At 54.4% G+C, this 57,671-nt stretch carries 51 protein-coding genes (2 of these 51 only partly in view); 44 read left to right on the top strand and 7 right to left on the bottom strand.

The annotated features are described in order from the left end of the window. The 15 genes from J2Z70_RS10440 to J2Z70_RS10370 all read left to right on the top strand — a co-directional run. Positions 1-1,451, top strand: the 3' portion of a protein-coding gene (locus tag J2Z70_RS10440; RefSeq protein ID WP_209872397.1) for a YcaO-like family protein. The gene continues 388 nt to the left of window position 1, outside the view; 1,451 of the gene's 1,839 nt are visible here — the last part of the coding sequence; its start codon lies off the left edge, out of view; its stop codon occupies positions 1,449-1,451. Between the two features lie 36 nt (positions 1,452-1,487). After that, the gene (locus J2Z70_RS10435) at positions 1,488-2,348 is read left to right on the top strand and encodes an ABC transporter ATP-binding protein (RefSeq protein ID WP_209872394.1); all 861 of its coding nucleotides are present in this window, start codon (positions 1,488-1,490) and stop codon (positions 2,346-2,348) included. Further along, positions 2,345-3,070, top strand: coding sequence for an ABC transporter permease (locus tag J2Z70_RS10430; RefSeq protein WP_036732404.1), 726 nt, complete (start codon positions 2,345-2,347; stop codon positions 3,068-3,070). The genes J2Z70_RS10435 and J2Z70_RS10430 overlap by 4 nt, the downstream gene beginning before the upstream one ends. Then, positions 3,054-4,217, top strand: a complete 1,164-nt coding sequence (locus J2Z70_RS10425; RefSeq protein ID WP_209872391.1) for a M20 metallopeptidase family protein — start codon at positions 3,054-3,056, stop codon at positions 4,215-4,217. The genes J2Z70_RS10430 and J2Z70_RS10425 overlap by 17 nt, the downstream gene beginning before the upstream one ends. Positions 4,218-4,257: 40 nt before the next feature. Continuing rightward, positions 4,258-6,816 (top strand): lantibiotic dehydratase, encoded by a 2,559-nt coding sequence (locus J2Z70_RS10420; RefSeq protein ID WP_209872388.1) that lies wholly within the window; start codon positions 4,258-4,260, stop codon positions 6,814-6,816. Further along, positions 6,797-7,897 carry a hypothetical protein gene (locus tag J2Z70_RS10415; protein WP_209872386.1) on the top strand — a complete coding sequence of 367 codons (1,101 nt, stop codon included), beginning with the start codon at positions 6,797-6,799 and terminating at the stop codon, positions 7,895-7,897. The genes J2Z70_RS10420 and J2Z70_RS10415 overlap by 20 nt, the downstream gene beginning before the upstream one ends. Then, positions 7,878-9,245, top strand: coding sequence for a hypothetical protein (locus J2Z70_RS10410; protein WP_209872383.1), 1,368 nt, complete (start codon positions 7,878-7,880; stop codon positions 9,243-9,245). Before J2Z70_RS10415 ends, J2Z70_RS10410 begins: the two co-directional genes overlap by 20 nt. Continuing rightward, entirely contained in the window at positions 9,187-11,130 is a 1,944-nt protein-coding gene (locus J2Z70_RS10405; protein ID WP_209872380.1) for a YcaO-like family protein, read from the top strand. Before J2Z70_RS10410 ends, J2Z70_RS10405 begins: the two co-directional genes overlap by 59 nt. Before the next feature lie 12 nt (positions 11,131-11,142). Next, a complete protein-coding gene (locus J2Z70_RS10400; protein WP_209872377.1) occupies positions 11,143-12,057 on the top strand; it encodes a thiopeptide-type bacteriocin biosynthesis protein in 915 nt (304 codons plus the stop codon). Continuing rightward, on the top strand, positions 12,041-12,868 hold the full coding sequence (locus tag J2Z70_RS10395) for a SagB family peptide dehydrogenase (protein ID WP_209872374.1): 828 nt from the start codon (positions 12,041-12,043) through the stop codon (positions 12,866-12,868). The genes J2Z70_RS10400 and J2Z70_RS10395 overlap by 17 nt, the downstream gene beginning before the upstream one ends. A gap of 18 nt (positions 12,869-12,886) precedes the next feature. After that, positions 12,887-13,669, top strand: a complete 783-nt coding sequence (locus J2Z70_RS10390; protein ID WP_209872372.1) for a hypothetical protein — start codon at positions 12,887-12,889, stop codon at positions 13,667-13,669. 109 nt (positions 13,670-13,778) lie between these two features. Beyond that, entirely contained in the window at positions 13,779-14,696 is a 918-nt protein-coding gene (locus J2Z70_RS10385; protein ID WP_051478665.1) for a polyprenyl synthetase family protein, read from the top strand. A gap of 145 nt (positions 14,697-14,841) precedes the next feature. Further along, the gene (gene comX / locus J2Z70_RS10380) at positions 14,842-15,021 is read left to right on the top strand and encodes a competence pheromone ComX (protein ID WP_209872369.1); all 180 of its coding nucleotides are present in this window, start codon (positions 14,842-14,844) and stop codon (positions 15,019-15,021) included. Between the two features lie 33 nt (positions 15,022-15,054). After that, positions 15,055-17,436, top strand: coding sequence for an ATP-binding protein (locus J2Z70_RS10375; RefSeq protein ID WP_209872367.1), 2,382 nt, complete (start codon positions 15,055-15,057; stop codon positions 17,434-17,436). Then, positions 17,414-18,073 carry a response regulator gene (locus tag J2Z70_RS10370; RefSeq protein WP_209872364.1) on the top strand — a complete coding sequence of 220 codons (660 nt, stop codon included), beginning with the start codon at positions 17,414-17,416 and terminating at the stop codon, positions 18,071-18,073. The genes J2Z70_RS10375 and J2Z70_RS10370 overlap by 23 nt, the downstream gene beginning before the upstream one ends. A gap of 44 nt (positions 18,074-18,117) precedes the next feature. Here J2Z70_RS10370 and J2Z70_RS10365 read toward each other — a convergent pair whose 3' ends face one another. Next, on the bottom strand, positions 18,118-19,260 hold the full coding sequence (locus J2Z70_RS10365) for a glycoside hydrolase family 88 protein (protein WP_209872361.1): 1,143 nt from the start codon (positions 19,258-19,260) through the stop codon (positions 18,118-18,120). A 104-nt stretch (positions 19,261-19,364) separates the two neighbouring features. After that, positions 19,365-19,826 carry a hypothetical protein gene (locus tag J2Z70_RS10360; protein WP_209872358.1) on the bottom strand — a complete coding sequence of 154 codons (462 nt, stop codon included), beginning with the start codon at positions 19,824-19,826 and terminating at the stop codon, positions 19,365-19,367. A gap of 109 nt (positions 19,827-19,935) precedes the next feature. Here J2Z70_RS10360 and J2Z70_RS10355 point away from each other — a divergent pair, with 109 nt between their 5' ends. From J2Z70_RS10355 to J2Z70_RS10345, 3 genes are all read left to right on the top strand, one after another. Further along, complete coding sequence (locus tag J2Z70_RS10355; protein WP_209872355.1) at positions 19,936-20,871, top strand: LytTR family transcriptional regulator DNA-binding domain-containing protein; 936 nt, start codon at positions 19,936-19,938, stop codon at positions 20,869-20,871. Positions 20,872-20,976: 105 nt separating this feature from the next. Next, on the top strand, positions 20,977-21,822 hold the full coding sequence (locus J2Z70_RS10350; RefSeq protein ID WP_209872352.1) for an ABC transporter ATP-binding protein: 846 nt from the start codon (positions 20,977-20,979) through the stop codon (positions 21,820-21,822). Beyond that, positions 21,819-22,529, top strand: coding sequence for an ABC transporter permease (locus J2Z70_RS10345; protein WP_036732380.1), 711 nt, complete (start codon positions 21,819-21,821; stop codon positions 22,527-22,529). Before J2Z70_RS10350 ends, J2Z70_RS10345 begins: the two co-directional genes overlap by 4 nt. Before the next feature lie 433 nt (positions 22,530-22,962). On the opposite strand, the gene fabV is transcribed toward J2Z70_RS10345, so the two are convergent. Then, complete coding sequence (fabV, locus tag J2Z70_RS10340) at positions 22,963-24,153, bottom strand: enoyl-ACP reductase FabV (protein WP_036732378.1); 1,191 nt, start codon at positions 24,151-24,153, stop codon at positions 22,963-22,965. Between the two features lie 194 nt (positions 24,154-24,347). On the opposite strand from fabV, the gene J2Z70_RS10335 reads away from it, so the two are divergent. From J2Z70_RS10335 to yajC, 9 genes are all read left to right on the top strand, one after another. After that, positions 24,348-25,589: a serpin family protein gene (locus J2Z70_RS10335; protein ID WP_209872349.1), complete on the top strand. Its 1,242-nt coding sequence runs from the start codon at positions 24,348-24,350 to the stop codon at positions 25,587-25,589. 88 nt (positions 25,590-25,677) lie between these two features. Beyond that, on the top strand, positions 25,678-26,424 hold the full coding sequence (locus J2Z70_RS33860; RefSeq protein ID WP_209872346.1) for a BofC C-terminal domain-containing protein: 747 nt from the start codon (positions 25,678-25,680) through the stop codon (positions 26,422-26,424). Positions 26,425-27,083: 659 nt separating this feature from the next. Next, on the top strand, positions 27,084-27,587 hold the full coding sequence (gene ruvC, locus J2Z70_RS10325; RefSeq protein ID WP_036690559.1) for a crossover junction endodeoxyribonuclease RuvC: 504 nt from the start codon (positions 27,084-27,086) through the stop codon (positions 27,585-27,587). Next, the gene (gene ruvA / locus J2Z70_RS10320) at positions 27,584-28,207 is read left to right on the top strand and encodes a Holliday junction branch migration protein RuvA (protein ID WP_209872343.1); all 624 of its coding nucleotides are present in this window, start codon (positions 27,584-27,586) and stop codon (positions 28,205-28,207) included. Before ruvC ends, ruvA begins: the two co-directional genes overlap by 4 nt. 26 nt (positions 28,208-28,233) lie before the next feature. Further along, positions 28,234-29,241, top strand: coding sequence for a Holliday junction branch migration DNA helicase RuvB (gene ruvB / locus J2Z70_RS10315; protein ID WP_036732369.1), 1,008 nt, complete (start codon positions 28,234-28,236; stop codon positions 29,239-29,241). Between the two features lie 95 nt (positions 29,242-29,336). Continuing rightward, a complete protein-coding gene (locus J2Z70_RS10310) occupies positions 29,337-31,439 on the top strand; it encodes a SpoIID/LytB domain-containing protein (RefSeq protein ID WP_209872340.1) in 2,103 nt (700 codons plus the stop codon). A 17-nt stretch (positions 31,440-31,456) separates the two neighbouring features. Further along, positions 31,457-32,485: a tRNA preQ1(34) S-adenosylmethionine ribosyltransferase-isomerase QueA gene (gene queA, locus J2Z70_RS10305; RefSeq protein WP_209872337.1), complete on the top strand. Its 1,029-nt coding sequence runs from the start codon at positions 31,457-31,459 to the stop codon at positions 32,483-32,485. A 21-nt stretch (positions 32,486-32,506) separates the two neighbouring features. Next, positions 32,507-33,643 carry a tRNA guanosine(34) transglycosylase Tgt gene (gene tgt, locus J2Z70_RS10300; protein ID WP_209872334.1) on the top strand — a complete coding sequence of 379 codons (1,137 nt, stop codon included), beginning with the start codon at positions 32,507-32,509 and terminating at the stop codon, positions 33,641-33,643. A 45-nt stretch (positions 33,644-33,688) separates the two neighbouring features. Continuing rightward, positions 33,689-34,003 (top strand): preprotein translocase subunit YajC, encoded by a 315-nt coding sequence (yajC, locus tag J2Z70_RS10295; RefSeq protein WP_036732365.1) that lies wholly within the window; start codon positions 33,689-33,691, stop codon positions 34,001-34,003. Positions 34,004-34,091: 88 nt separating this feature from the next. Here yajC and J2Z70_RS10290 read toward each other — a convergent pair whose 3' ends face one another. Further along, positions 34,092-34,931 carry a phosphatase PAP2 family protein gene (locus J2Z70_RS10290; protein ID WP_245368126.1) on the bottom strand — a complete coding sequence of 280 codons (840 nt, stop codon included), beginning with the start codon at positions 34,929-34,931 and terminating at the stop codon, positions 34,092-34,094. Between the two features lie 99 nt (positions 34,932-35,030). Next, positions 35,031-35,423 (bottom strand): TIGR04086 family membrane protein, encoded by a 393-nt coding sequence (locus tag J2Z70_RS10285; RefSeq protein ID WP_209872331.1) that lies wholly within the window; start codon positions 35,421-35,423, stop codon positions 35,031-35,033. 200 nt (positions 35,424-35,623) lie between these two features. Here J2Z70_RS10285 and J2Z70_RS10280 point away from each other — a divergent pair, with 200 nt between their 5' ends. Beyond that, positions 35,624-36,433: a YetF domain-containing protein gene (locus tag J2Z70_RS10280; RefSeq protein WP_209872328.1), complete on the top strand. Its 810-nt coding sequence runs from the start codon at positions 35,624-35,626 to the stop codon at positions 36,431-36,433. Here the strand turns inward: J2Z70_RS10280 and spoVB are convergent. After that, the gene (gene spoVB / locus J2Z70_RS10275) at positions 36,430-38,031 is read right to left on the bottom strand and encodes a stage V sporulation protein B (protein ID WP_209872325.1); all 1,602 of its coding nucleotides are present in this window, start codon (positions 38,029-38,031) and stop codon (positions 36,430-36,432) included. The genes J2Z70_RS10280 and spoVB overlap by 4 nt on opposite strands. A gap of 214 nt (positions 38,032-38,245) precedes the next feature. Between spoVB and J2Z70_RS10270 the strand changes: the two genes are divergently transcribed. From J2Z70_RS10270 to J2Z70_RS10245, 6 genes are all read left to right on the top strand, one after another. Next, the gene (locus J2Z70_RS10270) at positions 38,246-38,497 is read left to right on the top strand and encodes a post-transcriptional regulator (RefSeq protein WP_036690543.1); all 252 of its coding nucleotides are present in this window, start codon (positions 38,246-38,248) and stop codon (positions 38,495-38,497) included. Positions 38,498-38,730: 233 nt separating this feature from the next. Then, on the top strand, positions 38,731-39,984 hold the full coding sequence (secD, locus tag J2Z70_RS10265) for a protein translocase subunit SecD (protein WP_209872320.1): 1,254 nt from the start codon (positions 38,731-38,733) through the stop codon (positions 39,982-39,984). After that, on the top strand, positions 39,974-40,873 hold the full coding sequence (gene secF / locus J2Z70_RS10260; protein ID WP_076081676.1) for a protein translocase subunit SecF: 900 nt from the start codon (positions 39,974-39,976) through the stop codon (positions 40,871-40,873). Before secD ends, secF begins: the two co-directional genes overlap by 11 nt. A gap of 121 nt (positions 40,874-40,994) precedes the next feature. Further along, positions 40,995-41,960, top strand: coding sequence for a cation diffusion facilitator family transporter (locus J2Z70_RS10255; protein ID WP_209872317.1), 966 nt, complete (start codon positions 40,995-40,997; stop codon positions 41,958-41,960). A 29-nt stretch (positions 41,961-41,989) separates the two neighbouring features. Then, positions 41,990-44,392: a single-stranded-DNA-specific exonuclease RecJ gene (gene recJ / locus J2Z70_RS10250; protein ID WP_209872314.1), complete on the top strand. Its 2,403-nt coding sequence runs from the start codon at positions 41,990-41,992 to the stop codon at positions 44,390-44,392. An 82-nt stretch (positions 44,393-44,474) separates the two neighbouring features. After that, entirely contained in the window at positions 44,475-44,993 is a 519-nt protein-coding gene (locus J2Z70_RS10245; RefSeq protein WP_209872311.1) for an adenine phosphoribosyltransferase, read from the top strand. 98 nt (positions 44,994-45,091) lie between these two features. On the opposite strand, the gene uraA is transcribed toward J2Z70_RS10245, so the two are convergent. After that, a complete protein-coding gene (gene uraA, locus J2Z70_RS10240; protein WP_209872306.1) occupies positions 45,092-46,402 on the bottom strand; it encodes a uracil permease in 1,311 nt (436 codons plus the stop codon). Between the two features lie 312 nt (positions 46,403-46,714). On the opposite strand from uraA, the gene J2Z70_RS10235 reads away from it, so the two are divergent. From J2Z70_RS10235 to J2Z70_RS10190, 10 genes are all read left to right on the top strand, one after another. Continuing rightward, entirely contained in the window at positions 46,715-48,898 is a 2,184-nt protein-coding gene (locus tag J2Z70_RS10235; RefSeq protein WP_036732347.1) for a RelA/SpoT family protein, read from the top strand. Positions 48,899-48,926: 28 nt separating this feature from the next. Beyond that, a complete protein-coding gene (gene dtd / locus J2Z70_RS10230) occupies positions 48,927-49,370 on the top strand; it encodes a D-aminoacyl-tRNA deacylase (RefSeq protein WP_209872303.1) in 444 nt (147 codons plus the stop codon). Between the two features lie 183 nt (positions 49,371-49,553). Next, positions 49,554-49,709, top strand: coding sequence for a hypothetical protein (locus tag J2Z70_RS10225; RefSeq protein ID WP_209872300.1), 156 nt, complete (start codon positions 49,554-49,556; stop codon positions 49,707-49,709). Positions 49,710-49,874: 165 nt separating this feature from the next. Next, entirely contained in the window at positions 49,875-50,381 is a 507-nt protein-coding gene (locus tag J2Z70_RS10220) for a type 1 glutamine amidotransferase domain-containing protein (RefSeq protein WP_209872297.1), read from the top strand. 59 nt (positions 50,382-50,440) lie between these two features. After that, complete coding sequence (locus J2Z70_RS10215) at positions 50,441-50,902, top strand: hypothetical protein (protein WP_209872294.1); 462 nt, start codon at positions 50,441-50,443, stop codon at positions 50,900-50,902. Between the two features lie 1,032 nt (positions 50,903-51,934). Next, positions 51,935-53,194: a histidine--tRNA ligase gene (hisS, locus tag J2Z70_RS10210; protein WP_209872291.1), complete on the top strand. Its 1,260-nt coding sequence runs from the start codon at positions 51,935-51,937 to the stop codon at positions 53,192-53,194. A gap of 50 nt (positions 53,195-53,244) precedes the next feature. Further along, a complete protein-coding gene (gene aspS / locus J2Z70_RS10205; RefSeq protein WP_036732340.1) occupies positions 53,245-55,023 on the top strand; it encodes an aspartate--tRNA ligase in 1,779 nt (592 codons plus the stop codon). A 76-nt stretch (positions 55,024-55,099) separates the two neighbouring features. Beyond that, positions 55,100-55,858, top strand: coding sequence for a tRNA threonylcarbamoyladenosine dehydratase (locus tag J2Z70_RS10200; RefSeq protein WP_036732338.1), 759 nt, complete (start codon positions 55,100-55,102; stop codon positions 55,856-55,858). Between the two features lie 193 nt (positions 55,859-56,051). Continuing rightward, positions 56,052-57,353, top strand: a complete 1,302-nt coding sequence (locus J2Z70_RS10195) for an NCS2 family permease (protein WP_209872288.1) — start codon at positions 56,052-56,054, stop codon at positions 57,351-57,353. Positions 57,354-57,556: 203 nt separating this feature from the next. Beyond that, positions 57,557-57,671: the 5' end (the start) of a HelD family protein gene (locus tag J2Z70_RS10190; RefSeq protein ID WP_209872285.1), read on the top strand. 2,096 nt of this gene lie beyond the right edge of the window; 115 of the gene's 2,211 nt are visible here — the first part of the coding sequence; it begins with the start codon at positions 57,557-57,559; its stop codon lies beyond the right edge, outside the window.

Below are 57,671 nucleotides of genomic sequence, written 5' to 3'. Positions count from 1 at the left end.
ATTACCGGCTGGAACCCGGCGGCAATGTCCGCAGGTACTCCTTCTGGCCTGCACACCGTTGTAAGCACTGTGACGCAGCTGAACCGGAGGACGACACCGCCCTAATCCGCCAGGCGTTTGAACGGCAACCGATGTTCCGGTATGGCGATTCATACCGGGCTCAGCCTACTGCGGAATGCGATGCCGTATTCGCGCCAGGCAATGCAGATTCCAATTTTATGATCTACAGGGATAGAAATACCCGTTCCTTCTTTTCGCTGACCAGCTTCTTCAGAATCTATAGGGAGGAGAAATATGAGCTTGGCATAGGCAGCTCAACGGATTATAGAGCCAGCGAGCTAAAGTCGAGGTGTGAGGCGCTGGAACGTTATGCGGGAATGCACCCGCGCGGCCGGGAAGGGCTGAGTGTCAGATCCGGCACCCGGAGCCTGCAGCAACGGGAGACAGTCATCGATCCGCTGCTGTTCACCGATGCGGTGAAGGGAAGCGGACAGATAGCAGCTTACCAGGAGGAGCTGCCCTTGAATTGGATACCTGCCTTTGACTGGAAGCGGCAAGGCACAGTGTATGTCCCGGAATGCCTGGCCTATTATAAGCCGGATGACGGGTATCCAGCCGGGCCGAGGATTTACAAAGGCAATTCCAACGGAAATGCCCTGGGCATAACCCTGCTGGACGGTATCTATTATGCCTGTCTGGAGCTGATTGAGCGGGATGCCTTCCTGAACCACTGGTACCTGCGGCGTTCACCGCCCGAGATCTTGCCGGATTCGGTAGAGAATGCACAGATCCGTTATATGACCGGACGGCTTACGGCGCTCGGGTATACCGTGCAGCTGTTCGACATCACGATGGAGACAGAGATTCCTGTCATTTGGGCCCTCTGTCTGGGACAGACTGAGAACCAGTTCGCTGCCTACAGTACGGCGGGTGCCCACCCCCATCCGGAGAAGGCCATCCTCTCGGCGCTGGAAGAAATGCTGCTGGCGCTGGAATACTACGGCACTCATGCCGCAGAGATCCGTGAGAAAGCCCGGCGCATCCGCCATGAAGGGGTACTTCGGGTCGAGGATCATCCCATTCTCTATTTCCTTCAGGAAGAACGGCATCACTTCAGCTTCCTGAATGGCGGCGGTCAATACAGCATCCGCGAGCGGTTTGCCCGGTTCTACGGGGAGCTTCAGCATACGGTGATTGATCTGGCGGAAGAAACCTCAGCGCTGCTGAACCGGATGACGGACCATTACGGCGAGGCGTTCATCGTCCGTCAGACACCAGAGGGCTACAAGGCGCTTGGACTGGAGGCGGTCAAAGTGCTTGTACCTCAGATGCAGCCGATGTGGTTCGGTGAACCAGGCCGGATGCTCTGCGGACGGCGCATCCGGCAGGCTGCACAGTACTGGGGGATGGATTCGGCGGAGGTCAACCAGGCGCCACATCCCTTTCCCTGAACACTATAAAACAGAAAGAAGGAGAATAACTTGCAAATGCTGCTGAAATTAGAAGCTGTAGAGAAGCGGTTCAAGGATAAGCAGGTGCTGGCCGGAGTGAGCTTTGATGTGGCGGAAGGCGAGAGTATCGCCTTAATCGGACCGAACGGGGCGGGCAAGACGACGATGATCCGCTCTATTCTAGGGCTTACCAGTATCGATGCCGGGGTCATAGAGCGGCATTTCGATAACCACAAGGATGTCGGAATGATGCTGCAAAAGGATCTTTTCCCCGATGGACTGCGGGTCAAGGAGCTGATTGAACTGCATAAGAGCTATAGCAAATCCAAGGTGGATACGAATGAGCTGCTTAAGGCCGGGGATCTGGTGCAAGAGACGCGCAGTATGGTCCAGAGCCTGTCCGGCGGGCAGAAGCGCAGACTGTCTTTCGCACTCTCTCTGGTAGCCAATCCGAAATTGCTGTTCCTGGACGAACCGACGGTCGGCATGGATGTTACCGCCTGCAGAATGTTCTGGAGCAAGATCAAGGAGCTGCAGGGGCAGGGCAAATCCATATTCGTAACCTCACATCATCTGGATGAGCTGAACGACTTTTGCCGTCGGTTTATTTTTCTCAAAGAAGGGAAGGTCGCTGCGGTTGTAAGCAAGGAGGATCTGAATGCCCAGAAAATCCTCGTTGTCCATCCCGCGCAAGCAGAGGAAGCAGAGGAGCTGCAGCGCCGGTTCGGCGGTCTGGTGGAGGATGGAAGACTGTATGTCTTTCATCCGGCGGAGCAATCCCGGCTTGTGGATGTCTTGAAGGAGCGGCAGATTCCTTATGAAGAACGGCTTAAGGAAGTGAAGGATTGCTACCGTGAAATTTATGACCACTATGAAGAAGGAGTGATGCAGGCATGATTACAATTATCCGCTATGAAATTCTCAAGGTGCTGCGTAACAAGAGGTTTGTATTTTTCACACTCGTGATGCCGCTTGGGTTCTTCCTTGCTCTGAATGCCTTCGTGAAGCCTGATCACGGCCAAGGGGAGTTTATTACTTATCTGGCGGTATTCTGTACCCTGTTCGGAACAGCGGGCAGCGGACTGAATACGCTGAGCACCCGGGTGGCCAAAGAGAAGTCTTATATCGGCAGCATCTACACCGTCACCCCTTACTCGCCGGGCAAGTTCATCTTCGTCACCGCTCTGGTTCAACTGATCCTGAATGTGGTGATTGCGGCGGTAATCATCACGTTTGGCGCCGCTGTCTTCCACCTGAGAATGGACACGGTGCTGCTGAAGATGGAGCTGCTGGCGCTGTACTCCAGTCTATATTATATTTTCCTCGGCCTGATTCTCGGCTTCCTGCTGGACATTGTGTCGCTGCAATCGATCTCCTTCCCGTTGTACCTGGGCTTCATGTCCATGAACATCACGAATGATCTGGGATTCTCGGTTCCGGGCTTCATGACCCATATCCAGCGCTTCTTCCCGGGCTATTATCTGAGCAAAGCGGTTAAGACCCTTTATACCGGAGGCGATGCCCTTCAAAGTATTCTGATGATGACGCTGAACATTGGGCTGCTGCTGATTGTAACTCTCGTAGTCTACCGCTACAAAAAGAATGCAATCGTCGCTTAAGCAAGGCGCCGGTGAGCTGGAGGAGCTGCGGAGGACCCGCAGGGAACTGCACCGCATCCCTGAGCTTGCCGGGCAGGAGAAGAAGACGAGGGCATACATTGAGGATTACATTGTTAGGTATACCACCCGGATCAGAATCGAGCATTCGTCGGAAAAAGGGATCATCGCTTCCTATCAGGGCGGCGCCGGATTACCGGTCATCGGCTTCCGGGCAGAGCTGGATGCCCTGCCGGTTGAGGATACCAAAGCGGATGCTCCTTATCGAAGCATGCATCCCGGCCTAAGCCATGCGTGCGGACATGATGCCCATATGTCCATTCTGCTGCAGCTCATCCGTTGGGTGGACCGGAGCGCACCGGCTGTGAACTGCCGCTTTATCTTTCAGGCGGCCGAGGAAGTGATGGCGGGAGCTCGGGAGCTCATTCCCCTGCTCCGGGCGCAGAAGCTGGAATACCTGTATTCGCTTCATGTCACACCGGATCTGTATGCCGGGTATTTCTCCCTGCGGCCCGGCCTTGCTCTGGCAGGCTGCCTGAACGCGGAGCTGCTGCTGGAGCTGGCCTCCGGCCATGCTTCTGACCAGCCGGATGTTCTCCGGGTGATCGCCGAGGTGCAGCATTTCCAGGAGGCCTATAAAACAGCCGGGCAGTTCTGCAAGATCACGCATGTGGAAACGAATGGCTACTATAATGTGATCCCGGACCGGCTGAAGCTGTATCTTACAATCCGCTCTGCGGAAGCGGACGCACTCCGGGACGGGTATCGGCAGCTAATGGATGCCCTAACCGCATCCTCTCAGGTGCGGGGGATTTTGGACAGCCGGATTATTTCCGAGTATCCCTGCTGCTTGAATGATCCGGCGCTGACCAGGCTTACGGCCCGGCTGCTGGGTACCAGGTTTGGCAGGGAGCAGGTGCTGGAGGCGCCGTTCCTGTTCTCCAGCGATGACTTCGCCTTCTATGCCAGGGACCTGCCCGGCGTCAAGACCTGCTATTATTTCATCGGCGCTTATGTGCGGGAGAATAACAACGTTCACACCGGAGCTTTTGACATTGACGAGAATGCATTGCTGTTTGGACTCAACAGTTATCAGGCCATTATTCAAATGTTCGGGCAGGCCGGCCGGTCCCGGAAGGTCCCCGAATAAATAGACAGGAGTGGGAAAGATGCGGGTAGCACCCCTTTATATGTACAGACAAACCAATTTCCCGCTTAGATATGTAGCCCAGTATATGGGGAATCTTAGCGGGCGGTATACAGCGGTGCGGCAAAGCGCGGGCGAACCAGCGCTGCGGCTGGCTGATATCACGGAAGAAATGCAGCGGCAGATCGGCAGCCTGGAGCGGGATGACGAGCGGATGGAGGCGATCCGGTTCAAGCGTGACTTCTTCAATGAGCGAGCCAGCGCCGAGAAGCGGTACAGCCAAGTGGAAGCCCTGTTCACCGAAGAGCTGCGCGGCGAGACCCGGCAGGTATTCGCCTTGCGGCAGCAGCAACGGGAACGGATGGAAGAGGTACGGAAGGAATTCGAGGCGCTTGCAGCAGCGGACCGCCGCTGGCTGCGGGGAATTTATCTGGAGGACCGGGAGCTGCGGGATGCCCTGACGTTTGTAAACAGTGCGATAACAGCCAAGCTGGCTAAATACTTGCGGACTCCGGCTGAGGAGCATGACCGGAATCTGCGCAAGCTCGATTATACCCTGGTTAAATTTCTGACCCGGGCCAGCATGAAGACCAGTCCCTTCGCTAATCTCACCTACTCCGGGATCGGAAACTTCAGCGGTGTGAGGAAGACAGGCGCCAAGCGGCTCTATCCCCGGCTGAATGATTCGCTGATCCTGCAAATCTACGACAAGCTGTTTCTTGAGCCGGAGTGGATTACGCGGCTCGAATACCGCCTGAATGCCACTTGCGTGGAGCTCGAGGGGAAATATTATATTACTGTGCTGCAGAACACCAAAGGTGAACGCCAATTGTATAAATCGAGACAGGGGCTTGTTACACTGCGCGCCAGTGAAGCACTGCATAAGCTGTTCGGGAGACTTAAGGAGGTGGAGGTGCTCGCCTATCCGGCCATGCGGGAGCTCCTCAACACTCTTGGTGTCTCCGGCGAACAGGCAGACAATACCCTGCGCCAGCTGATCAGCAATGGGGTGCTGGAGCGGACTGACTATCTGAACGAGCAAGCTGGCAATCTGCCTGAAGAGCTGCTGCGGAAGCTGGAACGCTACGGTGTAGATCACCCGTGTATTCCGCTGCTGCACGAATTGAACGCCCTGACCGGACAATTCAGTGACTCGCTGGATATGGAAGCTATGGATCGCCTGTATGAGTGTGCCGAAGCGCTGGCTGCATTGTTCGGCCTGGAGCCGATGCCCCGCCGCAGCCTGCTGTATATTGACGGCATTGATGAGACGGTGCAGACCCAGGACTATGCAGGCCGGCAAGGGCGGCTGGCCCAGTTATCCCGTTACCAATGGCTGATGATGTGCTTCGACACGGTCGTTAAGATGCAGTTCGCCGCAGGGGAGTTCTTCAAGAGCCATTACGGTACAAGTTACATTCCAGCGAACTCGCAGGAGGCTTCAAGGGTACTCCGGGATATGGCCCAGGTGTTCTTCTCGGACCCGGAGTTATTGAAGGAGACCTCCGGACTGTTCAACTGGGATAAAGCATTCAGCCATAAGAAGACTCAGCGTCTGCACAATATCGCCAGCCGCTTGACGGGATTCCTGAACGAAGCCGCCGCGCAGGATGAGATTGTCCTCTCTGATACACAGACAGCAGCCTGGCAGCGTGAGATTCAGGATGTGCTCGGGGACCGCCTGCTCTCACACTCGTTTTTTGTACAGGAGAGCGGGGAACGTATGGTACTGAACCATATGTATAAGGGGTTCTCGATTTATTTCGCCCGGTTTCTGAAGTATCTGGAGGACTCCGGCAGCGAATACGCCGCTTATCTGCGGGAATGCTTCGATGGGAATCAGGTGGCAGATATCCGCAATACCTTCGGCTTCAATGCCAATATCCGCAAGAGAACGGTGCAAAAAGAGATCGCCTTGCCCATTCAGTCTATGACCGAGAGCGGGCAGTCCCTCTCATGGCTGGATTTGGGGTTCCGGTACAATCCCTCCACGGAAAGCCCTGAGTTCTTTGATCCTACGACAGGTAACACCGTGCGTCCGCAATTTCTGGGTACACTGGTGCTGGTAGCCGCCCCGGCAATTCTGACGACCTTCGATATCCTGTCCTCGCATGGGACCAGTTATTTTGACCTTGGGGAGCTGGTTCTGCGTGAGAGGCTGAAGCCGGCAGGAGGAACGGATGAGACGGTTATCCATGTTCCCCGGATTTGGCTGGGCGAACATGAACTGATGGTTTCCCGGGAGAAGTGGCTGCTCAGCACTTCAGCCTTATCGGGAGCGCTCAGTGAGAAGGAACGCTTCACAGCCTGGAAGCGCACCATTGATTATTGTGATAGTAACGGTATTCCTACCCGGTTCTTCGCCAGGCCGTTCAACACAAGCACAGAACCGGCTTCAGAGGCGACAGAACGCAAGCCGCAATTCATTAATTTATCCTCGCCGCTGCTCTTCCAGGTATTCCTGCAGCTTGCGGCCAAGGGAGAACATCTCTTAATCGAAGAGGAGTATCCGGTGGCGGACACGGAGCTTGATCATGTGCTGGAGTATACCTACGAAATTACATGCGGAGGGGAAGAGGAATATGCAGCTGCGAACTATTAATTGTTATTTATACGACAGCAAAGCGACTGCCTTACTGGTCCGGTCCATCCTGTCGTTCGTCCAGACCTCGAAGCTGGAGAATCTCATTCTGCAGAAAAGCTGGGTCTATGGGTTCCATCTTAAAGTTACGCTGGACGCCTCTAATGCCAATCCGCAGCTTGAGGATCTGATCCGTCGTCATGCGGAGCGTTATTCCAGAGAACGGTCTGAGGATGAATACGTGAAATACGAGCGTATGGTGAATAAGCTTGCCCTAATGGAGGAGTATTCCGGGACGTTCCTGCCGCTTCGCCGTGATGGTGAGGTGACGGTAGAGGAGGGAAGCATGCTGACCCACGGCAATCCGCTGTGCAGCGCCAAGGTGAATTACAGCATTGAGCTGCTCAAGAGCCGGCTGATTGCGGATATTTATGAGTCCTGGGTGGACCTGCCTGAAGACAGGCAGAACGTGGAGGCGGCCAAGATGTTTTTTATTACCGGCAGCAACAGTCCAGGGGGGCTAAAGATAGGATATCTGTCGCTCCGCTCCAATTTTGAATATTTCAAAACCCAGCTGGCCGAATTCAGAAAAGATGAAAGGATGGAGTCCAGAATACACGAAGCTCTGCATGGCCGGACGGATACCGAAAAGGAATTTATAGCAAGCGGAGTGCAGAGCTTTACCGAGGGCCGGTTTGAGCGGGAGTTTATTTTTGGGCGGCTGCGGATCTTCATCAGTTCATTGTGGACGATGCTGGAGCAGGCGTATGAACGGGGAGAGCTGGTGCATGACAAGCTGTATTACGGCGATGATTTCTTCGAACGCCATGATCAGGTCAGTACGTTTCATCAGACCTTTTTCTCCAACCCCGATTTCCTGAAGCATTATCACGATAAAGGGTTCGTCGTCTACCGGTTCGTAGCCGCTGTCCTGTATTCCTTAATGCCGATGCTGGAAATCTCACCTCTGCGCAAGCAGCGCATCACCGGCGTGGCCTCCGAGAGTGTGGAATCAGGCTACGGGATGGATTGGAAGGATGCTTACAGTTATCTGGAGATGAAGATGGCGGGAGAGAGTGAACATGACACACTGGTTCATTAGACGGGAGGAGCGGCTGTATCTATATGGCAAGCAAGGGCTGCACCAGCTAAAAGCGAACCCGCAAACCGCCCGGAAGCTTAAGGAGGCCGTGTTCGGTGACCGCTCCGCAAACTGGATGCCGGTTGACGAGGCGCTGGCGGCGCGGCTGCTTCCCGGGGAGCAGCGCTCTGCGTCTTCTGGCGGGAATTCGGACGGTACTCTTACGCCTCGCGGGGAATGGCAGCTGCGGGTGATCACTCCCGACAAAGCGCTGCTGCTGCGCTATCTGACGCCAGGTGACGAACTGGAGATCACTGCTGCCGTGGAGGAAGGCAATCCGCAGTGGAAAAGTGCAATGGCTCAGCCCCTTCTGCTTAGCTATGCAGAAAGTATAGCTGCGGCCTGCGACGGCCTTCAGGACGAGGAAGCACAGGCAGCCAAACGCGTCATTCAGATTGACCTCGGGGGGGCCAAAACTGTGGTTGAGCCCAAGCGGCTGCTCACCGATGTTCTGCGGACAGCAGTCAGAGAAACGCGGAGTGATCCTGCGGAGCCGGCGGAGGCTGTGGACTGGACTTCATGCCTGGATGCCCTGGAGCGTCTGGAGAATCAGCTTGTGCACAGCTTTGTGTATCATGGAAATGATCTTTTGCAGATTCCCTATAAAATAGCCACCGCTTCTGACGGAAGCTACCATAGCGGCGAGGGGAATGCAGAGCAGATCGTCCGCGCCTCCTGCCGCAATCTGGAGCGGCTGCTGAATCAGGTTCACCCCGGCCCGCCCGGAGAATGGCTGGTTACGGCAGGGCGGCAGCACAGAGTGGAACGGCAGGCCGAGCAGCTCTTCACGGCATGGGAAGCTGTGGGAGGCCCGGCAGTGCTGGAAGGCCGGAAGCTTGCCTTCGCGGAGCTCGCGGGGAATACGCGGATCCAGGCTATGATCCGCCGTTTCGTCCCACAAGCGGAGCAGCTTGAGATCTATGTTGAGCGGATTCCCGGAGTCGGCGCATACCGTGCTGCTGCCGGGAAGGCCGGAAGCGCCTGGACAGACGGCTGCTGCGCTTCCTCTCAGCAGGAGGCCATTCAGGCAGTGTTAATCCGGTTCTACGCTCAGGTGCAGCAGAATGGTATCCGCGTTTCCAGCCCATATGCCGCAGATGAGCGGATGAGCGCTGCACCGGTGGAGCCGCCGGAGCAGGGGCTGACAGAAGCATTTCGGGACAAGTATAGCAGCATGGAGCTGTTGATTCCGGTTCTGGAGAATACGGGAATAACCATCTTGCATGTGCAGCGAAAGGAGGAGAGAGGCGATGAAGGAAGCCATGTTATACCGGACGGACAGTCTGTTTCTGCGGGAAGTTGTTCTTGAGCTGGAGAAGCAGAAGATCCCTTACCGCTTGACGGATGAGCGGGTTGTAGCAGACAGCTCCGTGCTGTTCGTCATCCTGGATCATTTGCTGGAGGAGGACCTTAGTCCCTTCTACCGGGAGGTTCCCGGTCCGGGCGGCGTCTTCTTCTTCCATCTTCTGCTGGACACGCTGCTTGTGGGTCCTCTGCATCATGAGGCAGACACCGGGGGCTGCATGGCCTGCCTGCAGCAGAAATATAAGGATACCGGAAGGGAAGGACTGTTGCCGCTGCTGTATGGCGAGAAGACAGAGTACGTGGCTCAACCGCAGGCAGCCGGATTCGCTGCCGATTGTATCCGCGGCGCCCTCCTTGCGGCGGACCGTCTTCACCGCTACATAGGCCATGTTGAGCATATCCACTGGGATGCCCTGCGCGCGGAAGGTTATCTGTTGCGGAAGTATAAAGGCTGTCCCGTATGCTCGGCGGCAGCTCCATCCGTGGCTGCCCCGCGTCATCGGCAGACGGCAGCAGATACGGTGAAGCAGGGCAGACGCACCTACCGGCTGCGCTCAGAGCTGGATACAGAGGCTATCCTGCGCAAGTGGTATGATCCCGATGGCGGAACGATCACCCACCGCTACCGTGAACTGCGCTCCTCCTATATTGAAGCCGGCGGAATGGAGCTGCGGATAGGACCAGCTTATGTTGAGACCGGATTCGGCCGGGCCTACCGGAGGCCGGAGGCCATGAAGCTTGCGGTGCTTGAAGCCCTGGAGCGGTATTGCGGAATGTGTGACCGGACCGCACCTGCGGCAGAGAGATTCTCCTATGAGCAGCTCTCAGGGCAGGCGGTGAACCCTGCTGTGTTCGGTCTTCACCATGCTGAGACCATGGCGCATCCGGCCTACAGACTGCAGCATTACAAGGAGAGTCTGCCTGTGTACTGGACACCGGTGTTCTCAATGAGGGAGCACAGGGAAGTACTGGTGCCGGAGCAGCTGGTGTACTTCGCGGACGGACATTTCAGAAGAGGAACCAACCGGTTCGTCTATGACAGCTCTAACGGCCTGGCACTGGGCAGCACTTGGGAGGAGGCGGCCTTGCATGGTCTATTCGAGGTCATTGAACGAGATAACTTCCTCTGCGCCTGGTATAACCGGCTTCCCCTGCGGGAGATCGATATTTCCGGCAGTCCGCTGGAGGCGCTGAAGCAGCTTATATATTTCCTGGAGCTGGAAGGTATTCAGATCCGCTTCTTCGATATTTCAATGGAGCTTAAGGTGCCCAGTGTATGGGCGCTGGCGTACGATACGCGCGAGGGGGCTGTCATGAAGGCCTATAATGCCGCCGCCGCCCATGTCATTCCCGGCAAGGCGGTGGAATCCGCAGCGATGGAGGTTATCACCTCGCTGCCTATCTATGCGGCGGAGCTGAAGGAAGGCGGCAGTGCATACACACGGGCGCAGCAGCTTGTGAACAATCCCGGGGCGGTTACTGAATTCGAAGACCATGTTCTGTATTATGCCAGCGAGAGCAACTGTGTCCAGGCGCTGGACTTTGTACTGCGGGGAGATGGGCGGCAGAAGGCATCCCTGGAGGAGCTGTACCCCGATGCCTATGATCCTGGAGGCCGGTTCACTCATGATGATCTGGCCGGTGATCTGGAGGAGCTGGCCGCTGCTGTCATTGACCGTTACGGGGAGCTGTATATAGCCGACGTGACTCCGGATGAAGTGGCGGACTTCGGTTACCGTGCGGCCAAGGTGCTGGTTCCCGGCATGATGCCCATGACGTTCGGAGAGCAGCATAGACGCGTGATTAAGGAAAGGCTAATCCGGGAAAGAGAGCGGCGGGGGCTGGACAAGGATTTTACGGTCAACCCCGACCCGCATCCTTTTCCATAAGGAGGGGTATTTATGCAAACGTGGAAAAGCTACAGGGTGTATTATCAGTTCCAGCCGGGCTATGACGGACTGATTCTGCTGCTGGCCGAACAGCTTGAGCGGCTCGCGGCCAGGGGAAGAATCTCGAAATGGTTCTTTCTGAGATATTGGGAAGACGGCCCGCATATCCGGGTACGGTATCTGATGGATGGAGAGCTTGGCGAAGAAGAGCTGTTTGACAAGGTGAGAGCATATATTCAGCGCTATCCCTCGATCCGCAAGCTGAGCAAGGAAGAATATTTCCAGGGCCATAAATTCGACGGGGAGCCGCTTGAGCTGCAGAATCTGGACTGGTATGAGGAAGGCGAGATCATCAGTAAGCTGTATGAACCGGAAGTTGAGCGATACGGCGGTGCTTCACTGATGCCGCTGACGGAATCTCTGTTCATGGAGTCCAGCAGGCTGGCCGCCGGTATCCTGGAGCTGACGGCAGGCAGCACCTTCACCCGGCGCCTGCTTACGGGAATGCGGGTGCTGGAAGAGCTTGCGGAGAGTATCTTTACCCGAATTCCCCGCCTGGGGGAGGTCCATTCCTTCTACCGCAAGAGTGCGGAGAGCTGGCAGCGGTTGTATCAGCTCGGCGACATGGAGCTTACATCCAAGCTTGCCCGCTGGTGTACGGCGCACCCCGACTGGCGGGATTCAGTGGATAGTCTGCTATGGAGCCAGGGTAATTATCGTTGCCTGCGGAATGCTCTGCTGGACGGCTATGCTGCCATTGCAGCAGCGGAGCAGAATGAACAGCGGATAAGATCCATCCTGTATTCGCACCTGCATATGCTGAACAACCGCTGCGGAATTAGTCCTGAATATGAATATGCGCTGTACCGGACGCTCTGGAGTCTCACAATCAATCAGGAGGTGGGTTCAAATGTTACCGTCCCATAATCAGATATCCGAGTTCTATGATTATGATCTGCTGTTCGAGGAAATAGCCGGGGAGGAGCCTCGTTCTGTGGCCTGGCGATTCAACCAGCGGCCGCTGGACAACTACGAGTTCCCCGGCAATGAAGTCCCGCTGGAGGAATACCTGGACAAGGTCAGTCTGGAGCGCGGCCCGTCTCTGCCGGAGAAATATGAGGTACGGCTCGATAAGCTGCTGCTGAAGCGCAGATCTACACTGCTGGGCCAGATGGGGGTGTCCTGGTCGCTGGACGAGCTGGCTGCCATGCTGAGCTGGTCCGCCGGACCGCGCGGTGAGGACCGGCATATGGGAAGTCATCATGCAGGCAAGCAGATCTCCATGCGGACCTACCCTTCGGGCGGTGCGATGTATTCTATCAAGCTGTACATGTATATCCGTGGAGTGGAAGGGCTTGAGGACGGTGTGTATTATTATGCGCCGCTGCAGCAAGAGCTGTACCGTTTCCGCAGCGCACTGCCGCCGGAAGAACTGGAGCATCTGTTCCCCATGACCCTGTACAAGACGGATGCGAGAAGTCTGGCGCTGGAGGGCGCGTCCATTCTGCTGTTCTTCATGGCGGATTTAACATACAGCTTCAAGAAATACGGCCGTCTGGCCTATAAGCTTGCCTTGCTCGAAGCCGGCCATATTGCCCAGAATGTACAGCTGATCAGCACCGCAATGGACAAGAATACGCTGCCGATCTGCGGGTATTTTGCGGACAAGGTAGAGGAGCTTCTGCTGCTAAGGGAGCATAAATACCAGCACTGTGTGTATGGCATAGTGCTAGGCTAAACGAAGGAGGAGAAGGACATGTTGAATGCTTTTTTTGAGCTGCAGGCAGCAGAAGATACGCTTCAGGTCATGAACTGCTACCGCCGGACCAGCCCGCTCTACACGATCTCCCACCGTGATCCGGTGCGGCTGAAGCGGGTACTTGAAGACCGTCAGCTCTCTGCCGATTCCAAGGGAGCGGGGCGGCTGTATGAGAATGGCATCCTGGTGGACCCTGTCCATCTGGCGGTGCTTGAGCGCTTCAAAGAGATGTTCGCGGGTGTGGATGCCGACGTTGACCCGTATGCATTATCACTCGTACTGACCCGCGGGTATCTGCGCTCCGAGATTCGGGTCATCCGTTATGCCGGAGCAGCTGTCCCCTTTGCTTATGCTGCGGCACCGTTAATCAAGGATGAGAATGCCCCGCAGCATCATCTCGTCATGTACAGTGATCCCTCGCAGCTGCGGAGATTGCGAGAGGAGGTTGACTTGACACGCAGGGATACTATATTTCTCTGCCGGGTGGCCGAAGGGGAGATTACGGAGATCGGGCCGGTGTATGCACTGCATCCATCCTTTTGCTTCGACTGCCTGATCGATAGGCTTGAGACCTATCATATCCGCTGGACAGGCCCCCTGGCAGGGGAACGGTCTGCTGTGCTGGAGGAGGAATTCCTGCGCGCGCTCGTCGATCATTACAGCTCATACATTACGCTCCTCTCTAATGTACATGAGCGTAAAATGATATTAGATGCCAGTGCAAAGCATTACACCAGCCTCATTTCCCCGCGTTCCGCTCACTGCCAATGTCAAAAATAGAGAATGAGAGGGTTTCTTTTACAGGAAAACAATGGAATTCTCGGACGGTATCTATTAAAATGAACCATGAGAAGCAGAAGATGATAGACGCAGATGCGGGGGACGGTTCATGGAGTATTTTATGGGAAATGTCATGTCCGAATTTCAGACTCAGATCGACCGGTATTTCCGGGTGAAGCTGCTGCACGAAGCTGCCCAGGCGGCCATCAATATGAAGTGTTCAGAATCATTGCTGTTTGGCAAAATGACCCTTCTGCACTACCGGATGTTCGGCGGGGAGGATTCCGGGATCTATAAAGCGGCTGCCGCGGTGGAAATGATGATTCTGGCGCTTGATATCATCGATGATATACAGGATGAGGATCATGCGGATATGCCGTGGTGCCAGATGCCAAAGGAGATCGCTCTTAATCTGGCCCTCGGCTTCCTCAGCCTCTCCCAGGAAGTGCTGATGGATAGCGACATGCCTGACGAACACGCCAGGAGCATTGCAGCATTATTCAATAATCAGCTCCTCGCAGCGATTAATGGACAGACTCTTGACCTGTTGAATGAAATGGAGACCGAAGAGGATTACCTCATCATGGTGCGGCAGAAGTCAGCGGCCCTCCTTGTGTGTGCCTGTATGACCGGTGTCATTCTGGCTACAGGAAGTGCGGATCAGCGCGTAGCCGAATATGCCGAAGAGATTGGAATTGCTGCCCAGATTAAGAATGACTACCGGGATCTGTTGAACTGGGAAGGCAAAAATGATTTCATCCGCCGCAAGCGGACGTTGCCTTTGCTGTTCCTGCTTGCGGAGATCGGGGAGAACGATAGGTGGATTGCAGAATACTTTGCCGGCGGCCTGGAGCCGGAGGATGTGCTGCACCGGTTCGCCGAATTCGGCGAGGCTGTGGAACGTACGGGCACCCAGCTGTATACCTCGGTGCGGATGCGTTCGCATTATTACCGGTTCCTGGATGTCATTAACCGTATGGAGCTGGACTCCAAATGGCGGGACCTCATTATTGAGGCCGCAATGTAGCTCACGGAACCCCGCAATACCGCATGCGGAATACCGTAACAGATTGGCGGTAATTACGGGCCACAATGTCGTTTTGCTCAGGGAGAGAACCTGATATATTGGTTGCAGGAAGAAGAAACGAGCCAATAATAAGGGGGAGCAGATTATGTTACAAGAAATCATTCGCAAGTTGGTACAAGAGCCGGGGTCCCTGATGCAGCTACAGAGCGGACAGCTCCAGCTTGCCGGAATGTCTGCGCTGGAAGAGCGGGCGCTGATGGATGTGATGAACAGCCGCGATAAAGATCATGGCCAGACTCTTCTTAGAGAGATGTACTGGTGTTAAGAGCTTACAATATATTCCTGGAGGCTTGTCTCATTGCCTAAACTATCTAGCCATCATCCCAAAATTATAGCGGGCCTGTCCCTGTTTATCCTTCTGGCCATGTATTTGGCCTATGTGATTCTATCCCGTCCTGTGATAGGCATCGATGTGAAGTTAACGCCGCAAGGCAGGGTTACGGTAACCAGCGTTGCAGCAGGCAGCTGGAGCGAGCAAAAAATTCACCCCGGAGATACGGTTCTTCAGGCTAATGGGGAGGATCCGCTGCTTCTGGAGACGATCCGCAAATATAACAGTATTGAGAATGTGGATTCACTCGTTATTGAGCATACGGGACCGGAGGGAAATTCGGTGACCACCAGCATGGAAGTGGAGCCGGGCTTGTCTGCGCATGAGCTGATCTTCCGCCTGCTGATCCCCGGCATTTCTTTGCTGCTGCTCTTCGGGTTCTCCGTATACGTATACCGCAAAAAGCGGAATGACCGGGCTGCGCTGCAGCTTATCCTGTTCTTTCTCAGTATCGGGTTAAGCTACTTCAGCTCAACGCCCTCGGGGATGGCGGATAAGGTAGGGAGAGTATGCCTGGGTACCAGCTTCGCTGTCGTTCCCGTTTTTTTCGTCCACTTTATGCAGGTCTATCTTATGCGGTTCAAGGAGCCGTTCCTGTCCAGAGCCGTTCTGAAAGTGATGTATGCCTGTGCAGCTCTGGTGAGTGTGCTGATGTTTCTGGATGTGGCGCTGACGCGGCGGATTCATCCGCTCGAAACCCAGACGCTGCTGATCTTTTTTGTAGCCGCCAATTTCCTGATTGTCTATAAGCTGATCTCTGGCTTCCGCAAGCACCGGACGGGTGAGTTGCATACCTTGTTCAAGTTTGCCTTGACGGCGCATACCGTAGCTTTTTCACCGTTCCTGCTGTTTAACGCTCTGCCGGGGCTGTTTGGCGTGACGTTTATTTCTGCAGAAATGACCGCGATCTTTGTATATGCGATTCCTGTCGTATACTTCTATCTTTTTGTTACCCATAGACTGTTTGATATTGATTTTCTGCTTAACCGGCTATTTTATTATACGGCGCTTTCGCTGGTTCCCGCGCTGCTGATCCTTGGGGTGATGGGGCTGCTGATTCACCAGAATCCGTACGGCTGGATTGTCTGGGTTCAAATTTTTCTGGCCATCTATCTGATGATTACGCTGTTCCTGTTCTTCAAGGAACTGATGGATTACCGGCTGCGCCCGTATTTCATGAAGGATTTGCAGGATTTCCAGGGGAGCATTGACCGTTTCGCCAAACGGATCTCGAAGGTGATGAAGCGCTTGGATCTGGAGCAGATTCTGGAGCGGGAGACCCTACTGGTGCTGCCGGTCCGCAATGTTTCTTTTTTGGAGATTACGCGCGGGGATGAGCAGAGTCAGGTTAGTGTTACCAGTGACGGGAGAGCCGATCCCCAGATTGAGCGGGACCTGGAGCAGGCGGTAAATGGTCTTGCTGTTGGTGAAATGACCCGGATGTACCGGGGGATCTGCCTGGTGATTGGAAATTATGGCCCCGCCCGGCATATTCTCTGGATCGATGACAAAACCAATTACACGAGCTTTAACTATGCTGAAAAAAACTGGCTGAAAACCATAGCGCATTACAGCAGTATAATCTATGAGAATCTGTATCTCGTAGCGGGACTGATTGAGAATCTGGAGGGTGAAATCAAGAACCGTAATGCGCTGGCGCCGCCATGGGTGCTGCGTCTGATCTTCACCTTGTCCGAGAACGAACGCCGCCGGCTGGCCTCCGACCTGCATGATGCAGCGCTTCAGGACCAATTGATCTGGTACCGCAAGCTGGAGTCGCTGATGCTGGATTATCCGATGGAGCCGGGCCTTCTCGTGCAGCTCGATCAGATTAAGGAGGGGCTGCTGGATGTCATACACCAGATCCGGCAGACCTGCAATGAGCTTAGGCCGCCGCTGTTAATGGAGATGGGCATTGTGGAAGCCTTGAAGCAGTTGATTCAGCAGGAGCAGATCCGTTCCGACTACACGGTGGAGCTTCAGACGGAACCTGATACCATAGAAATGGATGATGTCCAGATTCTGGCGGTGTACCGCATCGTTCAGGAGCTGCTCAGAAATGCTGACAAACATGCCAAGGCCTCACATATCATATTGTCGCTGGAATCCCATAGCGGGAGATTATACTTCTATTATAAGGATAACGGGAGAGGGCTGGATCTCAAGGAGCTTAAGGATTCATTCGGCCATATGGGGATATCCGGTATTCAGGAGCGTGTGCGGAGTCTGGACGGCGAGATCAAATTTGTATCGGCGCCGGATCAGGGATTTGAAGTACGGCTTGTGCTTCCGCTGGCAGCCGGCATTGAAGAGGGAGGTTATGATGATGATTCGTATATTACTGGTTGACGATCATCCATCGGTCTGCGAAGGGACCAAAACTATGATCGAGCAGGACCCCGAAATGGACGTAACCGTGTCGTACAGTTCACCGGAGGCGCTGGAAATGGCTGCATCGGGGGAATACGACCTGATGCTGTTTGATCTGAATATCCCTGTGCTGAGCGGACTTGAGCTGACCAAGAGACTGATCGGCATCAACCCGGAATTTCGGATTCTGATCTATACGGGCTACGAAATTAGCTCGAACTTCAACATTCTGGTGGAAGCCGGGGTCTCTGGCATCGTCAGTAAAACAGCGAGCAGAGAACAGCTGCTTACCGCCATCCGCTGTGCGCTCCGGGGAGAATCCGTCATTCCTGTCAGCCTGCTTAGGCAGCTTCGCCGCAGTGACATGCGGGTGTCTGCCTCCCGTGATGAGCAGCAGATGGAAGACATCTCTATTAACGAGCGGGAGCAGGAGATTCTGCAGGAGGTAGCGGAAGGCCGCAGCAATAAGGACATTGCCAGTAAGCTGCTGATGAGCCAGCGTACCGTAGAGTATAATCTGACCCGGGTGTTCGAGAAGCTCGGCGTCCATTCCCGTTCCGAGGCTACAGTGAAGGCCAAGCAACTGGGACTAATCGGAGACCGGAATTTTTTATAGATCCCGGGCTTCTGGCAATATGAATCAGCGGATGCTGCTTCGTTTCAACTGTCCCCCCGCTCATACCAATACCCCGGTACACCCCGCGCAAGACGCAGCAGCGCCTCCAGGAAGAAGTAATCGCCCCAGATCATGAAGTCATCCGGGGAGGCGTTGCCTCTGACGGAATAGGAGCCGTGCCGCAGAAATCCCTCTTCTAATGGGTGGCCTGCGGTGAAGTAGTGATTGATCAGCGAGTCCATGGATTTGTTCACGGCGTCCCTGAAATAGTCCCGGTCCGGATCATTCTCCGGCAGATGCTCCAGCAGCTCCAAGAGACCGCATACGGTGATGGCGGAAGCGGAGCTGTCGCGCGGGGTGCCTTCCTGCTGCGGGGCATCGAAATCCCAATAGGCGACATGATCGGCGGGGAGATGCTCCACGAAGTAGCGGGCCATTCTTTTGGAGGTTTCAAGATAATGCGGATCTTGGAAGCTGCGGTAAGCGAGAGCGAAGCCGTAGACGCCCCAAGCCTGGCCCCGTGTCCAGGTGGAGCCGTCCTGATACCCCTGCGCCGTCCCCCCGCGAAGGGCATCCCCCGTCTGCTGGTCGAAATAAAAGGTATGGTAAGAAGAGTCGTCGCCCCTCACCAGGAAGCGGCGGCTTGTCTCGGCGTGAATACGGGCAGCCCTGGCATAGACCGGGTCGCCGGTCTGTTCGCTGGCCCAGCAGAGGAGCGGAAGATTCATCAGGCAGTCGATGATGATCCGCCCGCCGTTGTCTTCATCGCCCTCGGGTCCCCAAGCCTGTAACAGCTGCGGACCGGGGCGCCAGCGCTTCATCAGCTGGTCCGCTGCCTGAAGAGCGAGCAGACGCGAGGCTTCATCCTTGTCTGCAATCCAGCGGGCCTTGGCCGAGAGCGAGTACAGGAAGCCGATATCGTGGTGATCCAGCGCCTGCCCGTCCAGCATGCGCCCGCTGAAGGAATCTGTCGCCTGGATGGCGGCGGCATGAATCTCCGGGTCCTGGCTGTATTCATAGCTTAGCCACAGAATGCCGGACCAGAAGCCCTCCGTCCAGTTGGTGTGGCCTGTCAGATGGTATTTGCCGTCCCCCATACTTACAATCGGATAACCCTCTCCAAATCGCTTCACATTAAGCCGCGTAGTCGTAAGCGTCTGCTCAATCGTCTGCTCCCAGTTCATCATACCCGCCATAACCTCCATCATATCGCTATAGTGTGCTTAACCATATTATAAGCCGATCAAGCTGTAGGTTTGTTGCACAGAACTATAGTTATATTGCGGATCTGCTATGAACGGACGTGCCCGTAGACGCTCCAGCTGTTGACTAAATGACCGGCGGCGAACAGACAGGCCGGAACAACGAATAACCAGGACTGGAGCCATACGCCAAGCAGCAGGAAGTAGAGGGCCGGGAAGACGGCCATCGGAACGGGGATACCCAGCCAGGGCTTGAACAGCACCGCAAAAGCTCTCCCGCTCCGGTAATAGCGCACCCAGCAGCCATAGTACACCAGCATGCAGAGTGCCATCAGTATGGCGGATACTCCCAGGGGCTCAGCAGCAATCATTCGGCCGAAAAGAATGGGCATCATGAAGCAGGTGATCTGGCCTGCCCGCTCCAGGAGCGTAAAGATCAGCGGGACGGAGTCCAGGGAGCCGGGAACACTCCGGGGCGGGAAGAATATGAATATTAGATTCGGCAGTAATACGAGTAAAGAGATGATAAAACCTTGAGCATGCAGTCCCATCGCAGAAATCCGCCTTCCTGAGCATTGATAGTGGCCGTACCTGACAAATACATAGCATAACTCTATAATTGCATTATATATCCTAGAGAGTCTGGAGCGGGAGGAAGATATGCAATTTCAACCTATATATGAAGACGGAGAATTAATTATGCCGAAGCTCGAGCTTGATCTGTCAGCGAGCCCTTCGGTTGGTATTATCACAGATTTGAGGCGCAAGCAGTTATTAATGGAGCAATTGTCCCGGGAATCCGGCAATTATTTGTCGTGGGCCGGGCAGAACGAATATATGCGGTTGACGGTAGAGGAGCTAATCTCGTTTCTGATCCGAATGTCGGGACGGGAGGAGCGGGCGGCTGTGTTGACTGATTATTTTGCGCTGAAGGAGGAACGTAAGGTCAGATTGATGCAGCTCAGCTCTTCGAAAAGGGTGTATGTGACCCTGCTGCGGGCCTTTTTCGCCCATCAGTCCACGCTCGTATTGGAGGAGCCGTATTTCTATCTGGAGGAGCAGGACCGCCGCCAGCTGAAGCGGATACTGGATGACCTGTCGCAGCAGAAAAGGATACTCATTCTGACCTCGAATCTGGAGGATGCGCTGATCTCCTGTGATGTCATCTACCGGCTGAGCGGGTCCGGGCTTCATCAGCTGGATATCCGCGATTCGGAAGAGGAGAAGCAGGAGGCAGTGAAGCAGGATGAGGCCAACATCACCTTGCAGAAGATCTCGACCAAACGGGAGGATAAGGTGATTTTATTTGATCCGCCCGAGATTGATTTTATTGAAAGTGTAGAAGGCTCTATCCTGGTACATGTCGGCGGCGAGCATTACGACTGTACCCTGACCTTGACCCAGCTTGAAGCGCGGCTGCTGAATTTCGGCTTCTTCCGGTGCCACCGGTCCTACATCGTCAATCTGCAAAAGGTACGTGAGATCATTACCTGGACGAAGAACAGCTACAGTCTGCGGCTGAACACCGGCAAGGAGGCCGTGGTTCCGTTATCCCGCTCCAAATTGCAGGAACTTAAGGCGCTGCTTAAGCTGTAAAAGGTACCGTTCAGGCCGGAATGGGTACAATTCACCCGGTTTTGGTGGCTGAAAGGCTGAATTCTGGATAACGTTAAGTCATCAACAACATAAGGATGTGGTGAGATGGCGGTTATTCAGGTAGAACAGGTCCGCAAGACCTTCGGGGCGAGAGATGCGCTGACAGAGGTGTCCTTCAGTATTCCAAAAGGGGAGATTTTCGGGTTCCTCGGTCCGAGTGGTGCAGGCAAAACCACCTTGATTAAGATTCTGACTGCACAGCTGAAGCCGACAGGCGGAGTGGCCAAAGTATTCGATCAGCCGGCGGAGGCGATGCAGCAGTCGGCCCAGAAGATGCGTTTTGGCATTCTGACCGATAACAGCGGCTTGTACGAGCGGTTGTCCATCGAGGAGAATCTGGAGCTGTACCGGAAGCTGTACGATCTTCCCCGCTCTGCGGTGGAGCAGGTGCTGCAGTTCGTTAATTTAAGCAGTGAGCGCAAGAAGAAAACAAATACGCTGTCCAAAGGGATGCGTCAGCGGGTGATGCTGGCCTGCGCCATTATCCATGAGCCGGAGCTGTTGTTCCTGGATGAGCCGACCTCGGCACTGGACCCTGTGAATTCAGCGCATATCTATAAAGGCTTACGTTATCTGAATGAGAAGGGCACCACCATCTTCATCACCACGCATGATATGGCGGAGGCGGAGCTGCTCTGTAACCGTGTAGCAATTCTCTATCAGGGACGCATCCAGACCATCGGCTCACCAAGGGAGCTGAAGCGGCAGCACCGCGAGAACCTGATCCGGGTGGAGCTGACCAGCGGAGAGGCTTATGAGCTTCCGGTGGATGGGGACACGGCGGACCGGATCGCGGATTGGATGAAGCGGGGACTCATTGAACGGGTAGAGACGAAGGAACCTAGCCTGGGTGATATTTTTATCAAAATGACGGGAAGTGAGCTGCTATGAACATCTCCTATAAGCGGGCCAGCGCGATCTTTGTGAAGGATTATAAGGAATTCTCGCGCAATTATGCGCTGTCCATTATGCTGCTGTTTCCGATTCTGTTTGCGGTGCTGTTCAAAAGCGCAGGTGCATCCTTGCCGGGAGCTGCCGGATTTCTGTTCAACAGCTCGTTTGTTCTACTGACCTGCTTCGCCCAAGCTTGCCTGATTGCGGAAGAGAAGGAGCGCAACACGCTGCGTACACTCATGCTGACACCGGCTACAACAATGGATGTGCTGATGGGTAAAAGCAGTCTGGTCTTTGTCATGTCGACGGTGGTTCTCGCCATTTCTACACTATTGTTTGGCTATGAGCCTGCAAATATAGGGGTATTCGTAGCCGCGATCGTTCTTTCCATTGTTCTCTACACGGCAGCCGGGACGATCTGCGGTCTCTATTCCAAAACCTTACTGGATGCGTCCTTATCGATCATTCCGGTAGCCTTCATCTTCATGGGCGCACCTTGGGGTGCCGTACTGGCGAAGGATTATCCGGTGTTCGGGGTGCTGGATTACATGCCAAGCAGCCAGCTGGTGCACTTGCTGAACCTGAGCCCAGCAGGTTATTCGGCGGGAGAGGTGTGGCCGCCTCTTCTAATTATTGCGGCGTGGACAGCCGTGCTGACCCTTGTGTCTGTGGTGCTGTACCAGAAGCGGCTCCGGGACGAATAGGCTGGCGGGGCTGTGACAATTCGTGGTGCGGGCTGTCCTTACAGCCGGGCAGAAGGCTAAATAGCCGCTCCGGGAGGAGCGGCTTTCTTGGTGTACAGGAATTGCGCAGGTGCATGGCCCGAATGTATGCGAAAAACAGCATACATTCATTGTGCTCGCATGCAGGTGCATGGCCCGAATGTATTTGAAAAACAGCATACATTGTGCTCGCATGCAGGTGCATGGCCCGATATATGCGGAAAACAGCATACATTGTGCTCAAATGAAGGCGCATGGCCCGAATGTATGCGGAAAACAGCATACATTGTGCTCAGATGCAGGCACATAGCCCGAATGTATGCGAAAAACAGCATACATTCTGCACGCACGCAGGTAATCTTATTCATCCGTTAGGATGATTTTGTTCCGCGTGCGTACAGCAAGCGCCAGGCTTTTACACCATATTAGGAATCTCTACGGCAGGGTCTGTCTCAGCTTCATAGTCTACGCCTTCGGTACGGAAGCCGAACAGATGGAAGAAGTCGTCCTGATAGCCTGCCAGATCCGCCAGCTCAGGCACATTATCTGTCTCCAGCTCATTCCAGCGTCTCATGACCTCGATCTGCACATCCTCGCGCATCTCCCAGTCGTCAATGCGGATCAGGTGGCTGCCGTCCGCAGCCGCTTCACCGCCGTTATACAGATGGTCTGCGAACAGACGGTACATCTGCTGGATGCAGTTCTCGTGCAGCTCCTTCTCCTTCATAACTCTGTACAGGGCGGAGATATACAGCGGCACCACCGGGATCGCAGAGCTGGACTGGGTAACCAGTGCCTTATTCACGGATACGAAGGCCCGGCCGCCGGTGGCGGATAGCTGCTCGTTCAAGGCAATGGCGGTCTGCTCCAGATGGTTCTTCGCCTGGCCGATAGTTCCGTCCTTGTAGATAGGATGCGTAATCTTAGGTCCGATATAAGAGTACGCTACGGTAGTTGCTCCCTCAGCAAGCACACCGGCCTCCTGCATCTGGCTGATCCACATGCCCCAGTCTTCCCCGCCCATCACGGCGATGGTCTGGCGGACTTCATCCTCTGTAGCCGGTTCAATGGTAACGGTGGAGACCTCTCCGGTGTGGAAGTTCATCGTCTTGTTCGAATAGGCTTGGCCTACTGGCTTAATCACCGAGGAGAACACTTCTCCGGTTACCGGATGGGTGCGGCGCGGGGAGGCTACGCTGTACACGACCAGATCAACGGTGCCGAATTCGGCCTTGATCAGCTCGATTGTTTTGGTCTTGATTTCATTCGAGAAGGCATCGCCGACGATGCTGAAGGATTTCAGCCCCTGCTTGGCCGCTTCACGTTCAAAGGCAGCAGAATTGTACCAGCCTGCGGAAGCGGTGCGGGTGCCTTCAGCAGCCTTGTCAAAGAAGACGCCGATGGTGTTCGCGCCTGCGCCAAAGGCAGCGGCAATCCGCGAAGCCAGTCCATAGCCTGTGGAAGCGCCGATGACCAGCACGTTCACCGGGCCGGTAAGCTTCTTTTGGGACCGTACATAATCGATTTGTTCCTGTATTTGTCCGGCACATCCCTCCGGGTGAGCTGTTGTACAGATAAAGCCGCGTGTTTTTGGCTGAATAATCATCAAGGATATCCCCTTTGTTTTAGTTTTTAACTTTTTTCGTTAATATAGAGTATAGCAAATGATGGCATAGAAAGATAAGCCTTCAATATAATGAATAGCAATTTTGTAAGCCTGCCGCTAAGAATTTGCAACTTTTCCCAATCTGCAGCGTCATTTGGTAGAGAGGCTACGGAGAAATTTAGGGAGGGCTTAGCATGGGCAAAAGATTATCGACACTTATACTGGCCGTACTGCTCTTGGGCGGCTGCAGTGAAGGAGGTTCGGGCATGAATTACACGGAGAGACAGGCTGCGGCAGCAGGGCTCGATTCGGGTCTGGCTGACAGCAGCAACGGGTTGGGCGTGAAGCTGTTCAGCCAGTTATGGAAGCAAGGGAGCGGGAACCTGACGATCTCCCCGTACAGTGCCGCTGCCGCTCTGGCCCTGGCCTATAACGGCAGTGCCGGAGAGACGGCTGAGGAGCTCGGAAAACTGCTGGGCTATGCGCCGGACGAACGGCAGCAGCTGAATACCGGCCAGCAGTCATTAATGAAGCTCTTGAATGATGGGGGACCGGGCGTGGAACTGAAGATCGCGAATTCAGTCTGGGGTATGAAGGGCCTGCCGCTGCGCAGGGACTATCTCAAGACCGGTAAGGATTTCTATGATGCGCAGATTAAGACTACGGACCTGGCGGCACAGAAGTCTGTGAAGGAGATTAACGGATGGGTGGCAGACCATACGGGGGACAAGATTCAGGAGATGCTCACGGAGCCGCCCGGACCTCAGGCTGTTGCTGTCCTTGTCAATGCGCTGTATTTCCAAGGTGCCTGGAGAGATGTGTTCGAGGAACAGGCTACGAAGCAGGCGGACTTTTATCCTCCGGACGGACCGTCAGTGCAGGTGATGATGATGAAGCGGAGCGGTATGTTCGAGTATGCCGTCCATGAGGATTGGCAGGCGGTAAAGCTTCCCTACGGAGAGGGACAGATGGAGATGGTAGTGGTCCTTCCGGGTGAGCAATCCTCCCTCGCGGAGCTTGTGGGTCAACTGGAGCAGGGGACTCTGCTGCTGGATAAGGGTTTCTCCAGTTCCCGGGGGACGCTGCTGCTGCCAAGGTTCACGGCCAGCTATGGCACAGAACTCTCCAAGGTCCTGCAGACGCTGGGTGTGATGCTTGCCTTTGATCCGAGCCAGGGTGATTTCTCTCTTATGTCGGATCTGGACAGCCCGATCTATTTTGAACAGGTCATCCACAAAACCTATTTCGATGTGAATGAACGGGGAACGGAGGCGGCGGCTTCCACTGTAATTGATATGCGTGCCGGATCAGCGCCCCCTGTAGACCTGCCCTTTGAAATGAACGTCAATCGGCCCTTCCTGTTCATGATCCGGGACACGCAGAGCGGAGTCGTGCTGTTCCTTGGGGCCATTGAGAATCCCCAGCGTACGGATTGAATCCATGCTGGGATGAATTTCAAGCATTTACGCATAAATGATCCCTTCACAGGTCACAATAGGAAAAAACCAGAATGAAGGGATTAACGTGAATGCTTTTCGCCTGAAAAAACAACTGTGGCGGCGGTGGAGACGCTGGAAAAAAGCTCCCTGGGTAGGTGCGGCATGCCTCGTGCTGACGTTACTCGCCTGGCGCGGCATGCAGGTTCCGGAAGAGATCAGCACGCTGCTTAAATCTTCGTCATTCCTGAGCAGCAGCGCAGGGCAGAATCTGGAGCCCGGAAGCAGCTTACCGGCTGTAGCCGCCGTATATAACCATACAGACGATGATGCTGAAGAGGATGCCGCCGTGATGAACAGTCAAGAGCTGCTGAAGGCTGTGGGCAAGGAAGCCATCAGCAGAACGGTGCATCTTAAGACCCTCTATGTAGCCGGTGAAGAGGTGCAGACCCTGCCCGGCAAGCAGACTCCGGCTCAGCTTAGCGAGCTGATTGTCCGGCATGCAGGCTGGAGCGGCTGGCTCAGCCGGGAAGGGGACCTGTGGCTGGAGCAGCGGGTCAATGATCTGTCGCCGCTGACCAAAAAAGAAGCCTACTTCGGGGTGGACGAGCAGGGCAATCTGACCTTGTTCCAAGGCCCGCCCGAGGCAGCGCGGGTCATGAAGACCTTTTTCCAGATGGACATGGGCTCGATCAAATCCTCTTTGCCCAAGGGCATCTGGGAGCAGCTCCATCAGGGCATCCGGGTGCAGGATCTGGAGGAGTACAACAGCGTGCTCTCCACCTTCAGCGACTATGCTCGTGATTCCTCTGAACAGGTGATGCATGCGGAGTGAGGGAGAGACTATAGAAGACTCGCGGCGTGCAAGTGGCCTGCGGGTCTTTTTGTGCGGGGAATGAAAGGGAAAAATCCCATTGGTGATGCGGGAAGTGGGGCGGATAAGTAAATGAAGGGGATAAATCCCGTAGGTTCGGCTGAAAGTGGGCAAACGTGAAATTTAAAGGTATAAATCCCATAGGGTGGCGCCAAGTGCGGCTAAATGAACGTAGTGAGGAGCATTAGTGCCCCTGAATTCAACGAAAGCGGGCCAACTGAGCAAATGAGGAGCATTAATGCCCCTGAATTCAACGAAAGCGGGCCAACTGAGCAAATGAGGAGCATTAGTGCCCCTGAATTCAACGAAAGCGGGCCAACTGAGCAAATGAGGAGCATTAATGCCCCTGAATTCAACGAAAGCGGGCCAACTGAGCAAATGAGGAGCATTAATGCCCCTGAATCTCCTGAGCCTGACTGGCAGACATACAATACCGTTTCATTTCCCCGGACAAACTTTTTGTCTCCCGGGGAATTTTTTTTGCTATAATGGGTGGAAGGAATACATATGTTCGCTTTAGGGCCGGACGGATGGATGCAGAGGGCTTGTACCCGCAGGGTTATTCTGCCCCGGTATCTATCCGAAAGTATCCGCCCGGGCATAGAGGAGAGAGAAGGACTTTGCGTATTTTGGGGATTGATCCGGGGCTGGCGATTGTCGGTTTTGGCTTTGTCGATAAGGTCGGCAACAAATTAACACCGGTCCAATACGGCTGCATCCAGACAGAGGCACATACCCCGGAAGAAGAGCGTCTGCTGCATGTCTATGAAGGCATGGTGCAGCTGATTGATAAATATAAGCCGGACGCAGTAGCGGTAGAGAAGCTGTTCTTCAGCCGCAATGTGACTACAGCCTTACCGGTGGCGCAGGCACGCGGGGTACTGATTCTGGCAGCCGTGCAGCGCGGACTTCCGGTGGCAGAATACACCCCGATGATGGTGAAGCAGGCTGTAGTCGGTTACGGCAAGGCGGAGAAGAAGCAGGTGCAGGAGATGGTTAAGCTGCTGCTGAAGCTGACGGCTGTGCCGAAGCCCGATGATGTGGCGGATGCGCTGGCGGTGGCGGTATGCCATGCCCATTCCGTGAGTCTTAATTCCAAATTAAATGAGGTATTGCGAAAATGATAGATTTTCTTAGAGGACCGGTTGCACATTTGGAGCCGGAATACGTTGTGCTGGATGTGCAGGGCGTGGGGTACCGGGTATTCTGCCCGAATCCGTACGCTTTTGCCAAGACTGAGGGTCCGGTGACTGTGTTCATTCATTATCAGACCCGCGAGGATGCTACGCTTCTGTTCGGATTCCCTTCACGCGAGGAGCAGCGCCTGTTCCGCAAGCTGATTGAGGTATCGGGCATCGGCCCGCGCGTTGCGCTGGGCATTCTGACCGGCGGAACGCCGGATCAGCTGATCGCGGCCATCTATCAGGAGAATATCACCTTCCTGACGAAGCTGCCGGGGATTGGCAAGAAGACGGCGCAGCGGATGATTCTGGATCTGAAGGACAAGCTGGACGGCTTCGGCGGGGCAGCCCTGCAGACGGGATTGTTCGCAGTAGCGGCTGAAGCGCAGAGCAAGGCGGAGGCGCTGCCGTGGGAAGAAGCCAGGGATGCGCTGAAGGCGCTCGGTTATACCGATGCCGAGCTGGACAGGGTGCATCTGAAGATGAAGCAGGAAGGCACGGATACCGGACCGGTGGATGTGCTGATGAAGAAGGCGCTGGGGCTGCTGTATACCGCCAAATAGGTCCCTGAAGAACGGAGTGAGGAAGAATGGATGACCGGATTATATCGGCTAATCTGATGATGGACGAGCAGGCGGTGGAATTAAGTCTGCGTCCCCGTTATCTGGGTGAATATATCGGCCAGAACCAGGTGAAAGAGAACCTGAAAATATATATAGAAGCGGCCAAGATGCGCAGTGAAGCACTGGATCATGTCCTGCTGTACGGGCCTCCGGGTCTCGGCAAGACGACGCTGGCCAATATTATTGCCAACGAGCTGGGTGTCAACCTGCGGACCACCTCCGGTCCGGCGATTGAACGGCCCGGCGATCTGGCAGCACTGCTGACGAACCTTCAGGAAGGCGATGTGCTGTTCATTGACGAGATTCACCGTCTGCACCGGACGGTGGAGGAGGTCATGTATCCGGCAATGGAGGATTTCGCGCTGGATATCATGATCGGCAAGGGGCCAAGCGCACGGTCAGTCCGGCTGGACCTGCCGCCCTTCACGCTTATTGGGGCGACGACACGTGCGGGACTGCTGTCTGCTCCGCTGCGTGACCGCTTCGGAGTGGTCAGCCGGCTGGAGTATTACACCATCGATGAACTGAGCTTCATCGTGGCGCGCAACGCTGAACTGCTGGGCATCGAGATTCTGGGCGATGCAGCGGAAGAGATTGCCCTGCGGGCCCGGGGGACACCGCGGATTGCCAACCGTCTTCTGAAGCGGGTACGCGATTATGCCCAGGTCCGGGGCGACGGAATCATCACCCCGGAGATTGCTGCTGAATCGCTGAAGATGCTCCAGGTGGACCCCCGGGGACTGGACAGCATCGACCATAAGATGCTGCAATCCATGATCAGCTCCTTCCGGGGCGGGCCTGTCGGACTGGATACCATCGCCGCTACGATAGGCGAAGAGAGCCAGACCATTGAGGATGTATACGAGCCCTATCTGCTGCAGATCGGTTTCCTGCAGCGCACGCCTCGCGGGCGTATTGTTACGCCTGCAGCGTATCATCATCTTGGCCTTCCGCTTCCCCCGCAGCAGAACTGATTACTGAGAATCCTGCCCATAGTACAACATCTTACGTATTGTTTGGGCTACAAACCGAAGTGGATGTATCATTAATACTTTTTAGGAGGCCTACAATGAAACTTGCGAAGTGGACAACAACAGGAATCGGGCTGCTGGGCCGGGGGGCGCTGGCTGCATTGCTTGCAGTAGGCAGTCTGCTCATTCCGGCAGATCACGCCCGCGCCGATTCCGGCGGGTCGATCCGGGTTGCACTGTATGCCGATATTGGCAGCAAATATAAATCTACCGTACCGCTCGTAACCCTGCAGTCCGAGCAGAGCTTCAGCCTGCTTCCGGCAGCCGGCGGCAGCCCGCTATTGTCGGTTCCAGCCCAGAACAAGGTCCGTGTCAGTCTCGACGGGTACCGGGTGAAGGTGCTGGAGACGCCAAGCTGGCAGACCGCTGCGGATGCGGCGAAGAAGCTCCAGTCTTCTTCCAATAAGCCGCAGATTTTTATGGCTGCGAGAGGCGGAGCCAAGGTATATCAGCTATACACTGGAGGCTATGCCAGTGAGAGTGCAGCCAATAACGGGCTGAACGCAGTCCTCAAGGCCGGTCTGGCAATTCCTGAGGGGCAGACCCCTGCGGTGGCCGGAACCAAGCATCTGTCTGCGGGCTCCTACGCTACACTCGAGGAAGCCCAGGCGGTAGTGGGCAGCCTGACCACTGCCGGCTTAGATGCCTGGCCGGTATTCATATCCGGTGAGGGCGGCAGTGCGCGTACCGAGGTATGGGTAGGCGAGGCGTCAAGTGACAGCGAGCTTGCGGCGGTCTCTGCTTCGGCAGCTGTGCTGCTTCCTCAGCTTGCTCTAACGCCTGTGGCTCCGGGTGCACCCGGAGTAATGATCCGTATGGACGCAGGGCTCGATTTCAACAGCGAAGTCCAGGCCTTTCACTATCTGTTATCCGGAAGTGACGCAAAGTTCATCCTATCCGGCAATGAGAAGGGAATCATGCTAACCGAGCGATCCAAACGGATCTATCGCGGCGATATGGAGCTTGGAAATCTGAATGGTTCATTGTCTGTCATTAACGTGGTTCCGCTGGAGCAATATCTGTATGCGGTAGTGGGGGGAGAAGTATCCTCCGGCTGGCCGGAGGAAGCGCTGAAGGCCCAGGCTGTAGCCGCGCGCAGCTACGCGCTGTCCCAAGGGAACCGCTTCGATGTTGCCAATGTGGTGGATACAACGCTCAGTCAGGTCTATAACGGAATAGGTGCAGAAGCACCCACAATCATCAAGGCGGTCGATGCCACTGCAGGTGAAGTGCTGCAGAGCGGCGGCAAGGTCGTAGAGGCGGTATTCTCGTCGAACAGCGGCGGCGTTACGGCAGACCCGTCGGAAGTATGGAACAGCGGCGGCAACTATGCCAGTGTGGCCAGCGCAGAGGATGTGGCTGCGGTGGGCTCTGCTAAGAAGTGGTACTATGTACTGCTGGACAGCGGCGTCTCCGGCTATGCCCGGGAAGATAACATCAAATTAACAGGCAGCAAGACAGCCGCAGGGCTCCCCATTGCCACAGCCACTGCCAAGGATGTGAATATCCGGCCGCTGCCTGTCGTTGACAGCAGTGCTGCTCCGGCAGGCAAGCTAAATCCCGGACAGAACGCCGTAGTGCTGAATCAGGTCTATGAATCCGGCAGCTACAGCTGGATCAAAGGTCCGTATTCTTCAGCCGAACTGCTGAAGAGCCTGGCCGGCAAGACCAGCGGCACTCTGCCCTCTTCTATAACCACTCTGGAGGTTACCCGGCGCGGGCCATCAGGAAGAGCAGTGGAGGTCAAGGCGAACGGCCAGATCCTGCAGGTGAAGTACCCGGATCTGTTCCGTTCCTCCTTCGGAGGATTGCCTAGCACCTTGTTTGATATTGTACCTGCCGGAAGTTATACTGTATTAGGCGCTGACGGCTCTACAGCTGCTATCGGCAGCACCAGCTCAGCCGGAGTGCTGTCTGCCTCGGGCCAAGTGACGTCCAGCGGCAGCGGTACGGTCGTGATGGGCGCGGATCAGACCGCAAGAGTCGTGACCGGCAGTCCGGGCTTCTATTTCATCGGCTGGGGTTACGGGCACGGACTCGGCATGTCTCAATGGGGCGTGAAGGGAATGGCCGACAAAGGGTATGATTATAAGCAAATATTGCAACACTATTTTAATAACGTTACTATAATTAAGAATTAAGGAATGAAAATCCTATTATGAATGTTGAACTTTATGATTTCAATCTGCCGGAGGAGCTGATTGCCCAGACTCCGCTTGCCGACCGCAGTTCATCCAGACTGCTGCTGGTAGACAAGGAGAACGGGCAACTGGACCACGGTCATTTCACGGATATACTGGGGCAGTTCCGCCCGGGCGATACGCTTGTACTTAATGATACACGGGTTATTCCCGCCAGACTGTTCGGAGTCAAGGAAGATACCGGAGCCAAGGCGGAGGTCCTGCTGCTTAAGAATCTAGAAGGGGACCGCTGGGAGGCGCTGGTGAAGCCCGGCAAGAAGCTGAAGACCGGCGCGGTCATTGTCTTCAGTGAAGAGCTTCGTGCCGTGATTGAAGATGAAGCAGATATGGGCGGGCGGACACTACGCTTCATCTATCAGGGGATTTTCCAGGAGATTCTGGACAGGCTCGGCTCCATGCCGCTTCCTCCTTATATCAAGGAAGCTCTGGATGACCGTGAGCGGTATCAGACCGTGTATGCCCGGCATGAAGGCTCGGCGGCAGCGCCGACAGCCGGACTGCATTTCACCACCGAGCTGCTGGAGCAGATTGCAGCCATCGGTGTGAATATCGTCTATGTCACACTTCATGTTGGTCTCGGGACCTTCCGTCCCATGTCTGTCGAGACTGTGGAAGAGCATGTCATGCATGCCGAGTATTTCGAGCTGTCCCAGGCAGCGGCGGATGTGCTTAATGAAGCCAGAGCAAGGGGCGGAAGAATAATAGCTGTAGGCACAACCTCATGCCGGACCCTGGAGACCGTAGGCAGACAATGCCAGGGCGGGCCGATTGAGGCTTGCAGCGGCTGGACGGATATTTTTATCTATCCGGGTTATGAATTTACTGTCGTTAATGCACTGATCACCAATTTCCATCTGCCCAAGTCAACCTTGGTCATGCTGGTAAGCGCTTTGGCTGGCCGGGAGCTAATTCTCGCCGCATATGAAGAAGCGATTAAGCAGCAGTACCGGTTCTTCAGCTTTGGCGATGCAATGTTCATTTATTAAGCAAGAGGAAGGGTTAAACCAATGGCAGCAATCACTTACGAACACATTAAGACCTGTAAGCAATCCGGGGCACGGCTCGGAAGAGTCCACACCCCGCACGGAATTATTGAGACACCGACCTTCATGCCGGTGGGCACCCAGGCTACTGTCAAGACGATGAGTCCTGAAGAGCTTAAGCAGATGGAAGCACAGATTATTCTGAGTAATACGTACCATCTGTTCCTTCGTCCAGGTCATGAGATTATCGGCGAAGCGGGCGGCCTGCATAAGTTCATGAACTGGGACCGCCCGATCTTGACCGACAGCGGCGGCTTCCAGGTATTCTCCCTGAGCGACATGCGTAAGATCACCGAAGAAGGGGTTCATTTCCGCTCCCATCTGAACGGGGACAAGAAGTTTCTGTCTCCCGAAGTCGCTATGGAGATCCAGAATGCGCTCGGTTCCGATATTATGATGGCCTTCGATGAATGCCCACCTTACCCGGCAGAATATGAGTATGTGAAAAAATCGCTCGAACGTACCACCCGCTGGGCCGAACGCTGCCTCAAAAGCCATGCCCGTCCGAATGAACAGGGACTGTTCGCTATCGTACAGGGAGGCATGCATGAGGATCTCCGCCGCCAGAGCGCGGCTGATTTGACTTCCATGGATTTCCCGGGGTATGCTATTGGGGGACTCAGCGTCGGAGAGTCCAAGCAGCTTATGTATGAGGTGCTGGATTATACGGTTCCGCTGCTGCCGCAAGGGAAACCGCGCTATTTAATGGGCGTAGGTTCACCGGATGCGCTGCTGGAAGGTTCAATCCGCGGAATAGACATGTTCGACTGCGTTCTGCCTACCCGTATTGCCCGTAATGGAACAACGATGACCAGTCAGGGAAGACTCGTAGTGCGCAATGCGCAGTATGCCCGTGATTTCGGGCCGCTGGACCCGGAGTGTACCTGTTACACCTGCCGGAACTATTCCCGTGCTTATCTGCGTCATCTGATTAAGGCCGATGAAACCTTCGGCTTGCGGCTGACAACGTACCATAACTTACACTTCCTGCTGGAATTGATGCGTAAAGTGCGTGAAGCCATCATGGAAGATCGGCTGCTTGATTTTCGCGATGAGTTTTTTGCACAATACGGATTATATGATAATCTAAAAGGCTTCTAGAGAGTACGGAGTGTTCATGTTTATTCTTGAAAGGGGGGAAATGATATGTCACAGTTTTATATGGCGGCAGGTACAGGCGGCGGAGGCAGCATACTGGGTCTGGTAGGTCCGTTTGTCCTGATGTTTGTTGTGTTCTACTTCCTGCTGATTCGTCCGCAGCAGAAGAAGACCAAGGCACGCAACGGAATGCTCAAAGCGCTGAAGAAGGGCGATAAGGTAGTTACCATCGGCGGTCTGCACGGAACGATCATGGAGATTTCGGATGACATCGTTATTCTGCGGGTTAATGATGTAACCCGATTGACGTTTGACCGGGGCTCGATCAGTCACGCAGTTGTGGAAGTAGAAGACAAGATGTAGTAGTTCTCTGCTAAATTACATAAAAATCGGCGTTTCTCTTACGAGAGAACGCCGATTTTTTTATACGTCATATACGGAATTGAGGGCCTTAACGTGTATTGGTGACCCGGCCCCGCACTCTCAAGCCCTGTTCCCCGCTGCGCAGGGTAAGCCTGGCAAGCGGTACGGCGATAGCCGTGGACAGTACAGCCAGCAGGGTGCCGCCAATCATGTCGGTCAGCCAGTGAATGCCGAGATAGAAGATTCCAAACACGATAATAACGGCTGAGATTGTACTGATCACCATCCAGCGGCGGTTGCCTGAGCGGTAAGCGAGCAGAGCCATGGATACGGAGATAGCGGTATGTAGGCTCGGGAAGCAGTTATTGAGGCCGGATAGCGGCCGGTATTCCTGTTCAAACTTCGGGAAAACATCCAGCATGATGAACCGAACCCCGGCAGGCGCATAGGACCACACCTCATTGACCGGAAAGTACAGATAGAACGGAATAGCGATAGCATAGGTTAAAATAATGGTGTAGCAGGTCGCATAGAGGATCACACGGTTTTTGTCCAGCAGATAGATCCCCAGTGAGGCTGCCAGCACGGCCTGCAGCATGAAGATATAGAAGAAGACAATCACCGGTGTCAGCCAGGGAGCGTAGAACAGCTCTTGAACCATCCGGACGAAATGCCCCTCCAGGCCGAAGATAAAACCTGTGTAATCTGCGGTCAGCCGCATCTTTTCTTCGATCTGCAGCTCATATTTATTCAGGGCAAGAATGCTGAACATGCCTATAATAATGAGTGTGAATTTATAGGATCTCAGCAGCTCTCTCCCGATTTCAACTAAGGCCATCAGCGGATTGCGCCGTGCGCCGATCCAAATTAAGATCACAACAATGGCAACGGTATATACAACTACAAGATTCATGGACTGATACAGCAAAGCATTCGAAGCCTCCTTGATAATCGCTCATATGAAGTCAGACATAGGTAGTGTACCATATTTTCAAGGGAAGGTTTCAATTTTTGAAAATTATATTAATTAGGATTTCTGTAAATTAACTCCAAACATTCCTCCAAGTGCGCTAATGCCTGCAGCCGCCAGAACCCACAGGAAGTCCATTCCTCCCGGTGAACTGTCAAGCGCCAAAAATCCGATCAGCAGTACAGCCAGTCCGTATAACATGCCTGTGAGTGCTCCTTGGTACCAGCCTCTGCGGACGGCCCTGCTGCCTGCGGTCAAGCCTCCGAATGCGGCAGCGACGCCGTGCACAATGTAGGTGTACATGGTGAGATCCTGTTCCTGCAGTCCGCTGCCCCAGAGCAGGAGGGAGAGGATGAACGCACCCAGCATCATCCACAGGAACGAGCGGATTAAACCCGATAATACCGGACTAGATATTTTCCATGAGAATAGACGCCTGATCAGAGACATGGTAAAACCCCCTAAAAGTTTGTTAACCGGATACTAATTATTGTATGGGGAGGCTTGCCCCAATAGTACAAGAATAGGCGGTATGACTTTTACCAGTAATTAATCAGCAGCTTTCCGAATGTTCCCTTTACGGTCAGGTCAGAATAGGGGTACATTAATCCGCCAGTATGGGGGAGTAGCGGAAGGGGAGCGAAGAGAATATGTTCCAGCATATTACGACCCATATCTTTCTGACCGTGCTGATGTATATCTTCATTTTCCTGAGCATGCGCATCATGGGCAAACGTGAAATCGGCAAGCTGTCTGTATTTGACCTGACCATTTCCATCATGATTGCCGAGATCGGTGTCTTTGTGATTGAGGATATCGAGCGGCCTATTTATGATGGTGTTGTTCCTATGGCGACCCTGGTGCTGATTCAGGTGCTGGTCGCACAGCTCAGCTTGAAGAGCCGGAAGCTGCGCTTAATGGTGGATGGCAGGCCCAGCATTCTGATCTCGGACGGGAAGATTCACCGGGGCGAAATGCGCAGGCAGCGGTATAATATTGATGATCTGCTGCTGCAGCTCCGCGGGCAGAATATTGTCAGTCCGGCAGATGTGGAGTTCGCTATCCTGGAGACAAGCGGGCAGTTAACGGTGATTGAGAAGAATACCAACGTCACCTCATCCAATCAATCGGGCAACAGTAGCTCCGGCGCAGAGCGGAAGGAGAAGAACGGCGATAACCAGAAGGACTCCGGCGATGCTGAATCACCCGGCGGCGACTCTGCTTCTGTGAAGCTGCCGAAGCATAAGATCCGTTATGAAGGACTGCCGATTCCGCTGATTATGGACGGGAAGGTGCAGGACGGAAATCTGGAGATGATCGGCAAGAACCGGTTCTGGCTTAGAACCCAGATCCGGCAGAAGGGTGTCTCTGATTTCCGGGATGTTTTCCTGTGCTCCGTGGATCATAAGGGAGAACTCTATATTGCCCCGATCAGCCCGGATAAGGGGAAGCCAACCTAATTGCGCCAGCGTCTGAAAAAGGGCACCCGTTCCAGGTCACGCCTGGAGATCAGCCCGGATAACAGGCAGATGCTCAGATAGATGGCCATGCCGCAGGCGGCAGCAGCTAAGAATTGTATCCACTGCGACTGTGAGATTGGAACAGAAGTATAGACATACGACATCCCGGCGGCCATGATGACCGTAGCGGCCAGGATTTTGAGCGGGTCCGACCAGCGCAAGGACATGGCGGTGAGCTTGACTACACTGTAGCCGTGCAGAAGCGTGACAAGCAGGCTGTTAACCATGATGGCGATGATGGCGCCCAGAATACCGTATTCTGGCCGGGAGGCCAGCAGGAGAATCAGCAGGATTTTGACAACGGCTCCTATCAGCGTATTGATCAGTGCTTTGCCCGGCCGGTCCATGGCCTGAAGGGCAGCCTGCAGCGGGGCCTGGACATAGAGAAACACAGCGAACGGGGCCATCATCCTAAGCATAGGGGCCGTATCCGCCGCATTGCCGTACATTAGCGTACAGAGCGGTACGGCAAGAATATACATAACAGCAGCAAACGGGGCACCGGTCACCATGGCCAGCCGCAGGGCCTGGTGCATTCTTTTGTGAATCGTAGGCAAATCGTTGCGGGCGGCGGCCTCGGATAAGGAAGGGACAAGGGAGACGGCCAGCGAGGAGCTGAGCACACCCGGCAGCAGCAGCAGCGGAATCACCATTCCCTGCAAGGAACCATATTGTGCGGTTGCAGCGGCGGCTGCGATTCCGGCGAGCGCGAGGCTGCGCACGGTAATAATCGATTCCAGAAGGTAAGAGAATGAGCCGATCAGTCGTCCGGCAGTTACCGGTATTGAAATGCCGATGAGACGCTTGAAGACAGGTGTAGTCGTCTGCGCGGGTTCGCGTCCGGCACTGCCCTGCGTATCCTGAACCATAGGTTCCACGTTAGGCGGGAGTTCAGACCTGTCTTTTTTGTCGTTAAAATAATATTGCCCCAGCAGGGCCAGCATTCCGGCGATCTCCCCCACAGTCACGCCAAGCATGGCACCCGCGGCCGCAAAGGCGATGCCCTTCGGCAGCAGCATCCAGGAGAACCACAGCATGAAGAAGATCCGGATGACCGATTCCAGCACGGAGGAGAAGGCCGAGGGAATCATGTTCTGCCTGCCTTGAAAGTATCCCCGGTAGATGGATGAAACGGCGACGATGGCGATCATGGGGGTCATGCTGACGAAGGTATAATAGACACGCTGGTCCGTCAGAAGAACGCTGGATACCCAGGAGGCGCTGAACAGGGCGACGAAGGTGAACACAATGCCCAGCGACAGGCTGAGAGCGAGGCCGGTTTGCAGGATTTTGCGCGACTGCTCCGGGCGGTTCTCTCCTTCGGCTTCGGCAACCAGCTTGGCAATCGCCAGCGGGATTCCCCCCGTAATTACCGTAATGAGCACAATGAAAAACGGGTATCCGAGCTGATACAGACCCACCCCCTCAGCGCCGATGATCCGGGGCAGGGCAATCCGGGGAATGAAGCCAAGCATCCGGTTAATGATACCGGCGAGCAGCAGGATGATCGTTCCTTGTATAAAGGTCTGTTTCCTCACAGGGCACTCCTTCTTCCTACATATGAGATGAAACTGCAGGTGAATTACCGCCATAACCAAGCCAGGCTTGTATAAGGATATGCCGGTACAGGTGCGCTGCATGACAAGCATTCTGTAGACAAGTTTTTTGGTCTTAAGCAGGAAAGTGTGAGCGCAGGGTCGAATACGTACCACTGAGCATACGTAATTGAGGAATCTTTGGAGGTGCCTGCACGTGGAATCGGAACAATGGAGATATGACGAGCTTAGTGAAGATATCGAAGCCATGTGCATCAGCAAAGCGGAGGAATTCCGGCTCCTCGGCTATGAATATGTGACCGGTAAGGATATTTGGGATTGCATCAGCCGCAATTATGCCAAAGAGGGAAGACCTCCCCTGCACAGGCTGGTCAATGACATTTATTCACTCAAGTCAGGCAGTTATATGACTTATCTGACCTTGGCGGCCTACCGGGGATTGAATTAACGGGGGGATTTGCCAAAAGGAACGATTTTCTTTTGCAAACGGGTACAGGAAGCAGTAAAGTAAGTAAAGAGTGTTCAGACTTGTCCTATCAAACGGAGGTATCCACGCTTTGCAGCAGAACCTGCCGTTTCTTTGTGTGAATCAAGACACCGTCATTCCTTCTGAATTGACGGTCATTTCGCACGTAGCTATAATAGGAATATTGAAGTAATGAAAGGGGAACTAGCTAGAGCATGAAGAGAATGTTGAGCTTTATCATTACCGTGGTCGTTCTAACGGGCGTCATGGTATTTACTACTCCCGGGCTGCTGGACAGAGTCCGTCTGGGTCTTGACCTCAAGGGCGGATTCGAAATTCTGTACCACGCCGAGCCAATGGATACGGGAGGAACTCTGACCCGCGCTTCGCTGCAGAAGACTGCAGAGAGCCTCGAGAAGCGGGCGAATGCACTCGGAACCAGCGAGCCTGAGGTGACCACCGAAGGTACGGACCGCATCCGTCTGAAGATCGCAGGTGTAACCGACGAAGCAGAGGTCCGCAAGAAAATGAAAGAACCCGCAGTTCTGACCTTCCGCAGTGCCAATGAAGGGGATGCTCCCGGGGTGTACAGCAAGATTGAGCTTGTAGGCAGTGACTTTGTTGAAGGTGCGGCAGAGGTTCAACGCGATCAACTGAACCGGCCCGAAATCAGCATCTCCATCAAAGACAAGAAGAAATTCGCAGAGATTACCGAGCGCCTGCTGGGTAAGGAACTCGCTATCTATCTGGATGAGAACCTGTTATCTGCCCCCCCAACGGTACGAGCTGTCCTGACCGATGGTAAAGCTTCGATTTCCGGGGGATATACACTGGATGAAGCCCGTGAGATTGCCGATACAATCAACCTCGGTGCTTTGCCGCTGAAGCTGACAGAGAAATATTCCCAGAGCGTAGGGGCTACACTGGGTAAGCAATCCTTGGATGAGACCGTCAGAGCCGGGATTGTCGGTTCTGTGATTATTTTGATCTTCATGCTGCTTATGTACCGTCTTCCGGGCGTACTGGCCAGCTTTGCGCTGATCCTGCACACCTGGCTGCTGATTCTGGTATTTGTCCTGGCAGACTTTACACTGACCCTTCCCGGAATCGCCGCGTTCATCCTCGGTATAGGGATGGCCGTCGATGCCAATATCATTACCAATGAACGGATCAGGGAAGAAATGCGCAGCGGGAAGGGCATTATGTCTTCCGTCAAAGCAGGGAACAAGACCTCCTTCCGTACAGTTATGGATGCGAATGTAACTACTATTATCGTAGCGGCTGTCATGTTCGCCTTCGGTACGGGTGCGGTTAAAGGCTTCGCACTGATTCTGATCGTGGAAATTGTACTTAGTATTGTAACAAACCTTTATTTTGCCCACTGGCTGCTGACTGTGCTGGTTAAAGCCGGCGCACTCAACAAGCCGAAGCAATTTGGGGTAAAGGAGAGTGACATCAGTGCGCTTTAAGAAAGAGCTTGATTTCGTACATTTAAGTAAATTCTTCTATATCTTCTCGATTGCCCTTACTGTGGCGGGGCTCGTCTTTCTGGCAACCTTCGGCCTGAACTACAGCGTTGACTTCAAGGCCGGGTCCAATGTGGACGTAGCGCTCTCTAAGAGTGTCACGCTGGCTGAGCTGCAGCCGGCTCTGAAGGATGCGGGCATCGAGCATGAACCAACCGTTACCATCGGCGACAAGCGGGTCAACATCCGCTATGATCAAGAGCTGAGTGATGCACAAAGTGAGACCCTCAAGAAGTCAATCAACAAGATTGATGACAAGGCGTCTTTTGAAATCAATACCGTAGATACTGAGATGGCTAAGGAACTGGCCCGCAATGCGATCTATTCCGTGCTGTTATCCAGTATCGGGATTATCATCTATGTAAGTATCCGTTTTGAATGGCGTTTTGCGCTGGCTTCCATTGTGGCGCTGCTTCATGACGCATTCATGGTAGTGGCGGTCTTCTCGATCTTCCGTCTGGAGGTAGACATCACCTTCATTGTCGCGGTGCTGACTATTATCGGTTACTCGATTAACGATACCATCGTTATCTTTGACCGGATACGCGAGAATCTGCGCTTCGGCAAGCAGAAGTCTTATGAGGATCTGAAGCACCTGGTTAACAAAAGTGTAATGCAGACACTCATGCGTTCTCTTTATACAGCCTTCACCGTATTTATTGCCGCATTCTTCCTGCTGATTATGGGCGGGGAGTCGATCCGTATGTTCTCGCTTGCTATGGTTATCGGTCTGCTCTTCGGAGCGTATTCATCGATCTTCATCGCAAGTCCGCTCTGGCTGCTCCTGAAAAAGAACCAGAAGCCTGCGGCGAAGACCCCGGCCAAAGCCTAACACCCGGTTATTCTGTAAGCCGCGTCTGTAGCGACGCGGCTTTTCGGAATCTTCGGGTCAGGGCGTCTTGCTTGATTTCATCATCATGAGTTTACCTGCTAGTGGTAAGGAGGGCCTCGTTATGAATGACAAACCATTACCCCGGAAACAAACTGTTGCCTGGACCGGAATCCTTAGTGATGTTCTACTCGCTCTAGCCAAGGGTAGTATCGGTTATCTGTCAGGCAGCAAGGCATTGTTGGGGGATGCAATCTATTCCGGAGCCGATGCCGCTGCCAGACTGGCGGGGGTGATTCCGTGGAACCTGAAGCAGAGCCACAAGGCAGAAGGCTCAGCGGAACGCGGCCGGGCTGCGCAAGGAAGCAAGGAGCCGATGGCGGCTATTCTGTTCTCTGTGCTGATTATTATGGGCGGGCTGCAGGTTGCTTTCTCGGCTATCCGTGATTTGACAAGGGGACATCTGTCGGCACCGGAGGAGTCAGCGCTTGTTGCTGTCCTGCTGTGCATTGTGTTCAAAGAGGCTGTATTTCAATACCAGTACCGTTATTTCAAAAAAAAGGGTGACGGCAGTCATGCTGCTTATGCCGATAGCCACCGGTTCAGCCTGTACACCTCTATAACTGTATTTATCGGAATTGCCCTGGCCATAACTGGAGGATACTTGAACTGGCATCCTCTGCTCTACATGGACCCCATTGCAGCTCTGCTGACCGGATGTCTGATTCTCCGCAAAGGCTATTCGTTAATTGCTTCCTCTGTATACAGCAAGAAGATTCAGGAGCTTCCTTCCGAGGAAGCTGCCAGCTTCATTGAGACGGTTCAGCGGGTGCATGGAGTCATCCGGGTGGAGCAGCTCCGGGCGCTGGAGGAAGGCAGTTATGTGAATCTGCATGTGAAGATTAGTGTGAATCCTCGGATCAGCGTGATGGAGGCCCAGGATATTTCAGAATGTGCCCGCAAGCTGCTGCAGCACCGGTTCGTTCATGTAGGCGAGGTTCATATGGATGTTGTGCCGTATGATCCGGGTTATCCTTATAAAAGCAATCACGAGCTTGTGGACAACGATATTCCCACGCTGCTTCAGTAGTCTGCAAGGTGAGAGAAAGGTGAACTGTATTGCTTCATTCTAAAACAAGCTGGCAATCTCCGGCAGCCAATTCCGAGCGTATTTCGGAACTGGCCCGGAGCCTTTCTATTTCTCCGCTCCTTTCTTCACTGCTGGTGCAAAGAGGGATGGATACCGCCGACAAGGCAAGGGTATTCATGGATTCAGGAGCGGAAGATAGACATGATCCATTCCTGCTCAAAGGAATGGCTGAAGCGGTGCCGCGGATACAGAAGGCACTGCAAGAGGAAGAACATATTCTGGTGTATGGTGATTATGATGCGGACGGGGTTTCCAGCACTGCGCTGATGATCTACCTTCTGCGTCATCTTGGGGCCTCTTTTGATATTTATATTCCCCATCGCTCCAATGAAGGCTATGGACTGCATAATCATGCGTTGGACTGGGCGGTCCAGCAGGGTGTATCTCTCGTCATTACGGTTGATACTGGTATCAGTGCCTATCATCAGATTGCCTATGCCTCGGAGCTGGGCATTGATGTTATTGTCACGGATCATCATGAGCCGCCGGAGCTGTTGCCCGAGGCGTATGCCCTGATTAACCCGAAGCTGCCGGACTGCCCGTATCCCTTCAAGGGTCTGGCTGGAGTGGGGGTGGCTTACAAGCTGGCTGAGGCGCTCCTTGGCAGTGAAGTGCCTGAGGAATGGTGTGAGATTGCCGCTATAGGTACCGTTGCTGATCTGATGCCGCTGCTGGGCGAGAACCGCAGTCTGGTGCGCAGAGGCCTCAGCAGCATGCGGAATTCGTCGTTCCCGGGCATCCGTGCGCTGCTCTCGGTGGGCGGTATTGCGATGAACACCGTCAGTGCGGTGAATATCGCCTTCGGGATGGCGCCGCGTATTAATGCCAGCGGAAGACTGGATCATGCTGGCCGGGCGGTTACACTGCTGACCACGGAAGATGCGGCAGAAGCTGAGCAATTTGCCGGAGAGCTGGATCTGCTGAACAAGGAACGCCAACTGGTTGTCGAGCGAATTGTCACCGAAGCCACAGCCAAGCTGGAGGAGAGAATCAGCCGGAGCGGACTGCCGGATATTATAGTGCTGGCGGACCAGGGCTGGAATGTCGGCGTAGTCGGCATTGTGGCCTCCAAGCTGCTTGAGCGGTATTACCGTCCGGTTATTATTCTGGACATTCATCCGGAGACCGGGATGTGCAAGGGCTCTGCCCGTTCCATCCCGGGTCTGGATATCTATGCAGCCTTATCCTCATGCGCCGAATTGATGGACCACTTCGGAGGACATCCGGCCGCTGCCGGGATGAGTCTGCCGCAGGGCAAGCTGGAAGCCTTCGATGCGGCGCTGAATAGCTATGCTGCGTCTGTTCTGACACCGGAGGACTTCGTAGCTGTTACGGCTGCGGACGGGGAGGTATCCATTGCCGATCTGACCCTCCAGGCTGCGCTTGAGCTGGAGCGGCTTGCGCCGTTCGGCATGGCCAATCCGCTGCCGAGATTCATTCTGCGCGGAGCAGTTGTGAAGGAGACACGGAAGATGGGTCAGGAGGGCAAGCACCTGAAGCTTGTGCTCCAGCAGGACAAGCTGACGATTGAAGCTGTAGCCTTCGGCAAGGGGCCGCTGGCTGATCTGCTTCCGGATGGTACAGTCGTGGATGTTCTGGCAGAGCTGTCCGTCAATGAATGGAACGGCTCGCGCAAGCCTCAGCTAATGCTGCAGGATCTTGCGGTGCCGAAGGCGCAGCTGTTCGATCTGCGCGGCGCGGCCGATGCCGTCAAGCAGGCGGCGCATATTCAGGAGCTGCTCCGCACCTATAGCGGCGGCAGTTCCGGCCGGAGTGCAGCGGTCTTCCAGAACAGCCGGACAACGCCGCTGCGTGATCTGAAGGACATGTCCCTCTGGGTATACGATGAGGCAGCCGGGATCTCGGCTGTACATCAGCCGGAGGGCACGCGTGACGAAGAGGGACTGTCACTGCTCTGTGTGCTGGATATGCCGGAGTCCCCGGAGCAAATGGAAGCACTGTTTACTGCTTTTCCCGAGGCGGAGAACATTGCCCTGCTGCATTCAATCCGTGACGGGCGTGACCGGCTGCAGGTTCCCACCCGTGATCATTTCAAATCGTTATATCAATGGATCGCCGCAATCGCTGCATCTCCAACTCCTGAGCAAGAAGTGCTGCTGCGGCTCAGCCGCCAGTCGGCGCTTGGTGTGCGTATGGTGAGCAGAATGCTGGATGTGTTCGATGAGCTTGACTTCATTGAGCGCAGCGGCGGCAAGATCACCTTTGTCCCGCAGCCTGCCGCCAAGAGTCTGAGCACATCAGAGCATTTCGTCAGACTGGGCAAGACGGCGGAGATGGAGCAGTATTTCATGGAAGGCAGCCGCAGTGAATTGCAGGAATTCATGCTGTCACGGCGTTTAGGGGCCTCATAACAGCTACACATGCTGTCACGGTCATTTGGTTTGAGTAACTTCAGCGGGGGTGATCCCCGCTTACTTTTAGGAGATGATGATGTTGGATTTCAAAAACAATATTCGCGTAATTCCGGATTTCCCCCAGGCTGGAATCAGCTTCAAAGATATTACTACACTGCTGAAGGACGGCGCTGCGTACCGTGCAGCCATCGATGAGCTTAAAGCTCTCGTGGCCCACCTGGAGATCGATGTCATTGCCGGACCGGAGGCGCGTGGCTTTGTAGTGGGCGCACCGCTGGCTTACGCGCTGGGTGTAGGCTTCGTGCCTATCCGCAAAAGCGGCAAGCTTCCTTACGAGACGATCGAAGTGGGCTATGATCTGGAATACGGCAAGGATACGCTCGCTATGCATACCGATGCGATCAAGCCCGGCCAGAAGGTACTGATTGCGGATGATCTGCTGGCAACCGGCGGCACAATTGCTACGTCAGTTAACCTGGTGGAGCAGCTTGGCGGACAAGTGGTCGGCGCTGCATTCCTGATCGAATTGACAGCCCTATCCGGACGGGACAAGCTCACGGATATAGAAGTTGTCACCTTGTTGACCTACGAGGATTAATTCCCGTGCCCGGCAACTTTTCCCGGGAAATATAAAGCGGACTGCTGTCGAATGAAGACAGCAGTCCGCTTTTTGATATTTTAAAATATAAGAGTCACTTAATGTGCCGATTTGTCAGCTTCCTGTTCATTGGACAGGCCCAGAACCTCGATCAGCTTGAAGAGCAGGGCGAGCACCATACCGACGATAGTCGCCAGTGCCATGCCTTTCAGCTCTACACCGCCAAGCTTCAGCGAAATGCCGCTGATGCCGACCACCAGGACGAGCGTAGCCAGAATCATGTTGGTGGCTTTGGAGAAATCGACTTTCTGTTCCACAAAGATACGCAGACCCGACGCCGCAATAACACCGAACAGCAGCAGGGATACACCGCCCATAACCGGCAGCGGAATGTTGGCAATGACCGAGGAGAACGTTCCGGAGAACGACAGCACGATGGCGATTACAGCAGCGCCCGCGATAACATATACCGAGTACACCTTGGTCAGAGCCATAACGCCGATATTCTCACCATAGGTTGTATTAGGCGTAGACCCCAGGAACCCGGAGAGTACTGTTGAAATCCCGTTACCCATCAGTGAGCGGTCCAGTCCCGGGTCCTTGGTCAGATCCTTGCCCACGATATTGCTGGTGACCAGCAAATGGCCGATATGCTCCACAATGACCACAAGCGATACAGGAATAATAGTCAGAATGACCTGCCAGTTGAAGGATGGGGTAATGATCGTGGGATGCGAGAGGAAGCTTGCTTGAGAGATGGCACCAGTATTCACCTCACCCAAGATATAAGCGAGTACATAACCGGTAACAATACCGATGAGGATATGAATGATTTTGGGGAAGCCGCGGAACAGCACGGAGCCGAGCACGGTAACACCAAGCGTAACGAGCGACAGGGTAATGGCTTTGCCGTCAGGGGTCCAGTCAGCGGTGGCTACACCCTCAGGAGCAATCAGACCGGCCATCCGTGCGGCAACAGGCACAAGCTCCAGTCCAATCGTGGCAACTATCGCTCCCATAACTGCCGGAGGGAATACAATATCAATCCAGCCGGTACCGGCATAACGTACAATTAAGGCGACAAGAATGAAGATAACACCAGTCACGATAAAAGCGCCCAGTGCAAGCGAATATCCGCGCTCATGATCGCCGGCATGCTCTTTCAGCACAAGCAGCACCGGAGAGATGAAGGCAAAGCTTGAACCCAAATAGGCGGGGATTTTGCCGCGGCAGATCAGAATGTAGAGCAAGGTGCCGATACCATTCATCAGCAGGATCATGCCGGGATCTACCCCGAACAGGTTGGGAACAAGCACGGTGCTGCCGAACATGGCGAACAGATGCTGAAGACTCAGGAGGAAGCCCGGGCCCCAAGGGAGTCTTTCGTTAACTTGAATTTCGCGTTGCAATGGAGTTCACTTCTCTTTCTGATCTAATTTGATTTGACAATTCTTATCTTTTAAAAAACCGCCTTTACTAGATTAAATAGAACAGCGGGTTTTTACAACAACATTTTTATCCGTGCCACAAAATTGTCTTTTCTTGACCCTTTCCCTGACAGGAATACCACGCTATGGCAAGTGTTGACGGAATCCTTCGTAAGCGTCATAATTATAGACAACTTTAACCTGAGCGCAATGCAGCCGGGAACGTATGGAACCTGCAAATTCTGCATGCTTGCAGGTTCATTTTATTATAGAAGGGAAACGGATACGACGAGAATGGGCATAGAGCAACTAACCGAAAAGGCTGGCGCCTATATAAAAGAAAAAGATCTTCTCCGCATCCGTGAAGCTTATGAATTCGCCGATCAGGCTCATCACGGGCAGGTACGGAAGTCGGGGGAGCCATACATTCTGCATCCGCTGGCGGTCGCAGATATTGTCGTCAATATGCAAATGGATGTCATATCCATCATTGCTGCGCTGCTGCATGATGTTGTGGAAGATACGACGGTGTCCCTGGAGCAGATCCGCACGAAATTTGGCGATACCTGCGCCATGCTGGTAGACGGCCTGACCAAGCTGGAACGCATCCGCTTCCGCTCCAAGGAAGAGCAGCAGAACGAGAATTACCGCAAGATGTTCATCGCTATGGCCCAGGATATCCGGGTGATCGTGATTAAGCTGGCGGACCGTCTGCATAATATGCGCACGCTCAAATACCAGTCTGAAGAGAGTCAGCGCCGGATTTCTTATGAGACGCTGGAGATCTTTTGTCCCATTGCGGACCGGCTGGGGATCTCTGCGATCAAGTGGGAGATGGAGGATATTGCACTCCGTTACCTGAACCCGCAGCAGTACTACCGGATTGCGAATCTTGTACACAAGAAGCGGGCAGAACGCGAGCAGTTCATTGACAGTGTCATCGGCCGCATCCGCGCCAAGCTCGATGAAATGGGCATCGAAGGCGATCTCTCGGGACGCCCGAAGCATATCTACAGTGTCTATAACAAGATGAACACGAAGAACAAGCAGTTCAACGAGATCTATGATCTGCTGGCTATCCGCATTATCGTCGACAATATTAAGGATTGTTATGCCACTTTGGGCATTATTCATACGCTTTGGAAGCCGATGCCTGGCCGTTTCAAGGACTATATTGCTATGCCCAAGGCGAACATGTATCAGTCTTTGCATACAACCGTAGTAGGTCCGGGAGGAGAGCCGACGGAGGTTCAGATCCGCACCTGGGAGATGCACCGCACGGCCGAATTCGGGATCGCCGCCCACTGGGCGTATAAGGAAGGCAGCAGCAACAACAACGTCAATCCCGAGAACCGGATGCCGTTCTTCCGCGAGATTCTGGAGCTGCAGCACGAAGCCAAGGATGCCGAAGAATTTGTAGAATCGCTGAAGATGGACTTTTTCTCTGATCTGGTCTTCGTATTCACGCCTAAGGGTGAGGTAGTGGAGCTGCCTGCCGGCTCGGTGCCGCTGGATTTCGCGTTCCGCATTCATACCGAGGTCGGGAACCGGACAATCGGCTCCAAGGTGAACGGGCGTATTGTTCCGCTTGACCATAAGCTGAAGACAGGGGATATCGTGGAGATTCTGACCTCGAAAAATTCTTACGGTCCGAGCCGCGATTGGCTGAAGATTGCCCAGTCCTCACATGCGCGGAGCAAGATCAAGCAGTGGTTCAAGAAGGAGAAGCGCGAGGAGAACGTGGAGAAGGGCCGGGAGGCCATCGAACGCGAGCTGAAGCGCCTGAACGTGGAGGTCTCTGACTGGTTGACGGAGGACAAATTGTCCGAGGCTGCGAAGAAGTTCGCCTTCAATGATGTGGAGGATATGCTGTCAGCGGTTGGCTTCGGCGGGATTACCGCAGCGCAGATCGCCTCCAAGCTGACTGAGAAGCTGCGTAAGGACCAGGAGGAGGCCGCAGGCCATCTGGAGCTTACCTCCGAGATGAAGGCGATCAAATCCAGCGGAGAGAAGCGCAACCAGCCGACCAACGGGGTCCGTGTCAAGGGGATCGACAATCTGCTGGTACGCTTCGCACGATGTTGTAATCCTGTGCCGGGCGACGATATCATTGGATATGTGACCCGTGGACGGGGCGTATCGGTACACCGTGAGGATTGTCCGAACATTCCGAACGAGATGGACGGGGAGGAAGCAGCGCGCGTGATTGAAGTGGAGTGGGAAGGCAGTATGGAGGCTAATTACAGCGTCGATATTGAGATTACCGGCCATGACCGCAACGGGCTGCTGAATGAAGTGCTGCAGGCGGTATCGGAGAGCAAGACCAATATTTCAGCGGTCACCGGGCGCTCCGACAAGAACAAGATGGCGATGATCCATATGACGATTCTGATCCGCAATACCGATCACCTGCAGTCAGTGGTCGACAAAGTGAAGCGGGTCAAGGATGTGTATACCGTTAACCGTATTATGCAATAGGTGCTAAGGCAAGGAGCTGAAGGATGAGATGAGAGTCGTTGTGCAGCGCTGCAGGAACTCCAGTGTAACGGTGGACGGTGCAGTGACCGGAGCCATTGGAGAGGGCCTGCTGCTGCTGGTCGGCGTAACCCATGAGGATACAGAGAAGGACGCCAAGTATTTGGCTGACAAGGTTGCCGGACTGCGGATTTTTGAGGATGCGGCCGGTAAAATGAACCATAGTGTGACGGAGGCCGGCGGGGCCATTCTGTCCGTCTCACAGTTCACGCTGTACGGGGACTGCCGCAAGGGCAGACGCCCCAACTTCATGGCGGCAGCGGCTCCGGCTGAAGCAGAGCGTCTCTATGACTACTTCAACCAGGAGCTGCGTGCCGGAGGCCTGCAGGTAGAGACCGGCGTGTTCGGAGCGATGATGGATGTCGCCCTGACCAACTGGGGACCGGTTACGCTGCTGCTGGACAGCAAGGGTTAGGATTAGAGCCGGGCAGACGCCGCTATAAAGGACGGCAAAGCCGTTTCCACTTGATAAGATACATCACGGGACTCCACAAGGTGGGGTCTTTTTTGCTTCTAGTTAACCAAGCGGGATAGCAGCAGCCCTGGCTGGATAGACTATGAATGATGCACCATTATTCAAGTGCGGGGAGCAAGCAGAATGAGACAAGCACCAAAAGCATGGATGTGGAACATGATTCAGGCCCACGTGGCCGGGTCGATGACCGAAGCCTCAGCGACAGCCAAGGAAGCCGGGGACCCGAAGGAACCGCAGGGACTCCAGCGTAGAGGCCGCGGTCTTTTGCCGCGTACCTAACTGGAGCGAAGGTATGCGGGGAGTGGATTTTTTTGAGAATATAAGAATGTATAGGTTTCACGAAACAGAATTTACTGGAACTGCTTAGGCTTCGTTATAAAGCGGGGGAATGAGGGTAATAGATTGACGAGACGACAGCAGCCTTAGAGAGGAGATATGGATCTCATGAGTAAAGTAGCTTTTCTGCTCGCCAATGACTTTGAAGATTCTGAAATGAAGGTTCCTTACGAAGGAGTATTACAGGCAGGACATCAGGCAGAAATCATCGGTCTGAAGAAAAATGAGACCCTGCTCGGCAAAAAAGGAAGCGTATCCTATACATCGGATAAAGCGATCAGCGAGGTCACAGCCGCAGAGTATGATGCGATAGTCATTCCGGGCGGATCTTCGCCGGAGAATCTTCGTCTTGACCCGGATATTCTGCAATTCGTGAAGGATGCTGACCGTGCAGGCAAGCCGATTGCCGCAATCTGCCACGGCCCGCAGATTCTGATCAGCGCTGAATTGCTGCAAGGCCGCACGCTTACCTCCTATCCGCCGCTGAAGGATGATCTGATCAATGCCGGTGCGGAGTTCAAGGATGAAGAGGTCGTCGTAGACGGCAATTACATTACTTCACGCACACCCAAGGATGAGCCCGCTTTTGTGCGTGAGCTGCTTAAGGTGTTGTAATACAAGAAATACATGCATAACCCGTTTGGCATAATACAACTTTATGGGAGGGATTTACAATGACTAGAAGAATCCAAGCCTATTTCAGTACAGAAGATGCAGCGGAAGGTGCTAAGACTTCTTTGATTCCTTACGGTGTAGAGGGGATTGAGGTATCGGCTTTAACGGATCCTTTGGATAATGGAGTAAATAACCGGCGCAACATTCTAATACCGCTGGGCTCCACCAATACCGCTTCAACAGGTGCCGGAGGCGTTTACGCTGCCGGAGGTGCAACAGGTATGGGGTCCGGGGCGGCCATTGTCCCGGCAGTTGCGGCAGAGGATGATCTGAAACGTACGGATGAAGTACGCGCCGATGAATTACGCACGGAGGGCGAAGTGCATAGAGGGCAAGAGCTGACAAGCAGTGACCTGGAGCACTTGCATTATGTTATGGATCTCAAGGTAGCCGAGAATCATTACAACGAGGTTGTAGAGGTTCTGCGCGGCAAGCAGGCCTATGTGGAGATTTTTGATTAAAAGGGACCGCGGTATCCCGCCGGGATACATTTCAGCTCCAGCCCTCCGTTATGGAGAGGTTGGAGCTGTTTTATATGCAGAATAAAGGCGAGGACAGCGTCATAGATCTAGACAGGAACTGGGGGATGGTGTAACCTATGGATTAGCATGACAGCGGGGATGTGGACGGCTTGGTGAAACGCTTTCTTTTCTGTAATGCAACTGTAACACTACATTCATGATTCCTTAATATAGCGTGTTTATAATAGAAGCATGACCCCCTTTTTTATAATATATGATGATGGACCTGCAGCAATCGGCTGCAGGTCACTTTTTTGTTTTTAGGGGATTATAAGCAACATGGAGTGTCATTAGAGTGAGTGCCAGCAGAGTGAGGCGGACTGAGAAGCGCCTATTTGTCCAAGAACCGTCATTTTGAGGCAGACGCGGACTGACATTCCGTTATTAGGTTGATTTGCGCGATTAACGAGGCAGATGTAGGCACATAACGGAATCTGAGTCCGCTTAAGCTGAGAATGTTGAGTTTTTGCCGCAATAGCGGAATCTCTGTCCACTTGGCGGAAGGAACGCTGGTGGCAGCTTATTTTATTCAATCCTTGACTTTAGCGCAGTGGTTCAGTAGAATCTAACAGTATACGGTAAGTTTATATTGTTTTGATGACGGGACCAAGTAATCCGTAACCCACAACCCCAGAGAGGAATCCCGCAGATCATGGCTGTCGTCCAGGTAAGGAGGACCGCACGCTGATCCGCAAGGCTGTAAGGATTCTGTTGATGAACGGACGAATGACCTCCCCGAGAACGCACGGCGAACGCAGGCAGCAGGATTGCCTACAGTCAGTAGCCGATTGCGCGTAGGCGGGCGTTAACCGCTTAGAGCGGAGCTTACGCAGAGCAAGTTGCTAAGCCCGGAATGTGGGTGGTACCACGGGTGAATTATTGGTTATGATAATCCCTCGTCCCTGTTTGTAATTGAACAGGGATGAGGGGTTTTTTGCTGTTTTAAGGGGTTATTTTCAGGAGGGATAGACTGTGGCTAAAGAAAGATTCGAGAAACCAACAGGTACACAGGATGTGCTGCCGGGTGCAGTAGAGAAATGGCAGGTTGTGGAGGCTAAGGCCAGAGAGCTGTGCCGCCGCTTCAATTACCGGGAAATTCGCACCCCGCTGTTCGAGCACACCGGGCTGTTCGAGCGCGGAGTCGGCGAAACAACGGATATTGTAGAAGGTGAGATGTATACCTTCAAGGATAAGGGCGACCGCGATCTGGCGCTTCGTCCCGAAGGGACAGCAGGCGTGGTACGCGCGTATGTCCAGAACAAGCTGTACGGGGAGCCGGATGTCAGCAAGCTGTATTACATCGGACCGATGTTCCGTTATGAGCGTCCGCAGGCCGGCAGATACCGCCAGTTCCATCAGTTCGGCATCGAAGCCTTCGGCGCGGTGGACCCGGCGATTGATGCTGAAGTCATCTCGCTTGGATACCAGTTCTACATTGATCTGGGGCTGAAGGATGTGCGGGTAGAGCTGAACTCGGTCGGCAATGCGCCAAGCCGTGCGGCTTACCGCGAGAAGCTGCTGGATTTCCTGAGACCGATGAGAGAGAGCCTGTGCAGCGACTGCCAGCGGCGGATGGAACGCAATCCGCTGCGCGTGCTGGACTGCAAGGTTGATCAGGACAAGTTCGGCGGAGCGCCTTCTATTCTGGACAGTCTGGATGAAGAGTGTACAGAGCATTTTGCCAAGGTGAAGGGGCACCTGGATGTGATGGGTGTGGAGTACAGCATCAACCCCCGCCTGGTGCGCGGCCTTGATTATTACACGCATACAGCGTTTGAGTATAAAGCGGCAGGCATTGGCTCCATCGACACGGTGGGCGGCGGCGGCCGGTACAATGGTCTGGTCGAGGAGATCGGCGGACCGGATCAGCCGGGCATCGGGTTCGGGATTGGACTGGAGCGGATTCTGCTGATTCTGGAGAATCAGGGTGTGGAGCTGGAAGCGGCGAAGCCGCTGGATGTGTACTTCGTCGCATTAGGTGAAGCAGCAGATCTGGAGATCACGAAGCAGCTGTTCCGTCTGCGCAGTCTTGGATTCTCTGCGGAGCGCGATTACCTGGGACGCAAGATGAAGGCGCAGATGAAGTCGGCGGACCGTATGTCATCCCGGTATACGGCGATTCTGGGTGAAGACGAGCTGAATAGCGGCGTCATCGCACTGAAGTCGATGGAGACCGGCGAGCAGCGGACTGTGAAGCTGGACGAACTGGCAGAGGCGCTGATTCAGAATTAGGCGAAAAGGCAAGTATATGTAATTTTAATCATGAAGGGGTAGGATAAAAGATGACCAGAAGCCATAACTGTGGACAATTAACGACAGCGAGCATCGGTGAGACAGTAACATTGAACGGTTGGGTGCAGACCCGCCGTGACCTTGGAGGGGTGCTGTTCATTGATCTGCGCGACCGGACAGGGATTGTACAGATTGTATTCAACCCTGACTATTCCGGAGAAGCGCTGCAGATTGCCGATAAGGTCCGCAGTGAATACGTGCTGTCCGTGACAGGTACGGTGGTTAAGCGCGATGAGGAGACCGTTAACCGCAACCTGCCGACCGGTGAGATCGAAGTGCAGATTACAGACATCGAAGTGCTGAATGCAGCCAAGACGCCTCCATTCTTCATCGAAGACGGAGTGGAAGTAGACGAATCCCTGCGTATGAAATACCGTTACCTGGATCTGCGCCGTCCGGAGATGCACAAGACGCTGCTGCTCCGTTCCAAGGCAGCGAAGATCTTCCGCGATTTCCTCGACAACGAAGGCTTTATCGATGTGGAAACGCCGATCCTGACCAAAAGCTCGCCGGAAGGCGCACGTGACTATCTCGTGCCAAGCCGTGTGCATGAAGGGGAATTCTTCGCGCTTCCACAGTCACCGCAGATCTACAAGCAGCTGCTGATGGTCGGCGGCATCGAGCGTTATTACCAGATGGCCCGCTGCTTCCGTGATGAGGATCTGCGTGCTGACCGCCAGCCGGAATTTACGCAGTTCGATATCGAGACCTCGTTCATGCCGCAGGATGAGCTGCTGTCGATGATGGAGAAGCTCATGCAGCGCCTGCTGAAGGAGACGGTTGGGGTTGAGGTATCCGCACCGTTCCAGCGGCTGACCTATGCCGAAGCGATCGGCAAATACGGCTCGGACAAGCCGGACCTGCGGTTTGGCCTGGAGCTGGTAGAGATGAATGATATCGTTGCTGAGAGCGGCGTGAAGGTATTTGCTTCCGTAATCGAGAAGGGCGGAGAAGTGAAATGTCTGAACGCCAAGGGCTGTGGCACCTGGACACGTAAGGAGATTGACGATCTTGGACCATACGCTGCACGCTACGGCGCCAAGGGTCTGGCCTGGATTCAGGTCAAAGACGGCGAGTTCAAGGGACCGATTGTGAAGTTCTTCTCCGAGGAAGAAATCGCTGCCGTGAAGGAGCGCACAGGTGCCGAAGAAGGCGACCTGCTGCTGTTCTCCGCGGATACCAAGAAGGTGGTAGCCGATGTACTTGGCGCCTTGCGTCTGAAGATCGGCCGCCAGCTTGGTCTGATCGACGACAGTGTGTTCAAATTCGCCTGGGTAACGGAATTCCCGCTTCTCGGCTACGATGAGGACCAGAAGCGTTATGTGGCTGAGCATCACCCGTTCACACGTCCGATGGACGAAGACCTGCATCTCTTCGATACCGATCCTGGCGCCATCCGTGCACAGGCGTATGACCTGGTGCTTAACGGCTACGAGGTGGGCGGCGGTTCCCAGCGTATCTACAAGCGTGAAGTTCAGGAGAAAATGTTCAATGCACTCGGCTTCTCGCAGGAGCTGGCCTATGAGAAATTCGGCTATCTGATGGATGCCTTTGAATACGGCACGCCTCCGCATGGCGGCATCGCGTTTGGCTTCGACCGTCTGATTATGCTGCTGGCGGGCCGCACGAACCTGCGTGAGACCATTGCCTTCCCTAAGACAGCAAGTGCAACGGACCTGCTGATGGATGCCCCATCCCCGGTGGATGCCGGACAACTGGAGCAGCTGCACATCAAGCTGGCACCGAAACCGGAGAAAGAAAAGAAATAAATTAACTATGGACTGACGGGGCGCTCCAGGAGAGCAGAGGGACGTCCCGGAAGCCTTGCCCAAGGAGGCTGACATCATGCTGAATCAGTTCTCGCGTACGGAGCTGGCGATCGGGCCGGAAGGCCTGGCGATCATGAAGAACAGCACAGTAGCTGTGCTGGGGATCGGCGGAGTTGGCGCTATGGCAGCGGAAGCGTTGGCCCGGACCGGAATCGGCCGCATTATCCTGATTGATAAGGATTCGGTCGATATTACCAACATCAACCGCCAGCTTCATGCGCTGACCACGACCATCGGCCAGAACAAAACCGATCTGATGGTGGACCGCATCAAGCTGATTAATCCGGATTGCGAAGCGATTGCGCTGAATATGTTCTACACCGAAGAGACGTATGAGGAGCTGTTCAAATACAAGCTGGACTATGTGATTGACGCTTCGGATACGATTATCTATAAGATTCACCTGATCAAGGAATGTCTGGCCCGGAAGATCCCGCTGATCTCCAGCATGGGCGCGGCCAACAAGATGGACCCGACCCGCTTCCAGGTCGCCGACATCTCCAAGACTACCATGGACCCGATTGCCCGGGTGATCCGCACCAGACTGCGTAAGGAAGGCATCAAGAAGGGCGTGAAGGTGGTCTTCTCTACCGAGAAGCCTGTGAAGCCGCGCGAAGATGTGACGGAGCAGATTGTGCCTGCGAATGCGCCGGATCGGCGCAAGGCGAAGCAGCCTCCGGCCAGTACTTCTTTTGTCCCCCCTGTAGTCGGCCTGATTATGGTCAGTGTAACGGTACGGGATTTGCTCGAAACGGGCGGCATTACATTTGAATGAATTCTATCAGGTAAAAGGGTGTGTAGCCGGCTTCCGGCTATATGCCCTTTTATTACGGTATGTTTTGGGGCCCCCCGCAAAGTACCTGAGTAAGCATCGAAGCAAACCCTCACTTTGCGGGGATATTTTTACGGTATGTTTTGTGGAGAGATACTTGACATCCTATGAGAAGAACTTAAGTGGAGGTTGTTACATGAAGTCGAATATTTGGCGGAATAGTGTGGGAATGGAGCCGGGCGATAACTGGAAGCAGGAATGGGCGGCCGGCATTCTGTCGTATTTCGCTTCGGTATATATTGTAATGGTTAACGCGGCGATCCTGGCAGATGCAGGCATGCCGCTGCGGGCCGGGATGGTTGCCACGCTGCTGACAGCCATCACAGGCTGCCTGCTCATGGCGTTTGGCGGCAAAACGCCGATTATTGTGGTCCCGGGCATGGGGATCAATGCCTTTTTCACCTATACGCTGGTGCATTCCATGAAGCTGGACTGGCGTGAGGCGCTGGCCGTGGTAGTGGTGACCGGGGTGCTGTTTGCCATTGTGGCCTTCACCTCGCTCTACCGCATTCTCAGCGATGCGATTCCCCATAATCTGCAGCATGCGATCACGGTTGGCATCGGACTGTTCCTGACCTTCATCGGCCTGCAAAAAAGCGGGATTGTCATTGCTCACGCCACCACCTTCGTCGCCATCGGGCATTTCAGTGATCCTGCGGTCATTACCTCGGTGGTGACGCTGCTGCTGGCGCTGGTGCTGTTCATCCGCGGCACACGCGGCGGTCTGCTGATCAGTATGCTCGTGGGCACAGGGCTTGCCTATCTGCTGGGGGCCGCTCATGCGCCGAAGAATACCGAGCCGGGACATGTGTTCAGCGGTTATGGCAGCGTGTTCGCCAGTATGGACTGGGGCGGATTCGTCAGCCTCGTCTTCTGGATTGCCGTCTTCCTGCTGCTGCTGATTGTGGTGTTTGAGAATATCGGCCTGATCGCTTCCCAGACACTGATGGCAGGACGCCCGGAACGCTTCAAAAGCAGTCTGCGGGCGCTCTCGCTCGCCAACATCGCGGCAGGTCTGTTCGGCAGCAGCCCGGTGGTCGCCGCTGCCGAATCCACCGCCGGGATTGCGGCAGGGGGACGCTCCGGCTTAACTTCACTCGTCACCGGCCTGCTGTTCGGCGCGACCTTCCTGTTCATCCCGCTGCTGGCTTATGTGCCGGACAGCGCGATTGCGCCGATTCTGATCGTGATCGGCGGGCTGATGGTGCAGAGTGTGCGCGAGATGGATCTCGGCGACATGACGGAGCTGTTTCCGGCGTTCCTGGTCATGGTGATGATTCCCTTCACCTACAGCATCGTGGACGGCATGGCGTTTGGCTTCATCACCTATCCGCTGGTGAAGCTGGCTACCGGCAAAGGCAAGGAGGTTCCTCCTGCCTTGTATGGTATTGCCGGACTGTTCATTGCGAACTTCGTGCTGCATGCGCTGATGGGCTAACAGCAAAGGCGGAAGGGGGAAGGGCTGCTTCTCCTTTCTGCTTATCCGCAGCTTAGGCAGCGGCTAGAAATATATGGCTTTCCCTATCCTGTTGTGATAAGATGGACAGCTCACACAACTTAAGGTGCATGCTTCCGAAGCGAGTTATGCTCGAAGTGATTCAGGAAGCGAATGCCCGCATAACTTTTAGGAGGTAACTGAAATTGGAAGACAACTTTCAAAGTGCCTATCAAGAGGAAGAAGACAGGCTGAACCACGTGCTGACAGAGATTGACTCCACCCTTGAGCGATTGCGTTCAACACCGGTGTATACAGGAC

Origin of the sequence: Paenibacillus silagei (genome assembly GCF_017874735.1) — a bacterium.
Taxonomy (GTDB): domain Bacteria; phylum Bacillota; class Bacilli; order Paenibacillales; family Paenibacillaceae; genus Paenibacillus_AQ; species Paenibacillus_AQ silagei.
Note: the sequence above shows the minus strand (reverse complement) of the source record. Positions and strands in the feature narration are given on the sequence as shown.

What these genes read in the sequence shown, in the direction of transcription:
- yajC (WP_036732365.1), top strand. Translation starts at nt 33,689, where the DNA reads ATGTCACAGTTTTATATGGCGGCAGGTACAGGCGGCGGAGGCAGCATA.
- J2Z70_RS10365 (WP_209872361.1), bottom strand. Translation starts at nt 19,260, where the DNA reads ATGATGAACTGGGAGCAGACGATTGAGCAGACGCTTACGACTACGCGG.
- J2Z70_RS10350 (WP_209872352.1), top strand. Translation starts at nt 20,977, where the DNA reads ATGGCGGTTATTCAGGTAGAACAGGTCCGCAAGACCTTCGGGGCGAGA.
- dtd (WP_209872303.1), top strand. Translation starts at nt 48,927, where the DNA reads ATGAGAGTCGTTGTGCAGCGCTGCAGGAACTCCAGTGTAACGGTGGAC.
- comX (WP_209872369.1), top strand. Translation starts at nt 14,842, where the DNA reads ATGTTACAAGAAATCATTCGCAAGTTGGTACAAGAGCCGGGGTCCCTG.
- J2Z70_RS10285 (WP_209872331.1), bottom strand. Translation starts at nt 35,423, where the DNA reads ATGTCTCTGATCAGGCGTCTATTCTCATGGAAAATATCTAGTCCGGTA.
- J2Z70_RS10220 (WP_209872297.1), top strand. Translation starts at nt 49,875, where the DNA reads ATGAGTAAAGTAGCTTTTCTGCTCGCCAATGACTTTGAAGATTCTGAA.
- J2Z70_RS10430 (WP_036732404.1), top strand. Translation starts at nt 2,345, where the DNA reads ATGATTACAATTATCCGCTATGAAATTCTCAAGGTGCTGCGTAACAAG.
- ruvA (WP_209872343.1), top strand. Translation starts at nt 27,584, where the DNA reads ATGATAGATTTTCTTAGAGGACCGGTTGCACATTTGGAGCCGGAATAC.
- J2Z70_RS10370 (WP_209872364.1), top strand. Translation starts at nt 17,414, where the DNA reads ATGATTCGTATATTACTGGTTGACGATCATCCATCGGTCTGCGAAGGG.
- J2Z70_RS10405 (WP_209872380.1), top strand. Translation starts at nt 9,187, where the DNA reads ATGAAGGAAGCCATGTTATACCGGACGGACAGTCTGTTTCTGCGGGAA.
- J2Z70_RS10345 (WP_036732380.1), top strand. Translation starts at nt 21,819, where the DNA reads ATGAACATCTCCTATAAGCGGGCCAGCGCGATCTTTGTGAAGGATTAT.
- J2Z70_RS10225 (WP_209872300.1), top strand. Translation starts at nt 49,554, where the DNA reads ATGAGACAAGCACCAAAAGCATGGATGTGGAACATGATTCAGGCCCAC.
- J2Z70_RS10200 (WP_036732338.1), top strand. Translation starts at nt 55,100, where the DNA reads ATGCTGAATCAGTTCTCGCGTACGGAGCTGGCGATCGGGCCGGAAGGC.
- secD (WP_209872320.1), top strand. Translation starts at nt 38,731, where the DNA reads ATGAAGAGAATGTTGAGCTTTATCATTACCGTGGTCGTTCTAACGGGC.
- ruvB (WP_036732369.1), top strand. Translation starts at nt 28,234, where the DNA reads ATGGATGACCGGATTATATCGGCTAATCTGATGATGGACGAGCAGGCG.
- J2Z70_RS10390 (WP_209872372.1), top strand. Translation starts at nt 12,887, where the DNA reads ATGTTGAATGCTTTTTTTGAGCTGCAGGCAGCAGAAGATACGCTTCAG.
- J2Z70_RS10255 (WP_209872317.1), top strand. Translation starts at nt 40,995, where the DNA reads ATGAATGACAAACCATTACCCCGGAAACAAACTGTTGCCTGGACCGGA.
- tgt (WP_209872334.1), top strand. Translation starts at nt 32,507, where the DNA reads ATGGCAGCAATCACTTACGAACACATTAAGACCTGTAAGCAATCCGGG.
- queA (WP_209872337.1), top strand. Translation starts at nt 31,457, where the DNA reads ATGAATGTTGAACTTTATGATTTCAATCTGCCGGAGGAGCTGATTGCC.
- J2Z70_RS10435 (WP_209872394.1), top strand. Translation starts at nt 1,488, where the DNA reads ATGCTGCTGAAATTAGAAGCTGTAGAGAAGCGGTTCAAGGATAAGCAG.
- J2Z70_RS10215 (WP_209872294.1), top strand. Translation starts at nt 50,441, where the DNA reads ATGACTAGAAGAATCCAAGCCTATTTCAGTACAGAAGATGCAGCGGAA.
- J2Z70_RS10400 (WP_209872377.1), top strand. Translation starts at nt 11,143, where the DNA reads ATGCAAACGTGGAAAAGCTACAGGGTGTATTATCAGTTCCAGCCGGGC.
- J2Z70_RS10420 (WP_209872388.1), top strand. Translation starts at nt 4,258, where the DNA reads ATGTACAGACAAACCAATTTCCCGCTTAGATATGTAGCCCAGTATATG.
- J2Z70_RS10310 (WP_209872340.1), top strand. Translation starts at nt 29,337, where the DNA reads ATGAAACTTGCGAAGTGGACAACAACAGGAATCGGGCTGCTGGGCCGG.
- J2Z70_RS10395 (WP_209872374.1), top strand. Translation starts at nt 12,041, where the DNA reads ATGTTACCGTCCCATAATCAGATATCCGAGTTCTATGATTATGATCTG.
- fabV (WP_036732378.1), bottom strand. Translation starts at nt 24,153, where the DNA reads ATGATTATTCAGCCAAAAACACGCGGCTTTATCTGTACAACAGCTCAC.
- J2Z70_RS10235 (WP_036732347.1), top strand. Translation starts at nt 46,715, where the DNA reads ATGGGCATAGAGCAACTAACCGAAAAGGCTGGCGCCTATATAAAAGAA.
- J2Z70_RS10385 (WP_051478665.1), top strand. Translation starts at nt 13,779, where the DNA reads ATGGAGTATTTTATGGGAAATGTCATGTCCGAATTTCAGACTCAGATC.
- J2Z70_RS10355 (WP_209872355.1), top strand. Translation starts at nt 19,936, where the DNA reads ATGCAATTTCAACCTATATATGAAGACGGAGAATTAATTATGCCGAAG.
- J2Z70_RS10410 (WP_209872383.1), top strand. Translation starts at nt 7,878, where the DNA reads ATGACACACTGGTTCATTAGACGGGAGGAGCGGCTGTATCTATATGGC.
- J2Z70_RS10425 (WP_209872391.1), top strand. Translation starts at nt 3,054, where the DNA reads ATGCAATCGTCGCTTAAGCAAGGCGCCGGTGAGCTGGAGGAGCTGCGG.
- J2Z70_RS10195 (WP_209872288.1), top strand. Translation starts at nt 56,052, where the DNA reads ATGAAGTCGAATATTTGGCGGAATAGTGTGGGAATGGAGCCGGGCGAT.
- aspS (WP_036732340.1), top strand. Translation starts at nt 53,245, where the DNA reads ATGACCAGAAGCCATAACTGTGGACAATTAACGACAGCGAGCATCGGT.
- J2Z70_RS10280 (WP_209872328.1), top strand. Translation starts at nt 35,624, where the DNA reads ATGTTCCAGCATATTACGACCCATATCTTTCTGACCGTGCTGATGTAT.
- J2Z70_RS10415 (WP_209872386.1), top strand. Translation starts at nt 6,797, where the DNA reads ATGCAGCTGCGAACTATTAATTGTTATTTATACGACAGCAAAGCGACT.
- J2Z70_RS10360 (WP_209872358.1), bottom strand. Translation starts at nt 19,826, where the DNA reads ATGGGACTGCATGCTCAAGGTTTTATCATCTCTTTACTCGTATTACTG.
- J2Z70_RS10335 (WP_209872349.1), top strand. Translation starts at nt 24,348, where the DNA reads ATGGGCAAAAGATTATCGACACTTATACTGGCCGTACTGCTCTTGGGC.